The organism is Gilliamella sp. wkB292, from assembly GCF_001690235.1.
GTDB classification, from domain to species: domain Bacteria; phylum Pseudomonadota; class Gammaproteobacteria; order Enterobacterales; family Orbaceae; genus Gilliamella; species Gilliamella apicola_F.
This window is the reverse complement of sequence record NZ_LZGO01000055.1, coordinates 1-57,671: the sequence shown is the minus strand read 5'-3', so window position 1 is coordinate 57,671 and position 57,671 is coordinate 1. Positions and strand designations below refer to the sequence as shown.

The window sequence follows — 57,671 nt, the reverse complement described above, 5'->3', positions numbered from 1 at the left end:
GCCGCAAAGAAAAGTGCCACACTATTGGTTGCCATTTTAGCGAGCAATTTTTCACGACGATTACACAGTTCAGTTTTAATATCTGTATCTATCATTTTAATGATCCTAAAAAGAAATTATTATTCCAATTAATGAATAGTCGGTACAATATCTGATTCATTAAATTCATCGTAGCACAACATTGAAGTGATACGTACATACTCTTTAATTTCTTCAAAAGCAAAACCAAGTTCTTGTTGATCCTCATTTTCATCATAACCAAGCTTGACTATTTGACGTAAATCATAAATCGCTTCACCAACATCACCTTTTAACCGATTAATCGTTGGTTGAACTAAACCAATTCCCAGTAAAAAATGATTAACCCAACCAACTAATTCATCGATCTGCGAAAACAGATCATGCTCACTAAGTAATAACTCAAACTCAAAATTTTCATTAGAAAATTGCTGTTTGGTTAAATCATAAAGCTTTTTAATTTGTTGCTCTAATGTTTCAGCAATGGCCTCTCCGTTATTCAACATATCTTTGACTAATGGACGCCAACTTTCATCATGATTACCACCGGCTAAAATTCCTGATATGAAACCATGTAGTTCAGCAGCATTAATCCCAATCTTACATTCGATTAATTGACGATTTAATTCGTCATAGTTAATAGTATCAGTCATTACCCCACCCTGATCTTGTCATGTCAATAAAATGCACCCTGCACTTTCACTAATAATTAGTATATAATTCATACCTAACTATAAATAATAAACAGGTTACCAAGCTTTATAAAGGAATTATTTTGAACATTGCAAGTTTATTCATCAAATTTCCCCTGCTATTTTTCATGTTTGCTTTAACATTAACTGCCTGTAGTTCATGGTCATCAAACCAAGGTGTCATTATTCTTGATCTACGCGATAAAACCCATACCTATGTAAAAAGCCAAGATTTGCCAAACTATTATAAATTAGGAACAAGTGAACAAGAACTGCAACGATTTGAAACCTTTTGTGAACAAGAAATTAAAATTTCAAAGCATGATGGTAGCGAAGAGGTCGTTTTTGAAAACATTAAACATGGTATTCATGGGCAAGTTGAATTCAAAAAGTGTAGTGATAGGATCACTCGAATTTACCAATATTGATAAAATATGACTTATCTTGAGATATTACTAAGAATAATATTAACTGTTTCAAAGTTCTATTAAATCTTACTAGCGTTTCTGACAGTTTTTATTTATATTGTTCGCGTAAATGATAATATTTTTGGGAGTAAAAATAACTATGTACAAGCAAGATGTCACAATTACTGCATCGAATGGTCTTCATACCCGTCCTGCTGCACAATTTGTCAAAGAAGCCAAAAACTTTAATTCTGAAATTACAGTTACATCCAATGGCAAGAGCGCAAGTGCTAAAAGTTTATTTAAATTACAAACTTTAGGTTTAACACAAGGAACAACAATTACAATTTCTGCTGAAGGCGAAGATGAAAAAGAAGCGGTACATCATCTAGTAAAATTAATTCCAGAATTAGAATAATAACTCCCAATTAGCTATGAACAGTTTTAAAATTGAATAAGGATCAAATGTTATGGTATCAGGTATACTTGTTTCTCCCGGTATCGCTTTTGCAAAAGCGTTATTATTAAAAGAAGAGCCTATTGTTATTAATAATAAACAAATTCTTGATAACAAAATCGATGCAGAAATTGAACGTTTTAAAGAAGCTCGTCAAAAGTCGAGCGAGCAACTTAACGCTATCATGGAGCGAGCTAAATCAACATTAGGTGAAGATAAAGCGGCTATCTTTGAAGGACATATTATGCTTCTTGAAGATGAAGATCTTGAGCAAGAAGTTATTTCACGAATCCAAAGTAAACACTCAAGTGCTGATGCCGCAGTACAATCTGTATTTGAAGCACAAGCAAAAGAGCTTGAAAATTTAGACGATGAATATCTCAAAGAACGTGCGGCAGACATTCGTGATATCGGTAAACGATTACTGAAAAATATTTTAGGCATCGAAATTGTCGATTTGAGTGCAATTAGTCAACCTTGTATTTTAGTTGCAACGGATCTTACACCGTCAGAAACCGCTCAATTAAATTTAGAAATGGTGTTAGGCTTCATCACTGATGCAGGTGGACGCACTTCACACACATCAATCATGGCTCGTTCATTAGAAATACCAGCAATCGTAGGGACATCTAATGCAACACAAGAAATTAAACAAGGTGATTTTGTTATTCTAGATGCCATCAATAACGCAATTTACATCAATCCGGATCATTCAACTCAAGAAAAACTAAAACAAGTTCAAGCAAAATATCTTGCCGACAAAGAAGAACTCGCTAAATTGAAAGATTTACCAGCTGTTACCCTTGATGGGCATCAAGTGGAAATTTGTGGCAATATTGGTACCGTACGCGATATCGCTGGTGCAGAACGTAATGGTTATGAGGGTGTTGGTCTTTATCGTACTGAATTTTTATTCATGGATCGTGAAAGTTATCCTGATGAAGAAGAACAATTTAAAGCGTATAAAGAAGTAGCACAAGCGACTAATGGTTTATCTGTCATTGTCCGTACTATGGATATTGGTGGTGATAAAGATGTTCCTTATATGCATCTTCCGAAAGAAGAGAATCCATTCCTAGGCTGGCGAGCGATTCGTATTTGCTTAGATAGAAAAGAAATACTCCATGCTCAGTTGCGCGCTATTTTACGTGCATCAGCATTTGGTAAACTTCGTATTATGTTCCCAATGATTATTTCTGTTGAAGAAATTCGTCTATTAAAATCAGAAATCAATATTCTAAAAGAACAATTAAATGCGGAAGGTAAAGCATTTGATAAAAATATCGAAATTGGTGTCATGATTGAAACGCCAGCTGCTGCGGTAATTGCACATCATTTAGCGAAAGAAGTTGATTTCTTTAGTATTGGTACTAATGATCTAACGCAATATACATTAGCTGTTGATCGTGGTAATGAGCTTATTTCACACCTTTATAATCCACTTTCACCATCGGTATTAACTTTAATTAAGAAAGTTATCGATGCGTCTCACCAAGAAGGTAAATGGACAGGTATGTGTGGTGAGCTTGCTGGTGATGAAAGAGCCACTATATTATTACTTGGTATGGGGCTTGATGAATTCAGTATGAGTGCGGTATCTATTCCGAAAATTAAAAAATTAATTCGTAATACTAATTACCAAGAAGCGAAAAAATTTGCAGATACAGCATTAGAAAAAGCAACAGCTAAAGAAATTCTTGATTTAATACAAACTTATACCGCTGAAAAGCAAATTTGTTAGGAGACAACGATGGGACTGTTCGATAAAATAAAGCAATTTGTGTCCGATGATAGTAAAAATAGCATCGAAATTATTGCGCCACTAAGTGGTGAAATTGTCAAAATCGAAGATGTACCTGATGTGGTTTTTGCTGAAAAAATTGTCGGTGATGGTGTTGCAATCAAACCTTCTGGGAATAAAATTGTTGCGCCATTAAGTGGTAAAATTGGCAAAATCTTTGAGACCAATCATGCTTTCGCCATCGAATCAGACGAAGGTATTGAGCTTTTTGTGCATTTTGGTATTGATACAGTAGAACTTAAAGGTGAAGGTTTTACACGTATAGCAGAAGAAGGTCAGCAAGTTAAAGTAGGTGATACAATTATAGAGATTGATTTACCATTACTGGAAAGTAAAGCAAAATCAGTCTTAACACCGGTTGTCATTTCCAACATGGAAACCATTGCCGAACTAACTAAATTATCGGGTACTGTCGAAGCAGGAAAAACACCAATAATGCGAGTTAAGAAGTAATTACTTATCTTGATTTAGCTATAAAAAAAACCTTCAGTCCAAAAACTGAAGGTTTTTTATTTATTCCACTATATTGAATCACTGAAATCAGATTAACGCCACTTTTTATACTGATTAATTAAGTTATTGGTTGATTGGTCGTGAGAACTTACCGGCTTATCATCAGCCAATTCAGGTAAAATTCGACCCGCTAACTGCTTGCCAAGTTCAACACCCCATTGGTCAAAACTGAATATATTAAGAATAACACCTTGTGTGAAGATTTTATGTTCATACATCGCAACTAATGCACCGAGAGTATAAGGAGTAATTTTTTTCACTAAAATTGAATTAGTTGGTTTGTTACCTTCAAATACTTTAAATGGCACAACGGATTTAACTTCATCTAAACTTTTACCCGCTGCGATAAACTCTTGTTCAACTTGCTGCGCTGTTTTACCAAAAGCCAATGCTTCTGTTTGAGCAAAAAAGTTAGATAACAATTTTGGATGATGGTCCCCAACCGGATTATGGCTGATAGCTGGTGCGATAAAATCACAAGGGATGAGCTTGGTACCTTGATGAATGAGTTGATAAAACGCATGTTGCCCATTGGTTCCTGGTTCGCCCCAAATGATTGGACCAGTTGTATAAGTTGTTTTATTACCATTACGATCAACACTTTTACCATTTGACTCCATATTTCCTTGTTGAAAATAAGCAGCAAAGCGATGCATATATTGATCATAAGGTAAAATAGCTTCGGTTTCAGCACCACAAAAGTTATTGTACCAAAGCCCTATTAACGCGAGTAATGCAGGAATATTTTTATCAATTGGCGCGCTTTGGAAATGTTTATCCATCGCATGACCGCCAGCTAAAAATTGTTTGAAATTATCAAATCCAATGGATAACACAATCGATAATCCGATTGCTGACCACGATGAGTATCGCCCACCGACCCAGTCCCAAAATTCAAACATATTAGCTGTATCAATGCCGAATTTTTCAACTTCTTTGGCATTAGTCGACAACGCGACAAAATGTAATGCAACCGCTTTATCATCTTTTGCTGCATCAAGTAACCATTTACGTGCAGTTTGCGCATTAGTCATGGTCTCTTGCGTGGTAAACGTTTTAGATGCAACTAAAAATAAGGTAGTTTCAGGATTTAATCCTTTAAGAGCTTCAACAATATGCGTACCGTCAACATTAGAGACAAAATGCATTGTTAAATGATTTTTATAAGGACGCAATGCTTCAGTAATCATGACCGGACCAAGATCCGAACCTCCAATTCCGATATTCACCACATCGGTTATCGCTTTACCGGTATAACCTTTCCACTCACCACTAATCACTTTTTTACTGAATGACTCCATTTTAGCCAGTACAGCATTAACGTCATCTATGACATTTTTTCCGTCAACATAAATCGGAGTATTTTCTACATTACGCAATGCTACATGTAAAACAGCACGGTTTTCAGTACGGTTAATTTTTTCACCACTATACATCGCTTTAATTGCGCTATTTAAATCACATTCTTGTGCCAATTTGTAAAGAATGTCCAATGTCTCTTGTGTTACACGATTTTTTGATAAATCGACCAAAAATTCATCTTCAAATGGAATACTGAGTTTTTCAACACGATTAGGTTCATCTTTTAAGATCTGTGCAATGGTTTTATTGTGGTGTTTTTGGTAGCTTGTTTGCAGTGACTTCCAAGCGGAAGTAGTAGTTGGATCAATTGACTTTAACATAATAAATTCCTTAAATAATATAGCATTACTAACCATAATATAACTATGACTAACATGATGCAAGATAAGGATCTTTTATCTTTTATTTTTAAATTAATCACGCTAAAAATTTGTCGAAAGAACCATCTAATATTGCTTTCAAACAATTTTTTAATTTTCCTTCTGCAACATTATCATTGGCTTACCAAATATTAAGTTTTTGGGTTGTGAAGTTCGGCAAATTCTTGTACTAAGTTTGATGGCGTTATTACTGGGGGATTAAATACCAAACAATCGGCAACACCACCGGCTATCTGTCATCCCTTCGCTCCACAAGCCGACTTTTTGCAGTATTTTAATAAATTTACTTGCCTTCACTATAGATATAGACAAGATAACAAATTGACTAACACCTATAGCTAAAGCCCCGTCGATGAAACTTTAGTGAGTTGTATAGGAATTGAGCGTTTCGCCAATCGGTTTATCATTGATAATTTCTGCATAAACCTGAAGTAAAAAATGGAAATACACAATTAATTAAGGTGTTATCTCATAAAACTATGTACCTCGTATACAGCCTAATGACAGAAAAAATTTACTTTATAAAACAGACATCAAACTACATTTAGATAGATAGTGAATGATTAACACCAGAACAGTTAATTTATTACTATTTCTTTAATTGAAGATAAGATTTATTTTCAATTAATCATCAATAGTTAAATTACGTGTAGTTAAATCATATGGTGTTAATTGATAAACGTAATAGTTCAGCCAATTACTAAATAATAAATAAGCATGACTACGCCATGTCGCTTTGGGTGCTAAATCAGGATTATTGTCAGGAAAATAGTTATAAGGTATTTGTGGATTAATACCGGCTTTTAAATCACGAAAATATTCATTAGCTAACGTGAAAGAATCATATTCCGGATGGCCTGTTACAAACGCCATACGTTTATCTGCTGTTGCCATTAAATAAGGTCCGGTTATCTCAGATTCTGCCAAAATGGTTAAATCAGTATAATTTTTTATTTTATCAACAGGAAAATCAGCATAACGCGAATGCGGTGCTAAAAAAGTATCGTCAAAACCGCGTGTTAAAATGGCATTAGGCTGAGTGATTTGGTGCTGATAAACCCCAGATAGTTTTTGCGTGCGTGTAAATTTTGGCAAATCATATAAAGCATTTAACGCTGCTTGTACCCCCCAACAAACAAATAGGGTGGAAGTAACATGATCTTTTGCCCATTTGATAATTTCAGTCAATTTAGGCCAATAAACAACATCTGAAAACGCAACTTTGCCTAATGGCGCACCGGTAATAATAAGCCCATCAAAATTCTGATCTTTTATATTATCAAAATCACAATAAAAACTATTTAAATGCTCAGCCGGCGTATTTTTTGATTCGCGTTGATCAATACGTAATAACTGGATATTGACTTGTAAAGATGAGTTGGAAAGTAATCGTAAAAATTGATTTTCAGTCTCGATTTTTTTAGGCATTAAATTAAGAAAAAGAAGCTTGAGTGGACGAATTTCTTGAGTATTGGCTCGAGATGAAGTCATAACAAATACATTTTCATTACGTAATACATCAACCGCAGGTAATGAGTCAGGAATACAAATTGGCATAACAAAAGCTCCTAAAAACAATAAGTTATTTTTAAACACCTAAAATAGACGTCTAGAAATCCATATAGCTAAATATAGAGTGTTTTATATCATTTGTCGAGAGTTTTATTTAATCAATGAGATAACATAATTCACAAAAAATCATGGGAATAGTTAACAGGTATTATAGGATAGATGAAAGCTTAGCAAGCTAAAAATAATATAATAAAAATCAATACGCGTTAAAAAGCTCGGGTATCGGTGCGCCAGCTATCTGCGGTTAACGCTTCACCAAAATAACTATTAATTAATTTTTGGGTAATATCGCTTAACGGCGATGCTAACACTTCTGCTGTGTTACCATACTCAACAACATCTCCATTATGCATGACTAAAATTTCATCACTAATATGCTTCATCATACCAATATCTTGTGTGACATAAACATAAGAAATATTATGCTCGGCTTGTAGTGATAACATTAAGTTAACAATTTGAGAACGCATTGAAATATCTAACGCCGCTAAAGCTTCATCAAGAATAATGACTTTGGGTTTTAATATTAATGCTCTAGCTAATGCGACTCGCTGCTTTTGCCCCGCTGCCATAACCGAAGGATAATAAGCCGCATGCTCAGGTAATAGCCCAACTTGTTTTAATACATCACTAATTAATTTTTCACGTTCATGAGCATTATATTTAGTATTATGTTTTAAAGGTATTTCTAACAATTGACCAATGCGTAATCTTGGATCAAACGAACTTTCAACATGTTGAAATATCATGCGAATAAGTTGACAGCGATAATGATAATCACCATATTCAACCTTATTACCATCAAGCCAAATATCGCCACTATCTGGTTTTATCATACCAACCAACATTTTAGCCAATGTTGATTTTCCCGATCCATTTTGCCCAATAATGGCTAACGTTTTTCCTTCATTTAATGAAAAAGATACTGGATTAACAGCATTAATTAGCAGCGTACCCAACAATCCCTTAGGTATTTTAAAACGCTTAGATAAATTACGCACTTTCAGTATTGGATTCATGATCTGTTCCTATTTTATATAACTACTCATCCATATTTAACGGAAAATGACAAGCAACAGAATGATCTTTTATCGAAATAAGGTCAGGTGCTTGAATACATTTTTTTTGAGCATAAGGACATCGTGGACCTAAACGACAACCGATAGGTAAGTGTTCGAGTGATGGAATTACCCCCGGAAGTGTATTTAATGGGCTTTTATGTGGCATAGCTTTACCAAAATCAGGAATAGCATAAATTAAAGCTTGAGTATAAGGATGATAAGGCGATTTAATTAAATCTTCGCTGTCAGCAATTTCGACCGTTTGCCCACAATAAAGTACATTAATCCGGTCGGTCCATCTGGTGACCATCTGTAAATCATGACTAATAAGTAAAATCGTCGTACCAATATTTTGATTCATACTAGCAAGTAATCTAAATATTTGCGCTTCTGTTGTTGCTTCCATCGCATTAGTTGGTTCATCTGCAATTAATAGTTTAGGTTGATTGGCTAACGCAATGGCAATCATGACTTTTTGACACTCACCTTCGGTTAATTCAAACGGGTAAGATTTTAATATCTCTTTGTGGTGTTTAATACCTACTCGGTGCAATAATTCAACCGCGCGATTTTTGCGCCAAAATAACCGTTGCCACCAATGTCCTTTAAAGGTTCTTCTTGGAATTGCATCAATTAATTGCTGGCCAATTTTCATAGACGGATCTAAACAAGATTGTGGTTCTTGAAATATCATCGAAATATGTGCGCTAATGACCTTCCGACGTTGCTTTGTCGTTAGTTTAAGTAAATCAATATCATTAAAATAAAAACGATCGGCTGAAATCTTCCAATTATGATTGGTCACACCCAAAATGGCTTTAGCAATCAGACTTTTACCTGAACCTGATTCACCCACTAATCCACGAATTTCACCTTCTGATAATTTCAAATTAACACGATCTATTGCGCGTAATCGCCCATCAGGGGTGATGAATTCAATGGTTAAATTGCGAATATCTAACAAAGCCATAATTAATGTCCTGCTCGACGGCCATATAAACCAAAATTGAATAGATAAACAAAAGTAATTGTTGCAGACACCGCTAAACCAGGAGCTAGAAATGCTAAATAATTACTATCAATAATATCTTTCATCTTAAACATCATCATACCTAAATCCGGTCGTGAAAGATCGTTGGCAAAGCCTAAAAAAGTGATAGTCGTTATAGCTAAAATAATTGAACCAAATAACGAAACAATTTCAGTCAAATATACAGGTAAAATATTAGGTAAAATATAATGATTTAAAATTGTAAATGGCGATAAGCCATCAAGACGATATGCCGTAATATAAGTTTTATTCCATTCATTAATTGCCCGTTGATGAATATTATAAATAAAACGTGGCGTATAAGATAAACCAACGACAAATAACATATTGGTTATATCATCTTTCCATAATAAGCTAATGACAATCACACCTAATAGTGGTGGAACAACCATACAAAATCGAAAAATAAATATGATAAATGGGCGTATAAACGAAACAAAAAACATGAGGTAATTAATTAAACCACCAATCACTACCACATAAAATACCGCTTTTAGTGTCATTGATATTGTGGAACGATATCCAATAAGCAGATAATCAAAAATATCTTGCCCATTAGCATTGGTACCTAAAATATGATTCAAATCTCCATTTGCCCACCAAGCTGGCGGTAATAATGTTGGATAAATAGGGTTTAAATTGGCATGAAAAAACCACTTCGTTGATAACGCCACAAAAGCTATAGCTAATATGCCATAAAATCCGACAATTGAATAAAGATTACTATGCAGTCGATTAAAGCATAACTTTATGTTTTTAAATAATTGTGCAAGCTTAGACATAGTGTTCCTTATGGCGCAAAGGATAGATAGCCATTGCCGTAATATCGCCTAATAAGGTGAGTAGACTTATTACAGTACCACAAGCAAGAATCGCAATAGAAATAATAAAATAATTATGGTGATGGTAAGCAATCATCACCCATTGCCCTAATCCAACTCGGTTGAATAGAATTTCAATCACCATTGTTGAAAATAATAGTGTTGTTGTATTGTAAGTCAATTGTGGAATTGTCGCAGGAATCGAATTAGGTAACAAATGGCGACGTAAAATTTTAAAAGGTGATCGCTCTCGAATAATAGCCATTTTGATATAATTTTGTCGTGAAGTACTTTTAACATTTTGGCTGACTAACTGAATTGTCATAATGCTCGGTTGAATGGCTAAAATAATGATAGGCAATAACAAATAATGCAACTGATCAAGCAGAGCGGGTAATTTGGCTTTTTTAGATGAAATTAATATATCCAACAAAGAGGTACCAGTAGTAGATGGTGATACATTAAAATTCATTGATACCGACCAAGTAGGCGATAACAAATACATAATAATGATAACCAGCATAACGATTGGGCAAGAATATAGCAATAAGCTACCTAAACGAATGGTGGTATTTAACCAGTTAATATTGCTTAAACCCAGAAAGATACCTAAAGGTAATCCAACAAACAAAGCGACCAATAAAGCCAAAATACAAAGTTCAAATGTGGCCAACAGTGTATGAAAAAACGGCACTGTTTCACCTGTCATCAATTTAAACTGCCCTTGAAGTAATTGCTTAAAAAAAGCACTGTAGGCATCAGCAAAACTTAGACTATTGAAATTAAACATTGAATTAGGCGCAAAATAGACTAAACAGAAGCTAATCTGAGCCAATACGCAGATAATAAATAAAAACGTCACTATTTTTTTGAAAATATAGATAATCATTGTTTATCTTTATCGCTAGTATAAATAAAACACGGTAGTAGCTATTACCGTGTTTTATTTGGTTGATTGATTAATCTGGTATAACCGGTTTACTTGCTGCGGCATAAGCATGATCTTGTGCACTTAAACCGCCAGCATTACCTTTTCCTTGATAATGATAATCAGCATCTTGACGTGATTTTATACCCATTTCCGATATCACATAATCAGGTGCAGGAGCTTTTGTCATCACTGACGAAGAGTAGCCGGTTGAATGCGTGATTGTATGATCCAATTTACTTTCATTGGTATTTTGTTCGACATCATTAAAATCAAACTGCAAATTACCTTCAGTTTGATTTGATACTGACACCGTATCATTAACCACTGCAACATGACTTGCTACTTGATCTTCTTTAATAATAATTGGTAATAATAATGAAGGTATCACCGGCACAGCAGTATTAGGTTCATCCTGAGTCAATTGACTATAATCAATCGATACGCGTCCTAAAGCTAATTCTAATGATGCCGCAGCAAACGGTAATGGCATTGGTGACTGCTTAAGTTCAGTATTTTTAACTCGTCGCTTATTACGTTGACCATTCATACGTAAATGCCTTGATGTACGTCGTTGGCGTTTAGGTTGTACATCAGCAATAACATTATTATCCGTTGGTTCAGCGGCGATAACTGGCAACAATAAAGTTGGAATAATTACTCTTTCATTGGTTATTCCACTTTCAATTTGATGTTGAGTAATTGTCTCAGTATTTTTCACGCGAACGCTTTTGGTTAATGTGCGCTGTTGTCGTCTTGGTTTAACCTCTTTTGGTTTACTTGGTGCTGTTTCGTTCGCAACTTTATCTGCTTTCGTTGCATTAACAGCCGTTGCCGAATTTGCATTACTATTTTGTTTACTTCGACGATTATTATTTTTATTATTCGCTTCTTTTACTACAGCATCAGAAGAAGATGGCGTTGCCACTAACTCATTATTGGTGTTATTGACAGTATTATTTTGACGATTATTACGTTGACGTCTGTTATTTGAACGCTGATTATCGCGTCGTTTGGTCGGTTGAGGTTTAACTTCTGGCTGTGGCTTTTCTTTTTCACCTACAAATAATTGGCGTATTTTACCGAATAACCCACCGAAAAAGCTTCCTGAATTTTCAGCTTTTTTAGTTTCAACCTTAACTTTTGTAATAGTACTAGCTTCGACTTTAGGACCTGATAATACCGCTTGTTCAACAACCACTTCCGTTGCTTGATCCTCTTCCTCTTCTTCAAGTTCACGAATCAATTTTGGCAGATTATAACTTAGTACATCAGTCTCTTCACCACTTCGTTTACGAATCACTTTATAAAGTGGTGTTTCCATCTCTTCATCACCGGCTATGACAATTTTTACATCGGGATGCATTCTTTCAATATTAGTGATGGCGCGACGTTTTTCATTAAGTAAGTAACTGGCAATAGGAACGGGAACAATTACATCAATCTGAACAGTATTATCCTTCATTGCCTCTTCTTGGATTAATCGCAAGATAGAAAGTGATAATGAATTATTATCACGAACCGTACCCGTCCCTTGACAACGAGGACAGATATGATGCGTGGCTTCTCGTAATGAAGGACTTAAACGTTGACGTGACATTTCAAGTAAACCAAAGCGCGAAATACGAGTGGTTTGAATCCTTGCACGGTCAGTTTTCATCGCTTCTTTTAAACGATTTTCAACTTCGCGTTGGTTACGAATCGGAGTCATATCAATAAAATCGATAACAATTAACCCACCTAAATCGCGCAAACGTAACTGACGGGCGATTTCCTCTGCGGCTTCAAGGTTAGTATTAAACGCGGTTTCTTCAATATCACTACCACGAATTGATTTGGCTGAGTTAATATCTATCGCAGTTAAAGCTTCAGTTGCATCAATAACAATCGAACCACCAGAAGGTAAGCGCACTTCTCGCTGGAATGCTGATTCAATTTGTCCTTCGATTTGGAAATGATTAAATAATGGCACATCACCATCATAAAGTTTTAACCGGCTAACATATTCTACTCGCCCTAAATCAACAAGCCGTTTTTTAGCAATCTCAAGCACTTTAGGGTTATCAATTAAGATATCACCCACATCATCACGCAAATAATCACGAAATGCTCGAGTAATAATGTCACTTTCTTTATGAATTAGGCTCGGCGCCGGATGATTTTTCGATTCGTTTTGAATCGCTGTCCAATAGTTAACTAATGCATCTAAATCTTGCTGTAACTCTTCTTGGCTTTTACCTACACCAGCAGTTCTAGCAATAACGCCCATACCTTTAGGTTTTTCAATCGCATCAATAATGCGTTTTAAATCAGCACGCTCTTCACCTTCTATTCGTCGTGAAACTCCACCTGCACGAGGATCGTTTGGCATTAAAACTAAATAACTTCCCGCTAAACTAATGTAAGTGGTGAGCGCTGCACCTTTTTTGCCGCGAATTTCTTTTTCGATTTGAATTAAAACTTCTTGGCCTTCTTGTAAATTTTTAATACTTCGACGACCAGTCACGTTAGAGGGGAAATAGCTATCAGCAATCTCTTTTAGGGGTAAAAATCCATCACGTTCACCACCATAAGAAACAAAAGCAGCTTCCAAACTTGGATTAATTTTAGTAATTTTGCCTTTATAAATATTGGCCTTTTTTTGCTCATGCCCAAGACTTTCGATATCTAAATCATATAAGCGTTGGCCATCAACAAGAGCAACACGCAGCTCTTCTTGCTGCGTTGCGTTGATTAGCATTCTTTTCATTATTCTACACTCTTAATTAATCTTAATTAATTGTAGGTAGAACCTTACTATTAATAAGTGCTTATTTTCACAATGATCATTAATGGTACTTAACTAAATATTTTGATACGGTATTCATTATTTTAGTTGTGTTATTTTTGTTATTATTTTATGTGAATCCAATATCATTTACACAATATCTATACAAAATTTTAGGCATCATTAGAATTCAAAAATCTTGTATACTTTTTGAACCACTCCTAAACATATAATTCATCGATATTATTACTTTGGTTAATTTGCAAACCGCAGTGAGGTTATCAACCTTGGCTAACAAACTAAATCTTTATGTGATTGTTTAAAATAAACATATTATTTAATTATAATGATTCTACTTACGCTATTTTATTTTTGATAAATTGTAATGTCTAACGCCATTGCTGCATTACAAGGATAAAAAAATCCTGTCTTATTATTAACGTTTCAGCAAAGGATAGCAAGTAAATTAAACTTCAAATTTTATAAACAGTTAGCAATTTATTTTAAATGCTTTATAAATACTGTTGAGTCTATAGTCAAAAACTAAGCTTATCCCCAATATACTTTATACTAAAACATCATATTAACCTGAAATATTTTTACAGTTTTTTTATTCTGTGATTAATAGCTCAAAATTAAAAATCAAAGTTCACTCGCTTAGTGCATATCTAAATCGATTGAGTATAATGACTGCCAAACAATGGTTAAAGAGAACACCTTAATTTATGGATAATTGTGAAAAAAATGCATTGGTCGACTTTACTTCACGTTGGATACAGCAATTTGATGACGCACCGCATAATGACGAACTCCACGCTCTGCCCTCTCCTTGTATTATAAAAACCCAAAATTTATCGGTTTATTGGCAACCTTTTTTATTACAGCCGCCTAAAAATCTAATGATTATTGAACAAGTCGTTGGTCTTAAATTACACGCAAGTGCTCATCTTTTTTATGGTAGCCAATATGCTGGCAATATGAGCGCAATATTTGACAATATTGAATTGCTCTTAATACAAGCTTGGAATGATGATGATTTTTCGATTCTGGAACAAAATTTAATTGCGCATTTAACCCAACAAAAAAAATTAAAAAGGATCCCCACTATTTTTATTGCGTCAACCAATGACAGTACCGAAATTATTGCAATAAATAATTTAACAGGTGAGGTCGTCAAAGAAGATTTGATTAGTGGTGAATTAACAACGTTAAGTCAGGATTTAACCGCTTTTTTAAATAAATTAATTGTTACTTGTTAAACAATAATTGTATACCAATGACGCATTAATTATATAGATAATATACAAAATTAACTATTATCGAAATTGTATCTTACAAAATAATGTGTATATAATGCATTGAAAGTCATTAGATCAGATAGGTGAATTATGTTTGAAAATTTAACAGCAGCTCCCGCCGATCCCATTTTAGGATTAGCAGATCTTTATAATAAAGATGAACGCACTAACAAAATTAATCTTAGCGTTGGTGTTTACAAAGATGAAACCACTAAAACACCTATTTTAGAAAGTGTAAAAAAAGCAGAACACTTTTTATTAACTGATGAAACGACCAAAAGTTATTTACCTATTGATGGTGTCAATGCTTTTAACGTAGCAACCCAAAAACTTCTGTTTGGTCGTGAAAATGAACGTGCAAGAACCGCACAAGCGCCTGGTGGCACCGGTGCATTACGAATTATGGCCGACTTTTTAGCACGTCGAACTAAAGTAAAACGAGTTTGGGTCAGTAATCCATCTTGGCCAAATCATCGCAGTGTTTTCCAAACAGCAGGTCTTGAAGTGCGTGAATATCATTACTATGACCCGCAAAACCATGGACTTAATTTTGATGCAATGATGAGTGATTTAAGCCTTGTTGCAGCTGGTGAAGCTGTGCTATTTCATGGTTGTTGTCATAATCCGACAGGCATTGATCCGACCACAGAACAATGGCAAGCCATTGCCGATTTAGCCTTAAAAAATGGTTGGTTACCACTTTTTGATCTAGCCTATCAAGGTTTTGGTCAAGGCATTGAAGAAGATGTTTACGGATTAAAGTTATTTGTCGAAAGTCAACCAGAACTACTAATTGCTAGTTCTTATTCAAAAAACTTTGGCCTGTATAACGAACGCGTTGGCGCATTTACCTTAATTGCCGCCGATAGTGAAATTGCCGATCGCGCTTTTAGCCAAGTCAAAACCATTATTCGAGCAAATTACTCAAACCCACCTGCGCATGGTGCAAAAATTGTTTCTTATATTTTAAACAATGATGAATTAAAAGAAGAATGGATAGATGAATTAACTAATATGCGACAACGTATTCACCGTATGCGTCAATTATTTGTCAAAACCTTACAAGAAAAAGGTGCTAACCAAGATTTTAGTTTCATCGCTAAACAAAATGGTATGTTCTCATTTAGTGGTTTAAGTGAAGAGCAAGTACTGAAATTACGCAACGATTATGGTATTTATATTGTCAATTCTGGACGAATCAATGTTGCAGGCATGACGTTAGATAACATGTCCAGACTGTGTGAATCAATAGTTGAAGTGTTATAAAAATATTATTAGTAAAATTTTGGACGATTTAATTTCTAGTTAAACAAGTTTAATTAACGTTATTTCGTGTAAATTAAAAAAATAAAAAATTTGTTAGCTACCTGCATACTTTAAATTGTAGTTGTAAGGGCGGTATCATGATATATAGGCATTTTTTATTTAAAGCATCAAGGATTGTAAAATGATTAGTAAAGATTTGCGCTCGGTTTTAAATGCGGGTTCGCTAATTGTTGGTTTAATTAACGCAACATTTTTTTATTTTTTTATCTCTCTAATTATATTATTCGTTAATCTTTTTATTAGTTCAAATATACTAAGGGATATCGGTTATCTTTTCTTTGTGATTTTTGTCGTGACTTTCATACTTAGTATTTATATAAAACTAAAAAACTCAAATAAAATAAAATCGCTAGCAAGAAATTTAAATATGAGTTGGACGCGTGATCTTACTATAGGAAAAATAAATGCAACTTCTGTTATATATTATCCCAATAGTAAGACTTTTTATTTTGTGAATCCAGTAGCAAATATATATGCTAGCGTTCCTCATGATTTTTTCAGAAATGTTGAACTGGAAGTAACGACAAAAACGGTAGCTAAAACAGAGGGCAATAAAAATTCAGCAAAAACGCATTATAAAGAAAAAGAAAATTGTAGTTTAATACTTTTTACCAATGATTTTAATATGCCAAGAATTTCAATTCCGATAAAAAATGGTCATGATGCCAGAAACTGGAAAGCAAAATTAGAATTGCATATTGCACCATAATTCCTCGATAGGAGCTAAGTATGACAGCAATATCGTCAATTCTATTGCTGTCAAGAATCATCATCAAAAACAGTGAATCATACTATTTACCGATTCATCAAGCAGTAGCCAGAATATGATCCGCGCTAAATTATTTTAATGCAAAGATAAATAAGTATAACAAAATGAAGTTAAACATACTGAGCTAACACAAATAATTATCGATTATCCTTTAATTATATAAAGTCTAATTCTTATTTTTATTCACTTTTATAAATCCCCACTTAAGTAGTCGTCTGATAGCAAATATATAAATTGAACTGGAGTATCAACCCAAAATCCAATCAGTTCATCAATGATTGGCAATAATGGTTCCATTGAAACCAAAATGAGCTAAAACTCAATGTTTTTATTCCATTTTGTTATATCAATAGACAAACTGATTATTAGACGATGATTGAATTATTATGAATAATTATTAAACAGAGTAGAGAATAATTATTGAGGGTGATTTAGTGGCATCACACGTTATAGATTTTTTGATTTTAGGTAATAATTTTGGCACGAGTGAAATGCGTGCCATTTGGTCAGAACAACATCGTTTAGAAAAACAAGTACAAGTTGAGGTCGCCCTAGCGCAAGCACAAGGTGAACTGGGTGTGATTCCACGCGAGGTTGCCGATGCAATTATTGAAAAAGCCGATGCCTCTCAACTATCTATTGAGCAAATAGCCGATGAAGCAGCTAAAGCCAAACACTCCTTAATGTCAACCATTAATGCACTACAAAAACAAGTGGGTGAAGCGGGTCAATTTATTCATTATGGTGCAACGACCCAAGATATTGTTGATACGGCGACAGTCTTACAACTAAAACAATCATTTGCAATAATTGAACGTGACACCAAACTGATCGCGAACGAACTCAAACGGTTAGCAAAAAAATATCAATTTTTACCTATGGTTGGGCGTACTCATGGTATGCAAGCACTCCCAACAACGTTTGGCTTTAAGCTTGCAGTTTGGTTAGATGAGTTTGTTCGCCACTTACAACGGTTAAATGAGATCAAACAACGAGTATTAGTCGGTAATATCAGTGGCGCAATTTGTACCTATGCATCAATGGGTGAGCTAGGGCCGAAAATTGAACAGCACGCATTAACCTTACTCGGTCTTAATACCCCCAATATTGGCTGGCAAGCCGCTCGTGACCGTTTTTCAGAATACGCATCAGTCATCGCGTTAATCAGTGGCACACTCGGTAAAATTGGCAATGAATTTTATAATTTAATGCGTACTGAAATTAATGAGGTAGAAGAGCCTTTTTCAGACGGAAAAATTGGCTCAACCACCATGCCACATAAACGCAATCCAGCAGCATTAGAAGGTCTTGCCAGCTTAACGGCGCCATTATTAAAAAGTGTGGCGCTAATTCATGAATCGATGAAAGTTGAACATGAACGTGATGCCATGAGCTGGCGAGCTGAGTGGATCGCCCTACCTGAAATTAACCTTTATATTTCTGCACAATTACAAACAGCATTAGCTGTTTTGAAAGGTTTAAAAGTCAATGCCAAACAAATGCTCACCAATTTGTCATTACAAAATGGCTTATTACTGTCAGAGAAAGTTATGTTTGAAATCGGTAAACGGTTAGGCAAACAGACAGCACATCATTTAGTTTATCAAAATGCAATGAAGGCTTTTGAACAGCATCGCCCCTTTAAAGCGGTATTATTAGAAGATCCCAACTTGAATCAAGAATTTACCGATGTAGAACTTGAAAACTGGTTAAATCCAATTAATTACTTAGGATCAGCATCTGAAAAAGTCCAACAAGTGATTGATTATGCGGATAAAAGCGGAGTGTTAATATGAATTTTCGCTTGATGACTTATGATGATATTCCTGCTTATCAAACGTTATTGCACAATGCCTATCAGGCAGTCAGTCAATTAGGCATTCATTTTGCCGCTGCGACTGTTGACCAATTTACCATTGCCGATCACATTGAATCGAATGCGGTGTATGTTTCTGAAAAAGATAGTGAGTTAGTATCAACGTTGAGTATTCGCTTTCCTTGGGGTAATAATCCTGGACCTTATGGCTTACCCCATTTAGGCTGGTTTGCAACCAATCCCCAATATAAAGGTCAAGGCTATGGCAATGCATTATGGGACTGGGTAGAAAATCAAATTTTAATAAATCAATTAAAATTACCTGCGGTTACATTAGGTACTGCACAAAATCATCCTTGGTTAGCACAAATTTATATCAATAAAGGTTATCGCCCAATTGGTCAAGCTGACTTAACACCAGACCATACTACACTTTATTTGGAAAAAATACTTAATCATAAAAATTATACTCAATGGAAATCAAGGAGTAATTAACGATGAGAACAATAAAAACGATAGTATCGACAGTAATATTCGTGTGCTTGACGCTACTAGTTGGTTGTGATGATAAAGCGACCAATCAAGCAACAGAACAAAAAGTCATTAAAGTTGGCTCAACAGGGCAAAGCTATCCAAATGGATTCAAACAAGACGGCAAGTTAATTGGTTTTGATGTTGAAGTGACACAAGCGATTGCTAACGAGTTAGGCTATCAAATTGAATGGGTCATTGCTGAATTCGGTGGCTTAATGGGGCAGTTTGATTCAGGGCGATTAGATACCATTGCCAATGCTGTTGCAATAACGCCAGCCCGCCAAGCCAAATACGATTTTTCCAATGCTTACAGCTTTTATGGTAGCCAAATAGTTACACATAAAGATAATCAAACTATTAATACTCTATCTGATTTTAAGGGTAAAACTATTGCTGGCGTGCTAGGTTCAAATCACATTAACAATTTGAAAAAAGCATTTCCAAATAATGAAGTCACAATTAAAACTTACGAAACAAGAGATGGCGCAATGTATGACACTGAATACCAGCGTGTTGACGGTTATGTAAATTCTAAACCAATTTTACTTGCTGAAATCAAACGAAAAAATTTACCGTTTAAATTAGTCGGTGAACCAATAACTATCGAACAAGTAGCGTTTCCATTTAGTAAAGATGAAAAAGGTAAAGCACTACGTGAAAAATTTAATCAAGCTTTAGAAAAGTTACGTGCAAATGGTACATTGAAAAATCTATCAATTAAATATTTTGGCGAAGATATTACCTCATGAATTTTAACATAGACTATTTTTTAAGTGTGTTCCCGCAGATTTTACCTTATTTGCCGGTGACACTCTTTATTTCTATCGTGTCGATTATTTTCGCCATTGTTTTAGGACTAGCTATCGCACTGGTAAGAAACAATAACATTGTTATTGTCGATTCGATTTTTTCGCTGTTTATTTCTTTATTTCGAGGGATCCCTTCAGTTGTTTTACTATTTATTATCTATTACGGATTGCCACAAATTTTTCCAGTATTAAAACAGATGGGTGCAACTACAGCGGCCATTATCTGCTTTAGTCTAAAATATTCAGCCTATTTAGCCGAAATTTTTCGGGCAGGATTAGCATCGGTCGATATTGGTCAAAAAGAGGCTGGACTTACATCAGGTTTAAGTATTTTTCAAGTTTATCGAGGCATAATATTGCCACAAGCTATGATCAACGCACTGCCAAATACTGGTAATATGTTTATCTCATTACTTAAAGATTCATCCGTGGCTTTTTTTGTTGGTGTGCAAGAATTACTTGCCGCAGGGAAGATGTTAACGGCAAACTCTTTTCTTTATTTTGAAACCTACTTAGCGGTGGGTATTGTCTATTGGCTAACTGTTGTTGCTTATTCTTGGATACAAAAACAGTTAGAACGTAAACTCACCAAGCCTTATCATCGTTAAGGAGCAAAGGAATGATTTCTGTATCTCATTTATCTAAACGGTTTGCTGATAATGAAGTGCTAAAAGATATTAACTTGCAGGTAAAACAAGGCGAAGTTGTCGCTATTATTGGTCCTTCTGGTTCAGGAAAATCAACATTATTACGTTGTTTAAATTTACTGGAAAAACCTAATACAGGTACAATTCGTATCGGTGAGGTTGTTCTTAATTGTAATCAGTACAGTCATAAAGATGAGAACAATTTACGTAAACAATCTTCCATGGTATTTCAACACTATAATTTATTTAAAAATAAAACAGCGTTAGAAAATATTACCTACCCACTTAGAGTGGGTAAAAAAATGAATAAAAATCAGGCTAAAGAGCTTGGCATATCACTATTAACCCATGTAGGCATGCTCGAATATGCAAATCAGTACCCAAGTACTTTATCCGGAGGTCAACAACAGCGGGTTGCCATTGCTCGAGCATTAGCGGTGAGGCCCAAAGTGCTATTATTCGATGAACCTACATCAGCGCTCGATCCTGAGCGGGTACACGAAGTATTACAAGTCATGTTACAACTTGCTAAAGAAAACATTACAATGATCATTGTCACTCACGAAATGGAATTCGCCAAATATGTTGCTGATCGTATCATTTTTATGGCTAATGGTATTATTATAGAAGAGGGTGTGGCTAAATCTGTTATCGATAATCCACAACATGCACTCACGCAACGCTTCTTGCGTCAATTAAGCGACGATATTAATTTCGAAATTTAGTGAACACCTTGTTCATTCAATAAAAGTAAGAAATCATTCTATCGCTTAGAGGTTTAAAGCGTTAACCAATGTCGTTTAACAAATTGGTCAACGCTTAGTCCTGTAGCCAATTGATAGATATCTTTCACTAAATTATCGGCTTGTTGTTCATTTCCTACTGCTTTTTTTAATTTCAACTGCATCTCAAGCTTGGTATAAGGATTGTTTGGGGAACCTTTGGGGTTATCAATCCGCTGACAAATTGTATTTCCAGAATTAAAATGAATCTCTACCACAACATAGCGTCCAGTATAAGCTTCTGGTTGTGCGGTAACATCAATCTGACAGCTATCTTGAATTTGATAAGTACGTTGCATTTTTTGCATCAAATTATGAATATTCTCTGGTATGCGATTTGAGGAAAATTGTTCAAAATCAAGAGGGATCCCCAATAGCGTTAACGCTAAAATATATTCAGCAGAAAATCGCCCCTGTTCCGCTAGGGTTGGTAATGAATAAATTAGCGCGGCATCACTGTTGGGTGGTGCAAAGAAAATTGTGATATGAGTAATATCATGACAATTAAATTTTGGATGCTGAAACAGTAATTGTCCCGCATCGGCTATATATGCAGCCGCAGAGCAGTAAGAATAAGTCTTAAACCATAATCCAGGGTTAGCAATCTTCCAACTTTTGCCCCATTGATTTAAACTAAAATTACCATTACCTTGCCCATAAACCGCTAGAAACCCTAACTTTTCATCGAGAAAATCTTTATCAGCCGATATCCCAATACTTAACCATTCAATAGACTGGATCGCCTGTTGAGCCGCTAGCCCTGCATGTAAAAATTTAATCGGTGTGCCCATGAGTAAGCGCATTCCTGACGCTTGGGTTGCCGCTAATGCTAATGCTTGAGATAAAAAAGGCTTATCATACAAATAACAAATTGCTGCCGTTGCCGCCATTGCCCCGAGCGTAATAGTTGTATGCCAACCTTTTTCATAATGCTGTGGATTGACGCTTTTACCTAATAAAGCCATAACTTCAACGCCAATAATATACGCCGTTAAAAACCGTTGTCCATTCAGATCAATCGCATTTTGGTTGTCTAACCGAATACTGGCAAACAGTGCCGATAAAATAACAGCCGAAGGATGTCCTCGCACATCAGCATGCACATCATCATAATCTAAACAGTGCGCTTGATAGCCATTAAATAAGGCAGCTTGGCGTGCTGTTGCCAATTTTTTTTGCCCAACAAGCCAAGATCGGGCATGTCCACCTTCATCCGCTATCCACGCCAAAAGCTTTTGTGCATCACTATCATCATGCGCTTGTAAACTACACGCAAAATAATCAATCACACCATTAATCGCACACTCAATTGTGTGAGGATCAGTAATTAACGGTGTATTTTTTATTAAACAACTTAACTGTTTGCCTAAATTCATTCGCTGCTCATTGAAACGGTTTGATTCACCTACTGATTAAAATAACCGATAATCAGTAATAAATTAAAGATTATAAAATTATATTTTTATAACTAAAAATCATTAGATTATACAGTTGTATTAATATAGGCTTTCTTGACTAAAATTTTATATGTTAAACTAAATCACCTTTGAGTTATCCATATCAGAAACTAGCAAGTTTTATTATGTCAATTTGTTATATTGCCTTAGGAAGTAATTTACAAGATCCCCTTGCGCAAGCAAAACAGGCTATTGCAGCTTTAAAACAATTACCCGATACTGATGTCGTTGATGTTTCACCTTTTTACCGGAGTAAACCGCTAGGTCCTCAGGATCAAAATGATTATCTTAATGCCGTAATTAAGTTATCAACGTCCTTATCACCCATTGAATTGTTGGATCACTTACAATCGATTGAACAATCACAAGGGCGCGTTCGCAAAGAGAATCGTTGGGGAGCAAGAACGTTAGATCTTGATATTTTGTTGTATGATGAGTTAATCATGAACACTGAACGATTAACTATTCCACATTACCATATGAAAAAAAGAGAATTTGTTCTTTATCCCTTATTTGATATCGCTCCAGACTTAGTCTTACCTGATAACGATAACTTGTATGACTTAGTCAAGAAATGTCCCGAAAATGGATTAAAAAAGTGGGATAATTAATTATCTTGATTAATAACATAGAGTTGTCACATTTTATTTCGATTTAAGCAAAAAAATATTAAAAAAAATTTGCCAACGGCTAATTTATTGCTATAGTTTACCGCTTGCAAATAATCTGTACTTAAGGGGATTGCTGTGAAAAAGGAACAAAAAGTAAATACATCTTCTCTAAGCCTGCTTTCAATTGCGGGACTTGAGCCTTATAAAGAGGCTAAAGACGAGGAGTATATGAATCCTAAGCAATTGAAGCATTTCAAACTCATCTTAGAAGCGTGGCTTGCTCAATTACAAGGTGAAATGGGAAAAACTGTTTCACACATGCAAGATGAAGCTGCAAATTTTCCAGATCCAGCCGACCGAGCAACTCAAGAAGAAGAATTTAGCTTAGAATTACGCGCTCGGGATAGAGAACGAAAACTGATCAAGAAGATTGAGAAAACATTAAAGAAAATCGAAACTGATGATTTTGGTTATTGTGAATCTTGTGGCGTAGAAATTGGCATTCGTCGCTTAGAAGCAAGACCTACGGCTGATTTATGTATCGATTGTAAAACACTTGCTGAACTTCGCGAAAAACAGATGGGTATGTAATACCTATTTGTTCACACATTCACATATTTAACAAATATGTCTAAGCGCTATATTGGTCGCTTTGCACCGTCACCATCGGGACCTTTACATTTTGGTTCGTTGGTGACCGCCTTAGGAAGCTATTTACAAGCAAAATCAAAGCATGGTAAGTGGCTCGTTCGAATAGAAGATATCGATCCGCCAAGAGAAGTAAAAGGTGCATCATCCTTAATATTAAAAACGTTAGAGGCACTCAACTTATATTGGGATGACCACGTCCTTTATCAGTCCGCATGTAGTGAACGCTATCGAGCTACATTAAATCAGTTACTACAAAATCAACAAGCCTACTATTGTAATTGCACAAGACAACGAATACAGCTATTACCTAACGGATTTTATGATGGTTTTTGCCGCCAACAACATTTAACACTAAAAGATGATCAACCATATGCAATACGTTTAAAGCAAAATCACCCTATTTTTGAGTTCACGGATAAAATTCTAGGTTTACAAAAAATTGCAGCAATAAATGCGAATGAAGATTTTATTATTCACCGCAAAGATGGTTTATTTGCTTATAATTTAGTAGTGGTACTCGATGACCATCACCAAGGCATCACCGAAATTGTGCGCGGCGCAGATTTATTGCCCGTTACCGGTAAACAAATATCACTTTATCAACTTTTTGGTTTTAACGTTCCCAGCTACTGCCACCTGCCTTTAGTGCTGGATAATAATGGCAATAAATTATCTAAACAAAATCACGCTAAAGCCATTGAACTTAGCAATATTCAATCAATCACTGCGCAAGCATTACAATTTTTAGGTCAACCCCTACCGCTTGATTGGCAAGATGCAACTCAGCAACAGCTACTTGATTGGGCAATCAGCCATTGGAATCTCGCATTAATACCGAAACAAAATAAGCCATTATCCACCGATATAAGATAAATTTGGCGTAATACCAACTTTATGTTGGTGTAATAGATGTTTTTCAGGTTTTATCATTAGCGAGGCTAAAATTCGTGCTTTTAATTGTGCTTTTTGTTCAGAACTAACCAGTAAATCACGCAAATCTACCGCAGCATCACCAAATAAACAATAATGCAGTTTACCTATTGAAGAGACCCTTAAGCGATTACAACTTTTACAAAAATCTTTTGAATAAGGCATAATCAAACCAATTTTACCTAAGTATTGAGGATGATAATAAACTTTAGCTGGGCCAGATAAAGCTTGTTTAGGTTGTAACTGCCAACCTTGTTCAATGAGCTGTAATTCCATGGAGTGACCCGCTAAATGATAACGATTAAAAAGGTCTTGGCTTTCACCGGTTTCCATAAGTTCAATAAAGCGTAACTCTATCGGACGGTACTTTATCCAAGCTAAATAATCGTTCAATTTATCATTCATATTTTTCATTAATACAGTATTAATTTTAACTTTTTTAATACCTACTTCTAATGATTTTTCCACCCCTTGCAATAGTTCTTTAAGTTTATCTTGGCCTGTAATTAATTTAAATAAATGGGGAGAAAAACTATCAATACTAATATTAATCGAACTCAGTCCAGCTTGATGCCAATGATGCACATTTTTCAATAAACGTGAACCATTAGTTGTCACCGCCACATCGCGAACACTAGGATAAGAGGAGATCATTGATAAAATATCGATAAAATCTCGACGTAAGGTCGGCTCTCCACCGGTTAATCGAATTTTATGCACACCAAGTTCAGTAAAGGTCGATACAATATTATCGATCTCATTAAGCGTTAAGAAGTGATGATCTTTATTAGGGCGATAACCATTGGGTAAACAGTATTGACACTGAAAATTACACAGCTCGGTAATCGACAAGCGTAGATACTGAAATCGACGCTGATAATTATCCATTAATTGCATATATAACAAACACCTTATCCAAATCGGGAAGCATAGCCATTTCTGCGCTATACCGCGGCTAAGTTACCATATGAAACTAAAAATTCACTTAGGTAAAATAGCTTCAGAGTTTGTTTTAGTCTAGCATAGACTCGATTTTTTGACCATGAACAATTAATCAATATCAACATAATAAATAACAATTTAGGACTTAAATTATTGATTCAAGTTTGTCATTGCCATTTTAAGTATTGATAACTGTAATGTAATTTGGAATAGATGGAGCATGGCGATAAAGATAAACCCACCGCATATCATCTTTATGAAGTTTTAGATAATGCTTAACTAATTTATCAATTTCTCAATTTACTTACAGTGCCTTTAAGTAAACAAAAATCATTTTTCATAATTGTCACATTTCCTTATGGCTTAATCTATGTAATTGATAATTTAATCATCATAGTATAAAAATCTAATTTATATCAATATTACTTATACCTTTTAGGATATATCAATTTATTAGAATATTATATTATTCTTAACTTTACTTATTAAAAGTTCTGGTTGAATATATAATGATTTTTTGTCGATAAAACCGTCAAATGGAGGTGGTAATGATTACCCATATTAGCCCATTAGGATCAATGGATTTGCTTGCACAAGCTGAAGTTGATATGTTAAAAAAATCTGCTAATAGTGAGCTTTATCAATTATTTAGAAATTGTTCTTTAGCGACCCTTAATGCGGGTAGTAAAACCGATAGTACCAAAGAGTTATTAGATAGATTTAAATCGTTCGAAATTAATGTAATTAGTAAAGAACGCGGGGTGAAATTAGAGTTGATTGATGCGCCCGAAAGTGCTTTTGTCGATAAGCGAATGATTCGTTCTATTCAAGCCAATCTTTTTGCTGTACTGCGCGATATTCTCTTTTTGAATAGCCAAATCAGTGCCGTTAAACAATTAGTTTCTAATGTTAAATTGGATAGAGATCACTCATTTTATATAACCAATCTGGTTTTCTCTATTTTACGTAATGCTAACGCATTGCATGTCGGCGAAGAGCCCAATCTGGTTGTTTGTTGGGGTGGCCATTCAATTAACGAAAGTGAATATTACTATGCCAGACAAGTAGGAATGCAACTTGGTTTGCGTGAGCTTAATATTTGCACTGGCTGTGGACCAGGCATTATGGAAGCGCCAATGAAAGGGGCTGCTGTTGGTCATGCTCAACAACGTTATAAAGACAGCCGTTTTATCGGTCTAACCGAACCATCAATTATCGCGGCAGAACCACCAAATGCGTTAGTTAACGAACTCATTATTATGCCGGATATCGAAAAACGACTCGAAGCCTTTGTACGTATTGCTCACGGTATTATTATTTTTCCAGGTGGGCCTGGCACCGCTGAAGAATTGCTTTATATTTTAGGTATTATGCTAAATCCTGAAAATAAACATCAAGCACTTCCTCTTATTTTAACCGGTCCCAAAGAGTGTGAAGACTACTTTGCTGCGATTGATAGTTTTATTCGCAATACCTTAGGTGATGAAGCGACTAAACTTTATCAAATTGTCATTGATTCGCCAGAACAAGTGGCTCGTATAATGAAGGAAGGGGTAAAACAAGTGAAAGCTTCGCGTTTAGCCACTGGCGATGCTTACGGTTTTAACTGGCTATTAAAAATAGATGAATCGTTACAACACCCATTTGAACCAATACACGAAAACATGGCTTCACTTAATTTACATAAAGATCAGCCAGTTGAATTATTAGCTGCTGATTTGCGCCGAGCGTTTTCTGGTATTGTTGCAGGTAATGTTAAAGAGTTTGGTATGAAACAGATTGCCGAGCATGGTCCCTATAAATTGCAAGGCGATAAAGAGATCATGACGCAACTTGATAATTTACTGCGTAGTTTTGTTAAACAAGACCGTATGAAGTTACCTGGTGGTACTGCTTATAAACCTTGTTACGAAATCTGTTATTAACTGAGCCAATAAAAGTAAAAAAACATAATTTGTAGGTCACTTTAACGTTCAAAAAGAGTAATCATTACAACTGGGGAATTAGTTGTTGACGTTAAAGTGACTGATTAATTAGTTCGATAATTGCTTAGTAGTAATCAATAAGCCTACCAACAACTCTGGATTGTTATCTAATTAAGATGTCGGTAGCCCATTATTTTAATTAACCTAACGGTCAAAAATCATTTAAAATATCTAACGCTTCTGAGACTTTTTTTACGCCAAAAACTTGCATATTTTCAGGCCTCTTTTTAGGCATATTGGCAAAAGGTACAATCGCTTTTTTAAAACCATGTTTTGCAGCCTCAGCAATTCGTTCTTGTCCACTCGGTACTGGGCGTATTTCGCCGCCTAAACCAATCTCACCAAAAATCACCACATCTTGCGGTAATGGGCGATTACGAAAACTCGATACTAATGCAGCAATTAATGCTAAATCGGCACTAGTTTCGGTCACTTTTACCCCGCCAACAACGTTAACAAAAATATCCTGATCGGCCATTTGTAACCCACCATGACGATGTAAAACAGCAAGTAATAGTGCTAATCGGTTTTGCTCTAAACCGACAGTAACGCGTCTTGGATTACCATACATTGAGTGATCAACAAGAGCTTGAATTTCAACTAATAATGGTCTTGTTCCTTCCCATAGCACCATAACAGAGCTACCAGGTAACATTTCATCACCACGACTTAAAAAGATTGCTGATGGATTACTCACCTCTTTTAGGCCTTGTTCTGTCATGGCAAATACACCTAACTCGTTCACTGCACCAAAACGATTTTTATGACTACGTAGTGTTCTAAAGCGGGAATCGGCATCACCATCTAATAAAACTGAGCAGTCGATACAGTGTTCAAGCACTTTTGGTCCAGCCAATGATCCATCTTTAGTCACATGACCAACCATAATAATGGCAATACCTTTAGTTTTGGCAAAACGAGTTAAGTAAGCAGCGGTTTCACGCACTTGGGCGACGCTACCGGGTGAAGATTGAATATCAGCAAGATGCATAACTTGAATAGAGTCAATAACCATTAATTTAGGTTGTGACTGTTCTGCCAGTAAACAAATTTGTTCAATGCTGGTTTCAGACAGCATATTGATATTATCGGTGGGTAATCCTAATCGATGTGCACGCATCGCAACTTGTTGCAATGATTCTTCACCAGTTACATACAGCGTGTTCATTAGCGTAGAAAGCTTGCTCATGGTTTGCAGTAATAACGTACTTTTGCCTGCTCCGGGATTACCGCCAATCAAAATAGCACTGCCAGGGACAACCCCACCACCAAGTACGCGGTCAAATTCAGAAAAGCCAGTCGAAAACCTTGGTAGCGCTTCTAAACTAATTTCAGATAATTTTTGGATTTTAGTTTGTCCTGCACCACCGGCATAACCGGATAATCGATCATTACGTGATGAAGTACTGGCTAATCTAACTTCCGTAATAGTATTCCATGCATGACAAGCGCTACATTGACCTTGCCAACGAGGATACTCAGCACCACAATCATTACAGACATAAGCACGCTTTACTGTTTTTGCCAAACTTTTCTCCTAACCTTCACTTAATAAACTGGTTGATAAAATACACCACAATCCGGTTAAATCCGCATAATTAATGCTAATCCGTGCTTTTTCCACCACTTTGGGTTTACCATGATAAGCTACGCCAAGACCCGCTATACGAAGCATCATTAAATCATTAGCACCATCACCGATAGCAACAGTTTGCTCTATTGGAATATCTAGTGATGTCGCTAAATGCTGTAAGGTTCTGGCTTTGTATTTTGCATCAACTATCGGCCCGATAACCTTACCGGTTAATTTACCGTTTTTAATTTCTAACTCATTGGCATAAGCATCAACTAACTTTAACTTTTGTTTTAGATGATCAGCAAAATAGGTAAAGCCGCCTGAAGCGATTGCAACATGCCAATTTTTTTTATGTAATTCTCTCACTAAATAAGATAAGCCTGGCGTAAGAGGTAACGTATCTTTCACTTGTTGTAAAATATTTTGCTGCGCACCTTTAAGTGTTGCCACTCTTTTACGTAAACTTGTAGCAAAATCAAGTTCGCCGCGCATGGCTTGTTCCGTCACAGCGGCCACTTGTTCACCAACACCCTGTAATTTAGCCAGCTCATCAATACATTCAATGCCAATTGCAGTCGAATCCATATCCATAACAAGTAGTCCCGGTGAATGTAATGATGGCAAATTATCAATGGGCGCAACATCAATACTTAAAGCCAATGAAATGGATTTAGCTTTTTTAGGCATGACGCCAGCAATTCTAACAATCTGATATGTTTTAATTTTCCACGACGACACAATTACCATTGGCATAGCTAGTTGGTTTTGGAATTTTGATAAAACAGTTTTATTTAATTTTTTGCCATAAATAATCCAACCTGTTTTACCCGCATTATAGTCAAGGGGTACCACTTCGCATCCATTTAAAGATAGCGGTAAACCTTGCCAAGATTGAATATTTTCAGGTAAATCATTGTAGGTAAGTGTGTAAGCCATATCAGAAAATCTTTATAACGTGAAACGAAGCCAAAATTTATCATATCTACAAAAGATTGTCCAAATGGGTAAGGTGTTTTATATTCAGTATCTAAACATAAATTGAATTCGTCAAAGTGTCTTTGCCGTTTTAATTTTGATAATTGTATTTGGTTAAAATTCAATTTATCAAACCCATTTTAATACTTACCCATATCATTATAGATATGTCATAGCGTTAATGCCCACAAGCAAAGTTGTTCTAATGCAGGACGTATCCGTTCACCCTGTGGGGTCAATCTATATAACACTTTTAATGGCGGTTTATCCCCAAAAACCGTGCGCGTAATTAAGCCATCCTCTTCAAGCTTTTTAAGTTGAATACTTAATGTCATATCGGTAATTTCTGGGATGATGGTTTTTAATTCACTAAAGCGTTTTTCGCCAGAAAGTAAATAATGAAGTATCACCCCTTTCCATTTTCCACCAACTAAATCCATCGCTAAGCTGATAGGGCAATAATATGTTTTATTGTTATAAGTTTTTACAGTGCTTTGCTTGTCTAGTTCCATTTAACTACCTAACGCTTTAAGTTTATAACTATCTAATTTGATAGATATTGCCATAAACCTATTAAGGCATAAACTAATAATAGTCGCTCACATTTTTATAGTATAAATCCAAAAGGAATCATCATGGCATTAATTATTTTAGGTCATCCCAATATTGAACAATCTATTGCAAACAAAACCATTATAGAATCATTGCAAAAACAGATTACGGATTTAGAAATTCGTAATATTCACCAACTTTATCCAGATTACAAAATCAATGTACAAGAGGAACAAGCCGCTTTACTGAGGCATGATCTTATCGTTCTACAATACCCTATGTATTGGTTTAACATGCCAGCAATACTTAAAATATGGTTTGATCAGGTATTAACCTACCAATTTGCTTATGGCTCACAAGGCGATAAATTAAAAGGTAAAAAGTTATTACCAAGTTTAACAATTGGGCAAGCTGAGAAAAATGTTCAAGAATATAGCGCCGATTTAATCAAAAATTTACTTGAGTCGGTTAAGATTTCAGCACGCTACACACAAATGGAATATCTTCCACCTGCATTACTCTATGGTGTTTCTCCAATTATGAAAGGTGAAAGTGAAATAAAAGCAAATGCCTTAGAACATTCAAAACAGTTAGCTCAAAGAATAAAAAAATACAGCTAATCGGTAAAAGATGATATATATTATTAATATATATCATCATGTTTGATTTAATTAATACTACAGAAAATTATCAATCCCAGCTTGATTAATAAAAATAGTTTAACCTTGCCTTGTTATTTAGCTCAAAATTCTTTTACTCAGGTATTTTTACTAAAAAAATCCCAATAGAAATAACGATCACAATTTGCTATATCTAAAAGCAAAAAATCCTTTTTAAAAATAGAAAAAACAATCATCTACCATCACCTTGCTAAACGGTTCACATCTGTTAAAATTAACGTTTAGCACAATTAATGCTTTGATCTCGTCGTTATTATTAAATGGTGAGTTCAGTTTAATTGTTTTAAATGATGCAAAATTTACATACGAATAATATCAATATGATAACTTCAAACCAACCTAAAAAACGCTTACCATCGATTCTCGTATTCATAGTGATCTATCTTATCTGTCAAGCAGTGGTTTTTTTGTCAAAACCAATACTTCGTTCGCTCGAAAAGCTTGCTTACGCGATTGATGATTTTCTTAATTATACGGGTATTGCTTTAGCCGACGGTGAATTTGATCCTGCTGGGTTGTGGGTAATTTTTGGTGTGCCATTTTTGTGTGCGATTGTGCTCTTTTATCTCCTCAAAAAATTAACCGATAAGATAAAGCCTTCCTCGTCAATAAAATAGGAAATAAATCACTATGCTCAGTTGAGCATAATAAGTTATAAAAAGGCTTTATTTATTATAATAAACTTTAAAGGCCTATCTAGGAGCAATAAACAGCGCTCACCTTTAGGCGTTAAATTTTCTGCAATACCGCGTAGAAGAAGCCGTCACCGCCATGTTCACTCGGTAGTAGTTGTTTAATTTCACCTTGTAATTGGGCGTCACGATATTCATTGAGAAAACGCGTGATCTGTGCATTGTTTTCATCAGGTAAGATTGAACAGGTAGCATAGACTAAAGTTCCCCCTATTTTCAAATAGGGCCAAATTTGAGTTAAAATAGCGTACTGTAACTCAACTAATTGAGCAATATCGGCATCACGACGTAACCACTTGATATCAGGATGTCGCCGAATCACCCCTGTTGCCGAACAAGGTGCATCAAGCAAAATGCGATCAAAAATTCGACCTTTGCACCATTTTTCAGGCGTTAAACCATCACCTACTTTGACTTCGGCGTGCTGTTTTAAACGCGTCAAATTTTGTTCAATACGTTTTGCTCGATTAGCATCAACATCAACAGCCAATACTTGTGCTTGTGGTGCTATTTCTAAAATATGCGTAGTTTTACCGCCTGGTGCAGCACACATATCTAATATCTGTTCACCATTTTGAGGTGCCAATAAGTAAGCGGCATATTGGGCAGATAAGTCCTGTACCGTTACCGCACCATCTTCAAAATAAGGTAATTTGTTCACATTAACCGGTGTAATTACCTGTAATGCACTCGGCATTGATGGATAAACTTGTGATTCAATTTTTACGTCAGCTAATTGTTGCTGGTAATCAGCTACACAATAGTGGTTTTGATTAACACGCAACCACATGGGCGGTTTTTGATTATTGGCAGCAATAATTGCTTGCCATTTATCAGGATAAGCTTGCTTTAGACGGTTAACTAACCAACTTGGGTGTAATGTTCGGCTTGTTTGCTCTTTGCTGCTTTGACTAAAAGTGTGTTGTAACGATGTTTGTTGGCGTAAAAATTCACGTAATACACCATTAATCAAACCTTTTAGTGACGATTTTTTTAAAACATTAACCGCATTGACCGTTTCACCAACCGCGGCATGTTCAGGAATACGGGTATAAAGAATCTGGTAAATCCCGACTAATAATAGATAATGCAAAACTCTATTTTTACCAGTCATGACTTTAGCCATGAGATGATGAATATAAAAATTGAGCTCCGGTAATACTCGCATTACCCCAAAACAAATCTCTTGAACTAAGCTACGATCTTTATCGGCTATTTTGTCATGTTCAGCAGTTAACGCTGTATTGAGTGATTGCCCACCTTCCAATACATTAAAAATGACCTGTGCACAAACTGCACGAATGTTAGGGTGTAATTTTTTATTCATACAAGATAATAACCTAGCTCAATTAGAGAGCGACTTATTATAAAATTAATGAACCCACCCAACCCGCAATAAATAAGGGGATATTAAAATGGGTGAAAGTTGGAATAACACTATCACGAATATGGTCGTGCTGCCCGTCACTATTAAGCCCAGCTGAGGTTGCTAAGATAGTATCAGATGGCGGTGAACCAGCATCGCCAATAGCGCCTGATGCACCAATTAAACAGACTGTTGCAATCGGTGAAAAACCAAGTTGAACACAAAGTGGAACATAAATCGCGGCAATAATTGGCACAGTTGAGAATGAAGAGCCAATACCTAATGTAATCACTAATCCTACTAACATCATCATAAATGAGGCTATCACTTTATTGCCAGCAAATAAAGCTGCACTATTAATCACTAAAGGCTCAATTTCGTGAGTTTGTTTTAAAACTTCGGCAAAACCTTGTGCAGAGATCATCACAAAACCAATCATTGCCATCATTTTTATACCATCAGTAAAAACACCGTCGGCTTCACCCCATTTAATTGTGCCTGATACAATAAAACAAATAAAACCAATTAAGGCGCCTAAAATCATTGAGCCAGTGTAAAGTTGGATACTAAACGATAGCACTATCGCTAAAAGTGAAACAAAAAGTGAACGCTTATTCACATTATTTAACGCTGATAAGTTGGTCTCTTGGCGAATAATTTTATATTCACGAGGTTTTCGGTAACTGATAAAAATTGCCCATAATAAACCAATAAACATACCTAAAGCAGGTATAGCCATAGCATGCATCACGTTGACATGGCTGACATCCATACCTGATGAGATAATATTTTTTAATAAAATCTGATTTAAAAAGATGTTGCCAAAACCTATGGGTAAAAACATATAAGGAGTGATAAGACCAAATGTCATAATACAAGCAATCATTCGTCTATCTAATTGCAAACGTGACATAACATATAAAAGCGGTGGAATTAAAAGTGGTATAAAGGCAATATGAATAGGAATAACATTTTGTGAGGAAATACTTACTAATGCAATAATGATGATTAATAACCATTTAATTCGGGTTTTCGCACTGCTTGATGTCAGCTGCTCAATAGCTTTATCGGCCAATAACTCTGGTAAGCCTGATTTTGATATTGCAACCGCAAAGGCACCGAGCATGGCATAAGATAGTGCAATATTAGCACCATTACTGATACCAGTATTAAAGGCATCAATGGTTTCTTTCAATGATAAATGACTAAATAGCCCACCAATAAATGCCCCAATAATTAAACTAATCACGACATGAACACGGCAGAGCGATAAAATTAACATGCAAACTACCGCGACAACAACAGCATTTATGGACGAGAACAAATCAAGCACTATATTCATAAAAAGATTTTCGGTTAATCAGTAAAGCTTAGCATTTTAGGTGATCGATACTGAAAGTGCAATTGATAGTGTACACTCACTAATTAGCAGATTTAACAGTAGCATTTTAGATTTATGCTTAGTTTTAACGATTTGTTATAGGCTTAACTTAAAAAGACCAGCTTAATTGATCAACGATTTTTTTTCAATTTGGTTAATTTAACTCTTTGATTTTAGCCATCGGCTATCAAACTTATACGATTATTGATAATATTCTACACGTTACAGAATCAACTAGATAAAGGATTGTTGAGTTTCGACAATAATGCCTAAACGTTAAAATAACCGGTATAGGCTCGGCGCAATAATTTCATAAAATTGATAATTTATATAAATTAACTTTTCAATATAAAGTACAATACATTAAATTGGTTATTAGCACACAATAAGATACCGATTATTCAATGTGTTATAAAATAACTTTCTTATCATTGTCGCTCAATCCAGTTATAATGATGTTTTATGCAGTTTTAGTCATGCAAGATAAAAATCTAGGTAATAGAATTGATTGCTTACCTTATTTAAAAATTAAGTTTTGCGATCTATAAAAGTTTGTTATGGAGTGTTATTAATGAGAAGTAATATAGACGGTCATTTTTTACTGATTGGTTTAATGGCATATCCTATTCGTCACAGCTTATCCCCTCAGATGCAAAATACCATTTATTCTAAATTGAATATTCCTTATGTCTATTTAGCTTTTGAAGTCGATCAAGAAAAGCTACCCGATGCCATAAAAGGGCTTCGTGCATTAGGTTTACGTGGTAGCGCAGTTTCGATGCCAAATAAACAATTGGTTTGTAACTATTTGGATAAGTTGACCCCTGCTGTTGAAATGAGTGGTGCTTGTAATACTATATCTAATGATAATGGTGTGTTGACCGGTTATAACACAGATGGTATTGGTTATATGCGCATGCTCAAAGAAGCTGGCGTTGATGTTATTGGCAAAAAAATGACGATACTAGGGGCTGGTGGTGCAGCAACAGCAATTGTGGTTCAAGCAGCACTCGACGGAGTAAATGAGATTGCTATCTTCAATCAAAAAGATGACTGCTACGCTAAAATTGAAACTGTTGCTAAAAAATTGAATGAAAACACAAATTGTAAAGTTCAGGTTTTTGATCTTGCTAATGAAACGCAATTACGTAAAGCAATAGCTGATAGTACCGTACTATGTAATGCGACCGGAGTTGGCATGAAACCCTTAGAAGGACAAAGTTTAATAACCGATCCCACCCTACTAAGGCCTGAGCTTGTCGTCACTGATTGTATCTATAGCCCTCGCAAAACCAAATTATTAGAAATTGCCGAAAAGCAAGGTTGTAAAACCTTAAATGGTATCGGCATGATGTTATGGCAAGGTGCTGCTCAAATAAAAATTTGGACAGGTGAAGATGCACCCATTGAGTATGTAAAAGAGAAAATGGGATTTAACGATTAATAGATAGCAAGATTTTTTTGAATTGGAATGACTATCTAATTATAACGATTTAAATGACTAAAAAAAGATAGTATCAATTTATTGCTAACAGGATATAACATGAAAACAATTACTATAAAAAATATAGAGATAGGTAAAGGCGCCCCTAAAATCATTGTGCCACTAGTTGGTAAAACTGAAGAAGAACTGCTTGAAGAAATTACCTATCTACAAGATATCGATTTTGATGTTTTAGAATGGCGCGCCGATCATTATTGTCAAGTTGATAATCTCGACTCGGTAAAAGCCATGGCAAAAAAAATGGCTGATTTATTACCAAATAAACCGATTTTATTTACCTTTCGAACAGCAAATGAAGGTGGTGTAAAACCTTGGCCGTTAAGCGCTTATATTGAGTTAAATAAAACGATGGCATCAAGCGGTTTAATTGATTTAATTGATGTTGAGGTCTTTATTGGTGATAGCTATGTTAAAGAAATTATTGATGTTGCCCATAAAAATAATGTCTTTGTTGTAGCTTCAAATCACGATTTTGAAAAAACACCGACTAAAAGCGGTATTATTTATCGATTACGTAAAATGCAAGATTTAGGCGCTGATATCCCTAAAATTGCGGTTATGCCCAAAAAGACAGAAGATGTATTAACGCTTCTTGCTGCTACCACCGAAATGAATGAAATGTATGCCACTAAACCAATTATCACCATGTCAATGGCTGGTCTTGGCACAATTAGTCGAATAGCTGGCACAATATTTGGTTCAGCAATGACATTTGGTGCGGCTAAAAATGCCTCAGCTCCCGGACAGCTCGATGTTAAACAATTACGTTACATTTTAGATGTGTTATATCGCTGTAAACAATAGAACCATTTTGCAATAATATGTAAGATTAAATCCTATAAATAGCAGATACTTAGAATAACCATCTTCATAAAGATATTGGCAAATTTTACATTGTTTTTGATAAGTAATAACAAAAAATCAATTTATTCGTAGTGTCATGATTAATAAATATTTATAATACTGGACCATATCGTTATAGCTTATCTTTTTAAGTTATTTAAATAATACGGTCTAAAGATTGTGCAAATTAACTAACGATAAAATGCTAACAAGTATATACTCAATACATTGCTCTTTTCTGGTGTTAAAGATGCATTATTTAGCTTTACCAACAAAATACTTATTTTAAGTTTGGTTGATAAGTTAAAAATTAAAGAGATTAAAGTATATCAATAACACAAAAGTATGAGGTTTATTTTTTTATGTTCTCTTGGTGGACAAAAGCTTATTTTTTTCTTATCCAGATCCTAGTGAAACTTTTTGTCAAAAGTAAACCGATTCCAACTGATCCAATTACAGAACTAGGTTTAGATACGCACCGACCTGTTTTATATGTACTACCGTATAATTCACAAATCGACTTAATGGTAGTTCGGTCACTATGCTTACAATATAAGCTACCAGACCCTTTAGATAGTATAGAGGTTAATGGTAAAACTGTACCAGCCTATATTTATATCGATAAAGGTCCTGGTATTTTTGCATCCAATCGCCAACAAAATAAAACTATCGAAATTTTAAAAGATTATATTTCGGCTCATCAACAAAATCCTAATCTTGATATACAAATGTTGCCCGTTTCGGTTATGTTTGGGCGCCGACCAGACAAAGAAGGCAAAAAAATGCCCTCACTACAAGTATTAGGTGCAACCTATAAATTGTTTAAGATTATTATTTCTGGGCGTGATTGTTATACTCGTTTTTCTAAAACAGTTTCACTTAAGACTATCGAATTTGATGATAAACAGGATATTTCTGTTTTAGCACATAAGCTATCTCGGGTAGCACGTATTCATTTTGCAAAATTACGAATGGCATCAGTTGGTCCCAAATTACCCGTTCGGCAACAGATGCTAAATAAGTTACTAAATAGTCCAAGACTGGCCGAAGCGATACAAGAAGAAGCAAAAAGTAAAAATATTAGCTTAGATAAAGCTAAAAAAAATGCATTAGCCAATTTAAACGAAATTGCCGCTAATTTCTCTTATCGTATGCTAAGAGTGACAGACTTTGTTCTTACTTGGGCCTGGCATAAACTCTACCAAGGGCTGAAAGTCACCAATGCAGATCCTGTGCGTGAACTGGCACAAAATGGGCATGAGATTGTTTATGCACCTTGTCATCGTAGTCATATGGATTATTTATTACTTTCCTACGTACTTTACCGACAAGGATTAGTCCCGCCTCACATAGCTGCGGGTATAAACCTAAATTTCTGGCCGGCAGGTCCAATATTTAGACGACTTGGCGCTTTTTTTATTCGTCGTTCATTTAGGGGAAATAAGCTATATACAGCAGTATTTAGAGAATACTTAGCCGAGCTGTTTATCCGTGGTTATGCTGTTGAATATTTTATTGAAGGTGGACGCTCACGTACAGGTAGATTACTTGATCCTAAAACAGGCATGTTAATGATGACAGTACAAACATTGTTACGTGGTGATGCAAGACCAATTACGGTTGTACCGGTGTATATAGGTTATGAACATGTTTTAGAGGTCGCAACTTACGCCAATGAACTACGCGGCGCAAAAAAAGAAAAGGAAAGCTTATGGCATACACTTAAAGCTTTCCTAAAATTGAAAAAGCTAGGTTTTGGCTATGTCAACTTTGGTCACCCTATTTTGCTTAATCAATTTTTAAACCAACAGATACCTGAGTGGCGTGACGCAATAGAACCAACAGGCACAGTTCGCCCTAACTGGTTAACGCCTACAACCAATTTACTCGCCAAGCAAATCATGGAACGGATTAATGCGTCAGCAGCAATTAATGCGATGAATTTATGTTGTTCAATACTATTGGCCGCAGATCAACGAGCGTTAACTAAAGTCAGACTACTTGAACACATCGACTATCTTCTAAAATTATTGAAGAAAATCCCTTATTCCGATTTGATAACCATTCCCGATCAAACGCCAGAAGAGCTGTTTGAACACGCTAAAGAAATGGGAAAATTTGTTATTACAACAGATGAAGTGGGTGAAATGGTTGGCTTAACAACAGATCAAGCTGTGCTAATGACGTATTATCGTAATAACATCCAGCATTTGCTAATCATACCAGCGTTAGTTGCCAGAATTTTAATAAAGCATAATCGTATTTCTTCAGAAGAAGTGATTAATCAAATCAAATTGTTATTCCCGTTAATCAAATCAGAGCTATTTCTTTATCATGATGATGAACAACTTACTCAATATGTGAATAAAATCATTGAAACTTATGCTGAGTTAAATTTAATTAGTTATTCACCTGATAAATTAACCTTAAATTATTTAAAAATGTCAGGATTACAATTACTTGCTTCATCCTCAAAAGATACTTTGCAGCGTTATATGATTGCGTTTTCTTTGTTACAAAAAGATCCGTCTATTAGTCGTGCTACTTTAGAAAAAGAAGGGCGACTTATTGCCGAAAGATTATCGGTTTTACATGGTATTAATGCTCCAGAGTTTTTTGATAAAGGCGTATTTGCTACATTAGTCAGCTCACTACGTGAACAAGGTTATTTAGATGATGAAGGTGGTGCTAATTTAGCTAAAATTGCCACTATGCATGAAACGCTTAAACCTTTGATTACGGCAAGAGTGATGCAAACTATTGATGAGATAAATCCTTTAGTAACGCAATAAAATAGTTGATAAGTTTCAGAAAATCAATGATTACGATTAAGTAAAAATAAAGATTTATATCGCATAATTTTCTGAAACTTATTTCAAAAAAAATTTTTTTATATCTTTTTTACTAAGCTTAAAACCTTTATTTTTGTCTTTTTTGACCTATATCAAACTTTGTCAATTCATTTCCGTTTTTCCCTTTATTTCTATTAAATAAACGATTATTATTAGTATAAATAGGGATGTTTATAGCCTCAAACATAATAAATCAAATAATGTAATGTCAGCTTTTTTAAGGAGTTCATATGCTATTGAACCGTAGACAGTTCTTTAAGATCTGTGCTGGTGGTATGGCAGGAACAACGGTAGCTACACTAGGATTAGCGCCAAATGTAGCACTCGCACAAACTCGCCAATTTAAATTAATCAAATCAAAAGAAACGCGTAATAATTGTACCTACTGTTCGGTAGGATGTGGAATGTTACTCTACAGCCGTGGAGATGGCGCCAAAAATGCCGAATCGTCTATTTTTCATATCGAAGGCGATCCAGATCATCCTGTTAGTCGTGGTTCACTGTGCCCAAAAGGTGCCGGTGTCCTTGATTATATTAAGAGTGAGCAACGGGTTAAATATCCGGAATATCGCGCACCGGGCTCAGATAAATGGCAACGTATTAGTTGGGATGAAGCAATTGATCGCATTGCGCGTTTGATGAAAGCTGACCGAGATAAAAATTTTATTGAAAAAAATGAGAAAGGCACAACAGTTAATCGCTGGACAACTACCGGTTGGCTTGTCACTTCGGCAGCAAGTAATGAAACGGGTTGGTTAGCTTTTAAAGTGGCGCGTGCGTTAGGTATGTTAAGTCTTGAAACACAAGCAAGGGTTTGTCATGGTCCTTCAGTATCAAGTCTAGCAGCCACTTTTGGACGCGGCGCAATGACAAATAACTGGAATGATATCAAAAACGCGAATGTCGTTATTGTCATGGGGGGAAATGCAGCTGAAGCCCACCCTGTTGGATTTAAATGGGCTATTGAAGCTAAAATTACTAACGGAGCAGAACTGATCGCCATCGATCCACGTTTTCATCGAACTGCTTCTGTTGCTGACCATTATGTCCCAATTCGTTCAGGATCGGATATCACATTTTTACTGGGTGTTATTAATTATCTAATTACCCACAATGAAGTCAACTTTGAATATTTGGTAACCCACAGTAATGCAAGTTTACTTGTACGCGATGATTTCAATTTTGATACCAATACGGGGTTATTTAGTGGTTATGATTCATCTAGCCGCCAATACGATCAAACAACATGGGCTTATCAAAAAGATGAAAATGGTTATGCCCTCAGGGATAAAACACTGAGTCATCCTCGTTGTGTATGGAACCTATTAAAACAACATGTTAGTCGTTATACACCTGAAATGGTCAATAAAGTAACGGGTAGCCCTGTGGAAAGTTTTTTACATGTTTGCCGATCTTTAGCCAGTACTAAAACTAATGATAGAGCTGCGACGTTCTTATATGCTTTAGGGTGGACTCAGCATACTTATGGTTCACAAATTATCCGCACTGCGGCTATGATACAGCTAATTTTAGGTAATATTGGTGTAATGGGTGGCGGAATTAACGCCTTACGTGGTCACTCAAATATTCAAGGTTTAACTGATGTCGGTTTATTATCTAACCGTTTACCTGCTTATCTTGATTTACCAAAAGAATCACAAATTACGCTCGCACAATATTTAGAAGAAAAAACACCCAAACCGCTTGGTCCGAGCGAAGTTAACTTTTGGGGCAATTATCCAAAATTCTTTGTCAGTTTTATGAAGTCAATGTACGGCGATAAATCAACAAAAGAGAACGATTGGGGGTTTGATTGGTTACCTAAATGGGACAAAACGTATGATGTTTTAAGATTCAGCAAAATGATGCGTGATAAGCAAGCTAATGGCTTTATTTGTCAAGGTTTTAACCCACTTGCCGCGCTACCCGATAAAAATAGTATTCGCGAAGGTTTATCCAATCTAAAATTTTTGGTAAGCATTGATCCAATGCCAACAGAGACAGCCGAATTTTGGAAAAACCACGGTGAATCTAATGATGTCGATCCAAGTAAAATCCAAACAGAAGTCTTTAGATTACCCTCAAACTGCTTTGCAGAAGAAAATGGTACCATTGTTAACTCTTCTCGATGGTTACAATGGCACTGGGCAGCGGCAAGACCACCTTATGAAGCAATATATGATCCAGAAATTATTGCTCGTATCTTCTTAAGAATAAAAGAGCTATATGCCGAAGAAGGTGGTGCTTACCATGAAGCTATCGATAATTTAACTTGGGATTATCAAGACCCTGAAGGTCCGGCTGCCGAAGAGTTATCCAAAGAGTGTAATGGTCGAGCATTAGCAGATTTAACCGATGCTAATGGCAATGTCATACTTAAAAAAGGTCAGCTATTAAGCGGTTTTTCCCAATTAAAAGCCGACGGAACTACATCTTCAGGTATTTGGATCTTTTGTGGTTCTTGGACAGAACAAGGTAACCAAATGGCAAGACGTGATCCTAGCGATCCATCAGGTAAAGGCGTTCATGCTGGTTGGGCTTGGGCGTGGCCAATGAATCGACGAGTATTATATAACCGCGCATCAGCAGATGAAAATGGTAAGCCTTACGATCCTAAACGCGTTTTAGTCAAATGGAATGGTTCTAGTTGGGTAGGAAACGATGTACCTGACTTTACCGCAACCTTATCACCAAGCACTGGCGCGGGTGCCTTTATCATGAATAATGATGGTTTAGGTGGACTATTTTGCTTGAATCGACTCGTTGATGGACCATTCCCTGAACATTATGAACCATTTGAAACACCTATTACGACTAATCCTCTGCACCCAAGTCAAATTAGTAGTCCTGTGGCTCGAGCATTTAAAGAGGATTTAGCGCGATTAGGTAATGCTGAACAATTTCCTTATGTTGGTACAACTTATAGTATTACCGAACATTTTCATTTTTGGACTCAGCATGCAAGACTAGCATCAATTACTCAACCTGAACAATTTATTGAACTGAGTGAAAATCTAGCCAATAAAAAAGGGATTAAACTTGGCGATACCGTAAAAGTTACTTCATACCGCGGCTATATTAAGGCTAAAGCAGTTGTGACTAAGCGCCTTCCAACATTGACTGTTGATGGTAAAGAAATCGAAACCATTGGAATTCCGATCGTTTGGGGATTCACAGGTCAGACTAAGAAAGGATTTTTAGTGAATGAATTAACGCCACATTTAGGTGACGCTAATTCACAAACTCCAGAATATAAATCATTTTTAGTCAATATCGAGAAAGTTACCACTGCGGCATAAAAGGAGGGAAGAGAAATTATGTCATTACAAACTCAAGATATTATTCGCCGCTCTGCAACAAATGCATTAACGCCGGCTCCACGAGCTCGAGATTATCAACAAGAAGTGGCTAAATTAATTGATGTAACTACGTGTATTGGTTGCAAAGCATGTCAAGTTGCTTGTAGCGAATGGAATGATTTGCGAGCCGAAATTGGCCATACTGTCGGCGTATATGATAATCCAGCAGATTTAGAACCTAAAGCATGGACGGTAATGCGCTATTCAGAAGTTGAAGTCAATGGTAAATTTGAATGGCTTATTCGTAAAGATGGTTGTATGCACTGCGCCGATCCTGGTTGTTTAAAAGCTTGCCCATCTGAAGGTGCAATCATACAGTATGCGAATGGAATTGTTGATTTTCAATCAGAGCATTGCATTGGTTGTGGCTACTGTGTGGCGGGTTGTCCATTTAATATTCCTCGGGTCAGTAAAGAGGATAACCATTCTTACAAATGCACTTTATGTGTCGATCGCGTAGCGGTTGGTCAAGAACCAGCTTGTGTGAAAACCTGCCCAACTGGCGCTATCCATTTTGGTACAAAACAAGATATGATTCGCCATGCAGAACATCGAATTGAAGATTTGAAAAAACGCGGTTTTGAACATGCCGGGCTTTATGATCCTCAAGGTGTAGGGGGAACTCATGTCATGTACGTCTTACATCATGCTGATCAACCTGAGCTATACCATGGTTTACCAAAAGATCCACACATTAGCGAAGTTGTTAAATTCTGGAAAGGTGCGTGGAAGCCGCTTTCAGCTGCTGCGTTTGTTGCAACATTTGGTGGTTTATTGTTCCATTATATGGGTGTTGGTGCAATTGAAGTGGATGAAGAAGATATTGAACATGAAAAACAGGCTGATGCGCAAGCCCGAAAACGATTAGGTTTGCCAGTTTTTTCACGAAAAAATACGACAAACTCATCACAACAGGAGAACCATCATGAATAAGAAAGGCATGATACTTAGAACACCACTTATTGTTCGCTTCTGTCACTGGTGTATGGTTTGTCTGTTTATTTTAACTGCACTATCGGGGCTGTCATTATTTTTTCCTTCAATAAAATTATTTGGATTAGTGCTTGGTACCCCGCAATTAGTTAGGGCATTACACCCTATTATTGGCTGTATTGTGTTTGTCCTTTTAATGTTTATGTTTGTAAAACTGGCTCACCATAATATTCCTAATAAGAATGATCTTATCTGGATAAAAAACTTTAAAAAAGTGATTATGGGTAAAGAGGAAGGCATTCCAATTGGTAAGTATAATGTGGGTCAAAAGTTTCTGTTTTGGTGCATTATGAGTCTAATTTTTGTGTTATTTGTGACAGGAATGATCATGTGGCGCCGATACGTTTCTGATTACTTTCCAATACCAATTGTTCGTTTAGCTATCTTTTTTCATTCTTTTGCGGCAATTTGTTTAATCTTACTTGCTATTGGTCATGCTTATATGGCAATTTGGGTTAAAGGTTCGATTAAAGGAATGATAACAGGCTACGTTTCACGTGCTTGGGCACGAAAAAATCATTCATCTTGGTATGAAGAAGAAATGTCAAAAATATACCAAGAAGAACTTAAAACAAGTAACGAATCTAAAGAAACTCAATCAACTAAAATAGAACAAAAGCCCGCTTAATAAAACTTAGTAGATTAAACGCTTAATATCCGCTGATACTCATCAGCGGAATAAGCTAATTTGACATTACGTTTTAGATAAAATAATAATTATGGTAATTAATAATGAGTATTAAGATCATCCCTCAACAGCAACTTGAACAACAAACTATAAACTCTGTTATTAGGCAAATTCCATTATTATTTTATCCTTCACCTAAAACACTGTATATTCGCCGTGCAAAACGACTAAAAGAGTTAGCAACAAAAAGTACGTTTAGTGATTATCTTAACTTCTGTGCAACAATAGCTGAACAACAAGCTAATTTAGTTAAACACAATCCAATTAATATTGATATTGTAAACATCGAAAACAGTGAATACCCACCATTAAGTTTAGCCAATCTTCCTTTATCGACCTTTTGGCAAGATTATCTAAGCCAGTTATTAACGCTAATGACCAATACAACAGAACAAGTTATGTCAGTTATACATCAGCTGAAACAAAATAGTACGCAACAATTACAAGAAAAAGCACTTCATTTACTCAATGGTGAGTTTGAATGTGTAGCAGGTAATGAAGCAGTATTTATCTGGTCCGCTTTATCGGTTTATTACTGCCAACTTGCCAGCCAAGTTAAAGGTAAAGCGATAGCAGAAAGCACTGATAAAAATTGGTTATGTCCAGTCTGTAATAGTATGCCTGTTGCCAGTGTTATCCAATTGGGTAGTAATAATGGTTTACGGTATTTACATTGTAGTCTGTGTGAAAGTGAATGGTATGTACCTAGAATAAAATGTACTAGCTGTGACAATATGAAAGATATTCAATACTTTTCATTAGATAATCAATTAGCCGCAATAAAAACAGAGTGTTGTGATGCTTGTCACAGTTACTTAAAAATTTTAGATCAAGATAAAGATCCTCACATTGAAATCGTTGCCGACGATATAGCTTCCTTAATATTAGATATTAAAACTGAAGAAGAAGGATATGCAAAAAGTGGGATAAACCCATTTATATTTGCCCAATAAAAACCGAATTACTATATCAAAAAATCAATCTATAAAATCGTTATTGATTGAAGTTATCTAAGCTAGATTTCTAATATAACTTACATTTTTGAGGATTTTATAAATACAACTTAACTTTTTTTATTAATAACGCTAGAATGACACTATTGTACTAGTTGATGAGTGTATTTTATGAAGCGCTTTATTTTATTGATAATAATGGTGTTGCTTACGCCCTTTTTTAGTTTTGCCGATTCCATTAAAAATGTGGCTATTACCGCGATAGTTGAACATCCCTCATTAGATCAAATTCGTGATGGTGTAAAAGATGAATTGACTAATAGTGGCTTTAAATTAAATGAGAATTTAACTGTGCAATACAAAAGTGCACAGGGTAGTAGTGCAACAGCTGCTCAAATAGCACGGCAATTTGTCGCGGCAAAACCTGATGTGATTGTTGCTATTGCCACACCAAGTGCTCAAGCAACTGCGGCAGCGACTAAACAGATCCCAATCGTTTTTGCTGGTATTACCGATCCGATTGCTGCTAAATTAGTCAAAAATTGGCAGCCTACAGGTACCAATATTACTGGTGTTTCTGATTATCAAGAAATCGGACCACAAATTGATTTTATGAAGAAGATCGTTCCAAACATGAAGTCAGTTGGTTATATTTACAGCCCAAGTGAAATTAACTCAACTGTTGTATTAAAAAATCTACAAACACAGCTAGCTGCACAAAATATTATACTTTTCGCAGTTCCTGCACAACGAACAGCGGATATTTCAACAGCAGCAAATACGTTAAAAGGTAAGGTTGATTTAATCTATACAACTACTGATAACAATGTTGTTTCAGCCTATGAGTCGTTAGTTAAATTTGCGAATGAAAATAAAATTCCACTTTTAGCATCATTTCCTGATGCCATAGAGCGAGGAGCCGTCGCCGCTTATGGGATGAGTTATTACGATGTTGGTCGACAATCGGGTAAACTTGTGGTCAGAATATTAAAAGGCGAAAAACCAGGTAACATAGCGCCCGAAATAGGGCAAGCATTGCAGTTAGTGATTAACCTTGATGCGGCTAAAAAACAAGGCATTACGCTACCACCCGAAGTTATCCAATCTGCTTATAAAGTTATCGGGCAGTAGATCCATACAATAAATTTCTTCACAATATTGCTCACTATAGTGGGCAATAATCATACAAAAACTCATTGATATTCAATATAAAATGTAGCATATATAATTAATCATCATCTATAGAAAATAACTAAGATTAGAAAAAATAATTAAGTTAAAACTTGACTTGTAATGAAATATTTACACATGTAATTATTTTTCATTGTAGATATTTATTCAGTTTTGCTTTATAGTAAGTCAATATTAAGTTTGGTTGTAAAAAAAATATTACAGGAGTACTCGTATGCGTAATTCTATTATAAAAATTTGTATGCTACTCGGTTTATCAGCAGTCGCTTTTTTATCTTCGGCAGAGCCACAAAATGAACAAAAATACGTTGCTATCACCGCAATTGTTGAACACCCAGCATTAGACAATGTTCGCAAAGGGGTTGAAGATGAATTAAAAGATAGTGGTTATATTGCAGGTAAAAACTTGAAATTACAATTTGCCAGCGCACAAGGTAGTAGTGCTAATGCGGCCCAAATTGCTAAACAGTTTGCAGCAAGTAAACCCGATGCTATTGTCGCAATTGCCACACCAAGTTCGCAAGCATTAGTTGCAACGACTAAAACTATTCCGATTGTTTTCACAGCAGTTACTGATCCTGTCGCCGCGAAATTAACGCCAAGTTGGGAAGCGTCAAAAACAAATGTTACTGGTGTATCTGATGCGCTATCATTAGATTCTCAAATAGAAATGATGTTAAAGATTAAACCTGATGCAAAAAATATTGGCTACGTTTATAGCCCAAGTGAAGTCAACTCAACAATTATTCTTAAAGCATTGCAAGTGGCTTTAGATAAACGCGGAATGAAAATTATTGCAGCGCCAGCTCAGCGTACTTCTGATATCTCAACTGCGGCTAGAAGCTTAAAGGGTAAAGTTGATATGATTTATACAACAACCGATAATAATGTTGTTTCCGCTTATGAAGCTTTAGCCAAAGTTGCTAATGAAAATAAAATTCCTTTATTGGCCTCCGATCCCGATTCAGCTGAGCGAGGAGCGATTGCCGCTTTGGGTATGAGTTATTACGATCTTGGTCGACAAGCTGGTAAAATTGTCATTCGTATACTCAATGGAGAAAAACCAGGTGATATTCCACCTCAAATTGGTAATGTTACACAATTAACAATTAATAAAAAAGCTGCAGAACGCCAAGGCGTGACATTATCTGAAGATGTATTAAAATCTGCAGCAAAAGTTGTCGAAAAATAATTTTTTACTCTATCAACACCTAACCGCCGACTTTGGCGGTTACTTTTAATGGATCGTTTTCATGTCTTTTGAATTTTTATTAGGCTCAATTGGAATTGGACTTATTTATGCACTGGTCAGTTTAGGTGTATTTATCTCATTCCGTTTACTTGATTTTCCTGATCTTACTGCCGATGCCAGTTTTCCACTTGGTGGTGCTGTTTGTGGATTATGTATCTATATCGGTATCGATCCTTGGATAGCCACGTTATTAGGTATGTTTGCTGGTTGTATTGCCGGTGCAATGACAGGCATACTGTATGTGAAACTCAATATATTACAGTTACTTTCTAGTATTATTGTTATGATTGGTCTTTATTCAATCAATTTACGAATTTTAGGTATTGGGCCTTATATCATGGGTGAAACACCAAAAATGGCTGGTTCGCCTAACCTCTCTTTGTTGGATGCTAAAACAATATTTTCGCCTTTCATTACCGAAGATTACAGTAATCAATATATTGTCCAACCATTAATGGTATTAGGATTTGTCATTGTGTTTTGGATATTACTAAATTTATTTTTAAACACACAAATGGGGTTAGCATTACGAGCAACCGGAACAAATCAAAGAATGGCCAAATCTCAAGGTATTCCGACAGGCGGGATAACTATTTTAGGCATGGCTATATCAAATGGTCTAATTGCACTTGGTGGATCGTTGTTTGTGCAAACTCAAGGGGGGTCTGATATCACCATTGGCGTAGGAACAATTGTTATTGGACTTGCTTCTATTATCATTGGTGAAAGTATATTTCCAACTAAACGCATTTGGGCTGTCATGCTTGCGGTTATTTTTGGTTCTATTTTGTATCGATTATTTATTGCCTTTGCCCTAAGTAACGAATTTTTACAAAATATAGGTGTAGGTACAGAAGATTTAAATCTTATTACTGCAATATTAGTTGTGCTTGCTTTAGTTCTGCCAAAACAGCTAAAAAAGCATTCAAAGAAAAGAGGAAGTAAACATGATTAAAGTTGGAGAATTGCAATTAACTTTTAATCAGGGTACGCCGATTGAAAATCATGTATTACGCGGATTAAATCTTAATATTAGTGAGGGAGAATTTGTTACTATTATAGGAAGTAATGGTGCAGGTAAAAGCTCATTACTTAATGTTATTAGTGGCGATTTATTTGTCGACTCAGGCAGTATTATTATAAATGGACAAGATGTTACTCGCTGGCCAGCATGGAAAAGAGCGGGTATGGTTGCTAGAGTATTTCAAGATCCTATGGTAGGCACTTGTGAGAATTTAACTATCGAAGAAAATCTCGCTATTGCCTACAACCGTGGACATCGTTTTACACTATCACCAGCGCTAAACCGTAAACTACGTATCTTATTTAAAGACAAATTAGCTACTTTAAATTTAGGGCTTGAAAATCGATTATCCGATATGATGGGTTTGCTATCTGGTGGACAGAGGCAGGCAGTGAGTTTATTAATGTCAACATTACAACCTTCAAAAGTATTATTACTTGATGAACATACTGCTGCACTTGATCCTAAAACAGCACAATTTGTTTTAGAACTGACTAATGATATTGTTTCTAAAAACCATTTAACAACAATAATGGTAACACACTCAATGAAACAAGCTTTAGAATATGGTAATAGAACAGTTATGCTTCATCAAGGGCAGGTGGTACTTGATGTATCAGGAGAACAACGTGATAAACTCACCGTTACTGATTTATTAAACATGTTTGAAAAAACACGAGGCGAAAAAGTCACTGACGATGCCCTACTTTTAGGTTAATAATTTTGATAAGCAATATTTTTAATTAAAATATTGCTTTCTTTATTCAAAAAAATCCTTCATTACGCGTTTAGTACCTTATTTTTTTCTATCACATTTTCTTCAAACATCGTATAGTATGAATACAAACTACTTGTTTATTTTTATCAAAAATAAGTAAAAACAGTTATTTTATTAAGGAGAAAATATGAAAAAAACACTATTATCTTTAGCACTTATCACATTAACCTCAACTGCTTTTGCCAACGAACCAGTCAAATCAGTAGAAAATGCAGCAGCTGATGTAAATCAAAATACAAAAACATTCCACGGTAAAAACCACTTACCATTAAATCACCAAAAACCGTTGTTGGATATTACAATTACTAGCAATAATCCAGAAGAAACCATCAAAAAAATTACAACATTCTTTCCAGAAGAGAAAGGAAAACAATATAGTGTGCATGTTTCTATTAGTGAGTTGCCTGAATTGAATGATAATACTCAAAAAACACAAACAGAAAAAACACCTGAAACCAACACCCCAGAAAATAATGCACAAAATTAATGATTATTGAATTAAAAAGCCCAATATTAATTGGGCCTTTTTAGCTGTGTTTAAAACACGTTGATAATTTTTCACGGACGGCCATTAACGCAAATCCTAACAAATTTTTGCCACACCACGTTAATGGGTTATCAATATTTGGGGCATCTTGAGATAAACCGATTCCCCATATGTTATCAATTGGACTGGCCTCAACTAAAATACGTTGTTGAGTAGCTAGTAAAAAATTAGCTAATTGTTGATTTTGCGAAAATTTGGCTAAGTTACCTTTAATAACAATAGATAAACATTGCTCTTCCCATATTTTAGGTATAAATCCTGTTATTTGACGGCCAAGCGCCTTAGCCAAACCAGGGTTATTTGCATTTAGGATATCTTGTAACATCTTTTGATCGTTAAATAATCTTGCTTTTTCTGCCATCATATAATGCTCAGCAGTTACATAATCAATACCGTCAATGTTGAAATGACTTGGATACCATTGACTAAAACAGGACTTGGTAATAATGGATGCGGGTTCCTTCTGTTTATGGCTCCAAAAATATAGATATTTGAAACGCTCTCCATTGCTATAACGTTGACATAATTGGTGAATATCCATAGATCATCCTTTTATACTAGAAAGCATATTATAATAATTATGTTTTATAGTAACAATTAAACACATGAATTAGCTTGCTAATATTACCACTTATAAATATTAAGTGAATCACAACCACATAGAAAATAAAGCATAAATAAACATTTAATAAATCAAGAAGCATAACTCGATAATAAATACCTAGATTAATTGAAATATTACTATACAAGTTGAATAAGAAATGAAAATTAAAGTAACAATTTAATTTTTGATTAGCAAAAACAGAGGAAATTAAGAGTTTTTCTTATTTTATAATAAATAATCAATAACATAGCGCTTAGTAAATCAATATAGCTACATTTAAAACGGGGTAATAATTTCAATCCTCTGTGTCATTCAACATCTATATTTAAACCGTAAAAAGCAAAAAGCCCAGCATCTCTGCTGGGCTCTCGCGCTAATTTAAAAGTCTGGCGGCACCCTACTCTCACATGGGTAATACCCACACTACCATCGGCACTACGGCGTTTCACTTCTGAGTTCGGCATGGGGTCAGGTGGGACCACCGCGCTATTACCGCCAGACATATCCTGTCTTCTCTTTATCTCAATTGACAAACATTATCACATATCTTCATCAATCGCTCAATCCGGAACAAACTGTTTTATCAATCTTTAACCATCTTTCGATGACTTCTTACTCTCAACTTCGCGTATCCAAAACAACTCCGAGTTGTAAGGTTAAGACTCTCGGTTCATTAGTATCAGTTAGCTCAATGTATCACTACACTTACACACCTGACCTATCTACGTCTTAGTCTCAAACGGACCTTACTGATTCTCATCAGGGAAAACTCATCTCGAGGCTAGTTTCGTGCTTAGATGCTTTCAGCACTTATCTATTCCGCACGTAGCTACCGGGCAATGCAATTGGCATCACAACCCGAACACCAGCGGTGCGTTCACTTCGGTCCTCTCGTACTAGAAGCAAACCCTCTCAATTTTCCTACGCCCATGGCAGATAGGGACCGAACTGTCTCACGACGTTCTAAACCCAGCTCGCGTACCACTTTAAACGGCGAACAGCCGTACCCTTGGGACCTACTTCAGCCCCAGGATGTGATGAGCCGACATCGAGGTGCCAAACACCGCCGTCGATATGAACTCTTGGGCGGTATCAGCCTGTTATCCCCGGAGTACCTTTTATCCGTTGAGCGATGGCCCTTCCATTCAGAACCACCGGATCACTATGACCTACTTTCGTACCTGCTCGAGCCGTCACTCTCGCAGTCAAGCTAGCTTTTGCCATTGCACTAACCTCCTGATGTCCGACCAGGATTAGCTAACCTTCGTGCTCCTCCGTTACTCTTTGGGAGGAGACCGCCCCAGTCAAACTACCCACCAGACAGTGTCCCTTACCTCGATTCAGAAGTATAGGTTAGAACATCAAACATTAAAGGGTGGTATTTCAAGGTCGACTCCACACACACTGGCGTGCATGCTTCTTAGTCTCCCACCTATCCTACACATTAAGGCTCAATGTTCACTGTCAAGCTATAGTAAAGGTTCACGGGGTCTTTCCGTCTTGCCACGGGTACACCGCATCTTCACGGCAATTTCAATTTCACTGAGTCTCGGGTGGAGACAGCCTGGCCATCATTACGCCATTCGTGCAGGTCGGAACTTACCCGACAAGGAATTTCGCTACCTTAGGACCGTTATAGTTACGGCCGCCGTTTACTGGGGCTTCGATCAAGAGCTTCTGCTTACGCATAACCCCATCAATTAACCTTCCAGCACCGGGCAGGCGTCACACCGTATACGTCCACTTTCGTGTTTGCACAGTGCTGTGTTTTTATTAAACAGTTGCAGCCAGCTGGTATCTTCGACTGATTTCACCTACATCCGCACGGGATTTCAATTACCATCAGCGTGCCTTCTCCCGAAGTTACGGCACCATTTTGCCTAGTTCCTTCACCCGAGTTCTCTCAAGCGCCTGAGTATTCTCTACCTGACCACCTGTGTCGGTTTCGGGTACGATTAACTATAACCTGAAGCTTAGAGGATTTTCCTGGAAGCAGGGCATCAATTACTTCACTACCTTAGTAGCTCGTCATCACGCCTCAGAGTTTCAGTGACCGGATTTGCCTAATCACACCCCTACACGCTTAACCCACCATCCAATAGGTGGTAAACCTAGCCTTCTTCGTCCCCCCATCGCAGTTATAGCCAGTACGGGAATATTAACCCGTTTCCCATCAGATACGCCCTTCGGCCTCTCCTTAGGGGTCGACTCACCCTGCCCCGATTAACGTTGGACAGGAACCCTTGGTCTTCCGGCGAGCGGGCTTTTCACCCGCTTTATCGTTACTTATGTCAGCATTCGCACTTCTGATACCTCCAGCATGCCTCACAACACACCTTCTACGGCTTACAGAACGCTCCCCTACCCAATACACTTACGTGCACTGCCGCAGCTTCGGTGCATAGTTTTAGCCCCGTTACATCTTCCGCGCAGGCCGACTCGACTAGTGAGCTATTACGCTTTCTTTAAATGATGGCTGCTTCTAAGCCAACATCCTAGCTGTCTAAGCCTTCCCACTTCGTTTCCCACTTAACTATGACTTTGGGACCTTAGCTGGCGGTCTGGGTTGTTTCCCTCTTCACGACGAACGTTAGCACCCGCCGTGTGTCTCCCATGATTAAACTTGTCAGTATTCGGAGTTTGCATCGGGTTGGTAAGCCGGGATGGCCCCCTAGCCGAAACAGTGCTCTACCCCCAACAGTTACTCATGAGGCGCTACCTAAATAGCTTTCGGGGAGAACCAGCTATCTCCCGGTTTGATTGGCCTTTCACCCCCAGCCACAGGTCATCCGCTAATTTTTCAACATTAGTCGGTTCGGTCCTCCAGTTAGTGTTAACCAACCTTCAACCTGCCCATGGCTAGATCACCGGGTTTCGGGTCTATACCCTGCAACTTAACGCACAGTTAATACTCGGTTTCCCTTCGGCTCCCCTATTCGGTTAACCTTGCTACAGAATATAAGTCGCTGACCCATTATACAAAAGGTACGCAGTCACACATACCCAACGGTATATGCTCCCACTGATTGTACGTACACGGTTTCAGGGTCTATTTCACTCCCCTCCCGGGGTTCTTTTCGCCTTTCCCTCACGGTACTGGTTCACTATCGGTCAATCAGGAGTATTTAGCCTTGGAGGATGGTCCCCCCATCTTCAGACAGGATATCACGTGTCCCGCCCTACTCTATAAGCTTCCACATAATCTACTTTCATGTACGGGACTTTCACCCTCTATCGTGCGACTTTCCAGACGCTTCCACTAATACATTATGCTACCCGCTTGGGCTGCTCCCATTTCGCTCGCCGCTACTTTGGGAATCTCGGTTGATTTCTTTTCCTCGGGGTACTTAGATGTTTCAGTTCTCCCGGTTCGCCTCATCTGACTATGTATTCATCAGATGATAGTGCAGTCACCTGCACTGGGTTTCCCCATTCGGACATCAACGGTTATAGCGCCTTTTATCGGCTCACCGTCGCTTTTCGCAGATTAACACGTCCTTCATCGCCTCTGATTGCCTAGGCATCCACCGTGTACGCTTAATTTCTTAACCTTACAACTCACAGTTGTCTTGGTTTCAATTACGCTTTTTTCTCTTTTCTACTTCACCACATCTATACTTACATACAAATGCTTTCCGTAAAAACGAGAACTCGTTTCTTTCAGCTTGTTCCTAATTGTTAAAGAGCATTATCTTTCTATTTACTCTTTCAAGTAAATACAAACATAATTTTATTCAAAAGAGACATCTTAATGGTGGAGCTAAGCGGGATCGAACCGCTGGCCTCCTGCGTGCAAGGCAGGCGCTCTCCCAGCTGAGCTATAGCCCCATTATCTTCACTTCTTCAACATATCAAGCATCTTCGCTCATTACCGTTGAATTGGTGGGTCTGAGTGGACTTGAACCACCGACCTCACCCTTATCAGGGGTGCGCTCTAACCACCTGAGCTACAGACCCAATAAAGTGACTCTTTCTAAACAAACAATCTGTGTGAACACTTACGAGCGCTTCGTAAGGAGGTGATCCAACCGCAGGTTCCCCTACGGTTACCTTGTTACGACTTCACCCCAGTCATGGACCACACCGTGGTAAACGCCCTCCCGAAGGTTAAGCTATCTACTTCTGGTGCAACCCACTCCCATGGTGTGACGGGCGGTGTGTACAAGGCCCGGGAACGTATTCACCGTGACATTCTGATTCACGATTACTAGCGATTCCGACTTCATGGAGTCGAGTTGCAGACTCCAATCCGGACTTAGACGTACTTTATGAGGTCCGCTTGCTCTCGCGAGGTCGCCTCCCTTTGTATACGCCATTGTAGCACGTGTGTAGCCCTGGTCGTAAGGGCCATGATGACTTGACGTCGTCCCCACCTTCCTCCGCTTTATCAACGGCAGTCTCCTTTGAGTTCCCGGCCAAACCGCTGGCAACAAAGGATAAGGGTTGCGCTCGTTGCGGGACTTAACCCAACATTTCACAACACGAGCTGACGACAGCCATGCAGCACCTGTCTCACAGTTCCCGAAGGCACTCTCGCATCTCTGCAAGATTCTGTGGATGTCAAGACCAGGTAAGGTTCTTCGCGTTGCATCGAATTAAACCACATGCTCCACCGCTTGTGCGGGCCCCCGTCAATTCATTTGAGTTTTAACCTTGCGGCCGTACTCCCCAGGCGGTCGATTTATCGCGTTAGCTTCGGAGCCCATCACTCAGGGCAACAAACTCCAAATCGACATCGTTTACAGCGTGGACTACCAGGGTATCTAATCCTGTTTGCTCCCCACGCTTTCGCATCTCAGCGTCAGTATCTGTCCAGAAGGCCGCCTTCGCCACCGGTATTCCTCCACATCTCTACGCATTTCACCGCTACACGTGGAATTCTACCTTCCTCTACAATACTCCAGATAACCAGTTTTAAGTGCAATTCCTAGGTTGAGCCCAGGGCTTTCACACCTAACTTAATTATCCGCCTACATGCCCTTTACGCCCAGTCATTCCGATTAACGCTCGCACCCTCCGTATTACCGCGGCTGCTGGCACGGAGTTAGCCGGTGCTTCTTCTGTAATTAACGTCAATTGATGCACCTATTAGATACACCACCTTCCTCACTACCGAAAGTACTTTACAACCCGAAGGCCTTCTTCATACACGCGGCATGGCTGCATCAGGGTTCCCCCCATTGTGCAATATTCCCCACTGCTGCCTCCCGTAGGAGTCTGGACCGTGTCTCAGTTCCAGTGTGGCTGGTCATCCTCTCAGACCAGCTAGAGATCGTCGCCTTGGTGAGCCCTTACCCCACCAACTAGCTAATCCCATATGGGTTCATCAAATGGCGCATGGCCCGAAGGTCCCATGCTTTGGTCTCTCAACATTATGCGGTATTAGCAGTCGTTTCCAACTGTTGTCCCCCTCCATTCGGCAGATCCCCATACTTTACTCACCCGTCCGCCACTCGTCATCAAGTGCAAGCACT

47 protein-coding genes, 2 tRNA genes, 3 rRNA genes and 1 riboswitch (1 of these 53 running past the window's edge) are annotated in these 57,671 nt (G+C 36.7%); of the genes, 30 read left to right on the top strand and 22 right to left on the bottom strand.

Annotation, left to right across the window (positions count from 1 at the left end):
• Both pepP and A9G09_RS06690 read right to left on the bottom strand, forming a co-directional pair.
• Positions 1-95 carry the beginning of a Xaa-Pro aminopeptidase gene (pepP, locus tag A9G09_RS06695; RefSeq protein ID WP_065634099.1) on the bottom strand. 1,231 nt of this gene lie to the left of the window's left edge, so the window shows 95 of its 1,326 coding nt (coding positions 1-95); the start codon lies at positions 93-95; the stop codon falls past the left edge of the window.
• Positions 96-128: 33 nt separating this feature from the next.
• The gene (locus A9G09_RS06690; protein ID WP_065634098.1) at positions 129-671 is read right to left on the bottom strand and encodes a UPF0149 family protein; all 543 of its coding nucleotides are present in this window, start codon (positions 669-671) and stop codon (positions 129-131) included.
• Between the two features lie 122 nt (positions 672-793).
• Here A9G09_RS06690 and A9G09_RS06685 point away from each other — a divergent pair, with 122 nt between their 5' ends.
• The 4 genes from A9G09_RS06685 (at position 794) to crr (ending at position 3,828) form a co-directional block, all read left to right on the top strand.
• The gene (locus A9G09_RS06685; RefSeq protein WP_065634097.1) at positions 794-1,138 is read left to right on the top strand and encodes a hypothetical protein; all 345 of its coding nucleotides are present in this window, start codon (positions 794-796) and stop codon (positions 1,136-1,138) included.
• 139 nt (positions 1,139-1,277) lie between these two features.
• The gene (gene ptsH / locus A9G09_RS06680; RefSeq protein ID WP_065634096.1) at positions 1,278-1,535 is read left to right on the top strand and encodes a phosphocarrier protein Hpr; all 258 of its coding nucleotides are present in this window, start codon (positions 1,278-1,280) and stop codon (positions 1,533-1,535) included.
• Positions 1,536-1,587: 52 nt separating this feature from the next.
• A complete protein-coding gene (gene ptsI, locus A9G09_RS06675; RefSeq protein WP_065634095.1) occupies positions 1,588-3,315 on the top strand; it encodes a phosphoenolpyruvate-protein phosphotransferase PtsI in 1,728 nt (575 codons plus the stop codon).
• 9 nt (positions 3,316-3,324) lie between these two features.
• Entirely contained in the window at positions 3,325-3,828 is a 504-nt protein-coding gene (gene crr, locus A9G09_RS06670; protein WP_065634094.1) for a PTS glucose transporter subunit IIA, read from the top strand.
• Between the two features lie 92 nt (positions 3,829-3,920).
• On the opposite strand, the gene pgi is transcribed toward crr, so the two are convergent.
• The 7 genes from pgi to rne form a co-directional block, all read right to left on the bottom strand.
• A complete protein-coding gene (gene pgi / locus A9G09_RS06665) occupies positions 3,921-5,570 on the bottom strand; it encodes a glucose-6-phosphate isomerase (RefSeq protein ID WP_065634093.1) in 1,650 nt (549 codons plus the stop codon).
• Positions 5,571-6,254: 684 nt separating this feature from the next.
• Positions 6,255-7,187, bottom strand: a complete 933-nt coding sequence (metA, locus tag A9G09_RS06660) for a homoserine O-succinyltransferase (RefSeq protein WP_065634092.1) — start codon at positions 7,185-7,187, stop codon at positions 6,255-6,257.
• Between the two features lie 221 nt (positions 7,188-7,408).
• Positions 7,409-8,224, bottom strand: a complete 816-nt coding sequence (locus tag A9G09_RS06655; protein WP_141671540.1) for an ATP-binding cassette domain-containing protein — start codon at positions 8,222-8,224, stop codon at positions 7,409-7,411.
• A gap of 19 nt (positions 8,225-8,243) precedes the next feature.
• Entirely contained in the window at positions 8,244-9,233 is a 990-nt protein-coding gene (locus tag A9G09_RS06650) for an oligopeptide/dipeptide ABC transporter ATP-binding protein (protein ID WP_065634090.1), read from the bottom strand.
• Between the two features lie 2 nt (positions 9,234-9,235).
• Positions 9,236-10,096: an ABC transporter permease subunit gene (locus A9G09_RS06645; RefSeq protein ID WP_065634089.1), complete on the bottom strand. Its 861-nt coding sequence runs from the start codon at positions 10,094-10,096 to the stop codon at positions 9,236-9,238.
• On the bottom strand, positions 10,089-11,024 hold the full coding sequence (locus A9G09_RS06640) for an ABC transporter permease subunit (protein WP_065634088.1): 936 nt from the start codon (positions 11,022-11,024) through the stop codon (positions 10,089-10,091). The genes A9G09_RS06645 and A9G09_RS06640 overlap by 8 nt, the downstream gene beginning before the upstream one ends.
• 70 nt (positions 11,025-11,094) lie before the next feature.
• Positions 11,095-13,812 carry a ribonuclease E gene (gene rne, locus A9G09_RS06635; RefSeq protein WP_065634087.1) on the bottom strand — a complete coding sequence of 906 codons (2,718 nt, stop codon included), beginning with the start codon at positions 13,810-13,812 and terminating at the stop codon, positions 11,095-11,097.
• A gap of 743 nt (positions 13,813-14,555) precedes the next feature.
• On the opposite strand from rne, the gene syd reads away from it, so the two are divergent.
• From syd to A9G09_RS06595, 8 genes are all read left to right on the top strand, one after another.
• Positions 14,556-15,089, top strand: coding sequence for a SecY-interacting protein (gene syd / locus A9G09_RS06630; RefSeq protein WP_065634086.1), 534 nt, complete (start codon positions 14,556-14,558; stop codon positions 15,087-15,089).
• Positions 15,090-15,218: 129 nt separating this feature from the next.
• Positions 15,219-16,394, top strand: coding sequence for an amino acid aminotransferase (locus tag A9G09_RS06625; RefSeq protein ID WP_065634085.1), 1,176 nt, complete (start codon positions 15,219-15,221; stop codon positions 16,392-16,394).
• A gap of 181 nt (positions 16,395-16,575) precedes the next feature.
• On the top strand, positions 16,576-17,163 hold the full coding sequence (locus A9G09_RS06620; RefSeq protein WP_065634084.1) for a hypothetical protein: 588 nt from the start codon (positions 16,576-16,578) through the stop codon (positions 17,161-17,163).
• Between the two features lie 494 nt (positions 17,164-17,657).
• Positions 17,658-19,019 (top strand): adenylosuccinate lyase, encoded by a 1,362-nt coding sequence (gene purB / locus A9G09_RS06615; RefSeq protein ID WP_065634083.1) that lies wholly within the window; start codon positions 17,658-17,660, stop codon positions 19,017-19,019.
• Positions 19,016-19,534: a GNAT family N-acetyltransferase gene (locus A9G09_RS06610; RefSeq protein ID WP_065634082.1), complete on the top strand. Its 519-nt coding sequence runs from the start codon at positions 19,016-19,018 to the stop codon at positions 19,532-19,534. The genes purB and A9G09_RS06610 overlap by 4 nt, the downstream gene beginning before the upstream one ends.
• Positions 19,535-19,536: 2 nt before the next feature.
• Positions 19,537-20,322, top strand: coding sequence for an amino acid ABC transporter substrate-binding protein (locus A9G09_RS06605; RefSeq protein WP_065634081.1), 786 nt, complete (start codon positions 19,537-19,539; stop codon positions 20,320-20,322).
• Positions 20,319-20,990 (top strand): amino acid ABC transporter permease, encoded by a 672-nt coding sequence (locus A9G09_RS06600; protein ID WP_065634080.1) that lies wholly within the window; start codon positions 20,319-20,321, stop codon positions 20,988-20,990. The genes A9G09_RS06605 and A9G09_RS06600 overlap by 4 nt, the downstream gene beginning before the upstream one ends.
• Before the next feature lie 11 nt (positions 20,991-21,001).
• Complete coding sequence (locus A9G09_RS06595) at positions 21,002-21,754, top strand: amino acid ABC transporter ATP-binding protein (RefSeq protein WP_065634079.1); 753 nt, start codon at positions 21,002-21,004, stop codon at positions 21,752-21,754.
• A 53-nt stretch (positions 21,755-21,807) separates the two neighbouring features.
• Here A9G09_RS06595 and A9G09_RS06590 read toward each other — a convergent pair whose 3' ends face one another.
• Positions 21,808-23,187 carry an MmgE/PrpD family protein gene (locus A9G09_RS06590; protein WP_065634078.1) on the bottom strand — a complete coding sequence of 460 codons (1,380 nt, stop codon included), beginning with the start codon at positions 23,185-23,187 and terminating at the stop codon, positions 21,808-21,810.
• A 206-nt stretch (positions 23,188-23,393) separates the two neighbouring features.
• Here A9G09_RS06590 and folK point away from each other — a divergent pair, with 206 nt between their 5' ends.
• From folK to gluQRS, 3 genes are all read left to right on the top strand, one after another.
• On the top strand, positions 23,394-23,879 hold the full coding sequence (gene folK, locus A9G09_RS06585; RefSeq protein WP_065634077.1) for a 2-amino-4-hydroxy-6-hydroxymethyldihydropteridine diphosphokinase: 486 nt from the start codon (positions 23,394-23,396) through the stop codon (positions 23,877-23,879).
• A 135-nt stretch (positions 23,880-24,014) separates the two neighbouring features.
• Positions 24,015-24,470 (top strand): RNA polymerase-binding protein DksA, encoded by a 456-nt coding sequence (gene dksA, locus A9G09_RS06580; protein ID WP_065634076.1) that lies wholly within the window; start codon positions 24,015-24,017, stop codon positions 24,468-24,470.
• A 36-nt stretch (positions 24,471-24,506) separates the two neighbouring features.
• The gene (gene gluQRS, locus A9G09_RS06575; RefSeq protein ID WP_065634075.1) at positions 24,507-25,403 is read left to right on the top strand and encodes a tRNA glutamyl-Q(34) synthetase GluQRS; all 897 of its coding nucleotides are present in this window, start codon (positions 24,507-24,509) and stop codon (positions 25,401-25,403) included.
• On the opposite strand, the gene moaA is transcribed toward gluQRS, so the two are convergent.
• Positions 25,383-26,357, bottom strand: a complete 975-nt coding sequence (gene moaA / locus A9G09_RS06570) for a GTP 3',8-cyclase MoaA (protein WP_065634074.1) — start codon at positions 26,355-26,357, stop codon at positions 25,383-25,385. The two genes, gluQRS and moaA, sit on opposite strands and share 21 nt — an antisense overlap.
• Positions 26,353-26,477: riboswitch (molybdenum cofactor riboswitch) on the bottom strand. It overlaps the preceding gene by 5 nt.
• A 473-nt stretch (positions 26,478-26,950) precedes the next feature.
• Between moaA and ppnN the strand changes: the two genes are divergently transcribed.
• Positions 26,951-28,327 (top strand): nucleotide 5'-monophosphate nucleosidase PpnN, encoded by a 1,377-nt coding sequence (ppnN, locus tag A9G09_RS06565; RefSeq protein WP_065634073.1) that lies wholly within the window; start codon positions 26,951-26,953, stop codon positions 28,325-28,327.
• A gap of 211 nt (positions 28,328-28,538) precedes the next feature.
• Here ppnN and radA read toward each other — a convergent pair whose 3' ends face one another.
• From radA to A9G09_RS06550, 3 genes are all read right to left on the bottom strand, one after another.
• A complete protein-coding gene (radA, locus tag A9G09_RS06560; protein WP_065634072.1) occupies positions 28,539-29,915 on the bottom strand; it encodes a DNA repair protein RadA in 1,377 nt (458 codons plus the stop codon).
• Between the two features lie 9 nt (positions 29,916-29,924).
• Positions 29,925-30,899: a phosphoserine phosphatase gene (serB, locus tag A9G09_RS06555; protein ID WP_065634071.1), complete on the bottom strand. Its 975-nt coding sequence runs from the start codon at positions 30,897-30,899 to the stop codon at positions 29,925-29,927.
• A 209-nt stretch (positions 30,900-31,108) separates the two neighbouring features.
• Positions 31,109-31,450, bottom strand: coding sequence for a helix-turn-helix domain-containing protein (locus A9G09_RS06550; RefSeq protein ID WP_065634070.1), 342 nt, complete (start codon positions 31,448-31,450; stop codon positions 31,109-31,111).
• A gap of 123 nt (positions 31,451-31,573) precedes the next feature.
• Between A9G09_RS06550 and A9G09_RS06545 the strand changes: the two genes are divergently transcribed.
• Both A9G09_RS06545 and A9G09_RS12720 read left to right on the top strand, forming a co-directional pair.
• Positions 31,574-32,110: an NAD(P)H-dependent oxidoreductase gene (locus tag A9G09_RS06545; RefSeq protein ID WP_065634069.1), complete on the top strand. Its 537-nt coding sequence runs from the start codon at positions 31,574-31,576 to the stop codon at positions 32,108-32,110.
• 467 nt (positions 32,111-32,577) lie between these two features.
• Entirely contained in the window at positions 32,578-32,787 is a 210-nt protein-coding gene (locus tag A9G09_RS12720) for a hypothetical protein (RefSeq protein WP_141671539.1), read from the top strand.
• A 112-nt stretch (positions 32,788-32,899) separates the two neighbouring features.
• Here A9G09_RS12720 and rsmB read toward each other — a convergent pair whose 3' ends face one another.
• Together rsmB and A9G09_RS06530 are read right to left on the bottom strand one after the other, a co-directional pair.
• Entirely contained in the window at positions 32,900-34,189 is a 1,290-nt protein-coding gene (rsmB, locus tag A9G09_RS06535; RefSeq protein ID WP_065634067.1) for a 16S rRNA (cytosine(967)-C(5))-methyltransferase RsmB, read from the bottom strand.
• Between the two features lie 37 nt (positions 34,190-34,226).
• A complete protein-coding gene (locus A9G09_RS06530) occupies positions 34,227-35,570 on the bottom strand; it encodes a Na+/H+ antiporter family protein (protein WP_065634066.1) in 1,344 nt (447 codons plus the stop codon).
• Between the two features lie 610 nt (positions 35,571-36,180).
• Here A9G09_RS06530 and A9G09_RS06525 point away from each other — a divergent pair.
• The 12 genes from A9G09_RS06525 to A9G09_RS06470 all read left to right on the top strand — a co-directional run bounded on the left by A9G09_RS06525 (position 36,181) and on the right by A9G09_RS06470 (position 51,533).
• The gene (locus A9G09_RS06525; protein WP_065634065.1) at positions 36,181-37,053 is read left to right on the top strand and encodes a shikimate dehydrogenase; all 873 of its coding nucleotides are present in this window, start codon (positions 36,181-36,183) and stop codon (positions 37,051-37,053) included.
• Positions 37,054-37,152: 99 nt separating this feature from the next.
• Positions 37,153-37,917 carry a type I 3-dehydroquinate dehydratase gene (gene aroD, locus A9G09_RS06520; protein ID WP_065634064.1) on the top strand — a complete coding sequence of 255 codons (765 nt, stop codon included), beginning with the start codon at positions 37,153-37,155 and terminating at the stop codon, positions 37,915-37,917.
• 401 nt (positions 37,918-38,318) lie between these two features.
• Complete coding sequence (plsB, locus tag A9G09_RS06515) at positions 38,319-40,748, top strand: glycerol-3-phosphate 1-O-acyltransferase PlsB (protein WP_065634063.1); 2,430 nt, start codon at positions 38,319-38,321, stop codon at positions 40,746-40,748.
• Between the two features lie 290 nt (positions 40,749-41,038).
• The gene (gene fdnG / locus A9G09_RS06510; RefSeq protein WP_081297503.1) at positions 41,039-44,107 is read left to right on the top strand and encodes a formate dehydrogenase-N subunit alpha; all 3,069 of its coding nucleotides are present in this window, start codon (positions 41,039-41,041) and stop codon (positions 44,105-44,107) included.
• An 18-nt stretch (positions 44,108-44,125) separates the two neighbouring features.
• Positions 44,126-45,100: a formate dehydrogenase subunit beta gene (gene fdxH / locus A9G09_RS06505; protein WP_081297502.1), complete on the top strand. Its 975-nt coding sequence runs from the start codon at positions 44,126-44,128 to the stop codon at positions 45,098-45,100.
• On the top strand, positions 45,093-45,788 hold the full coding sequence (locus tag A9G09_RS06500) for a formate dehydrogenase subunit gamma (RefSeq protein WP_065634062.1): 696 nt from the start codon (positions 45,093-45,095) through the stop codon (positions 45,786-45,788). Before fdxH ends, A9G09_RS06500 begins: the two co-directional genes overlap by 8 nt.
• Before the next feature lie 104 nt (positions 45,789-45,892).
• Positions 45,893-46,801 carry a formate dehydrogenase accessory protein FdhE gene (gene fdhE / locus A9G09_RS06495; protein ID WP_065634061.1) on the top strand — a complete coding sequence of 303 codons (909 nt, stop codon included), beginning with the start codon at positions 45,893-45,895 and terminating at the stop codon, positions 46,799-46,801.
• Between the two features lie 171 nt (positions 46,802-46,972).
• Complete coding sequence (locus tag A9G09_RS06490) at positions 46,973-47,932, top strand: ABC transporter substrate-binding protein (protein WP_065634060.1); 960 nt, start codon at positions 46,973-46,975, stop codon at positions 47,930-47,932.
• A 301-nt stretch (positions 47,933-48,233) separates the two neighbouring features.
• On the top strand, positions 48,234-49,184 hold the full coding sequence (locus A9G09_RS06485) for an ABC transporter substrate-binding protein (RefSeq protein ID WP_065634151.1): 951 nt from the start codon (positions 48,234-48,236) through the stop codon (positions 49,182-49,184).
• A gap of 61 nt (positions 49,185-49,245) precedes the next feature.
• On the top strand, positions 49,246-50,199 hold the full coding sequence (locus A9G09_RS06480; RefSeq protein WP_065634059.1) for an ABC transporter permease: 954 nt from the start codon (positions 49,246-49,248) through the stop codon (positions 50,197-50,199).
• Positions 50,192-50,986, top strand: coding sequence for an ABC transporter ATP-binding protein (locus tag A9G09_RS06475; protein WP_065634058.1), 795 nt, complete (start codon positions 50,192-50,194; stop codon positions 50,984-50,986). Before A9G09_RS06480 ends, A9G09_RS06475 begins: the two co-directional genes overlap by 8 nt.
• A 187-nt stretch (positions 50,987-51,173) precedes the next feature.
• On the top strand, positions 51,174-51,533 hold the full coding sequence (locus A9G09_RS06470; protein WP_065634057.1) for a hypothetical protein: 360 nt from the start codon (positions 51,174-51,176) through the stop codon (positions 51,531-51,533).
• Positions 51,534-51,573: 40 nt separating this feature from the next.
• Here the strand turns inward: A9G09_RS06470 and A9G09_RS06465 are convergent, their stop codons facing one another.
• The 6 genes from A9G09_RS06465 to A9G09_RS06440 form a co-directional block, all read right to left on the bottom strand.
• Complete coding sequence (locus A9G09_RS06465) at positions 51,574-52,134, bottom strand: NADAR family protein (protein ID WP_065634056.1); 561 nt, start codon at positions 52,132-52,134, stop codon at positions 51,574-51,576.
• A gap of 447 nt (positions 52,135-52,581) precedes the next feature.
• Positions 52,582-52,697, bottom strand: a 5S ribosomal RNA gene (gene rrf / locus A9G09_RS06460).
• Between the two features lie 152 nt (positions 52,698-52,849).
• Positions 52,850-55,748, bottom strand: a 23S ribosomal RNA gene (locus A9G09_RS06455).
• Positions 55,749-55,949: 201 nt separating this feature from the next.
• Positions 55,950-56,025, bottom strand: a tRNA-Ala gene (locus A9G09_RS06450).
• Positions 56,026-56,077: 52 nt separating this feature from the next.
• A tRNA-Ile gene (locus tag A9G09_RS06445) sits at positions 56,078-56,154 on the bottom strand.
• A 55-nt stretch (positions 56,155-56,209) separates the two neighbouring features.
• A 16S ribosomal RNA gene (locus tag A9G09_RS06440) occupies positions 56,210-57,671 on the bottom strand; the annotation flags it as partial.

What these genes read in the sequence shown, in the direction of transcription:
- A9G09_RS06690 (WP_065634098.1), bottom strand. Translation starts at nt 671, where the DNA reads ATGACTGATACTATTAACTATGACGAATTAAATCGTCAATTAATCGAA.
- ptsH (WP_065634096.1), top strand. Translation starts at nt 1,278, where the DNA reads ATGTACAAGCAAGATGTCACAATTACTGCATCGAATGGTCTTCATACC.
- ptsI (WP_065634095.1), top strand. Translation starts at nt 1,588, where the DNA reads ATGGTATCAGGTATACTTGTTTCTCCCGGTATCGCTTTTGCAAAAGCG.
- crr (WP_065634094.1), top strand. Translation starts at nt 3,325, where the DNA reads ATGGGACTGTTCGATAAAATAAAGCAATTTGTGTCCGATGATAGTAAA.
- pgi (WP_065634093.1), bottom strand. Translation starts at nt 5,570, where the DNA reads ATGTTAAAGTCAATTGATCCAACTACTACTTCCGCTTGGAAGTCACTG.
- metA (WP_065634092.1), bottom strand. Translation starts at nt 7,187, where the DNA reads ATGCCAATTTGTATTCCTGACTCATTACCTGCGGTTGATGTATTACGT.
- A9G09_RS06650 (WP_065634090.1), bottom strand. Translation starts at nt 9,233, where the DNA reads ATGGCTTTGTTAGATATTCGCAATTTAACCATTGAATTCATCACCCCT.
- A9G09_RS06645 (WP_065634089.1), bottom strand. Translation starts at nt 10,096, where the DNA reads ATGTCTAAGCTTGCACAATTATTTAAAAACATAAAGTTATGCTTTAAT.
- A9G09_RS06640 (WP_065634088.1), bottom strand. Translation starts at nt 11,024, where the DNA reads ATGATTATCTATATTTTCAAAAAAATAGTGACGTTTTTATTTATTATC.
- rne (WP_065634087.1), bottom strand. Translation starts at nt 13,812, where the DNA reads ATGAAAAGAATGCTAATCAACGCAACGCAGCAAGAAGAGCTGCGTGTT.
- syd (WP_065634086.1), top strand. Translation starts at nt 14,556, where the DNA reads ATGGATAATTGTGAAAAAAATGCATTGGTCGACTTTACTTCACGTTGG.
- A9G09_RS06625 (WP_065634085.1), top strand. Translation starts at nt 15,219, where the DNA reads ATGTTTGAAAATTTAACAGCAGCTCCCGCCGATCCCATTTTAGGATTA.
- A9G09_RS06620 (WP_065634084.1), top strand. Translation starts at nt 16,576, where the DNA reads ATGATTAGTAAAGATTTGCGCTCGGTTTTAAATGCGGGTTCGCTAATT.
- A9G09_RS06610 (WP_065634082.1), top strand. Translation starts at nt 19,016, where the DNA reads ATGAATTTTCGCTTGATGACTTATGATGATATTCCTGCTTATCAAACG.
- A9G09_RS06605 (WP_065634081.1), top strand. Translation starts at nt 19,537, where the DNA reads ATGAGAACAATAAAAACGATAGTATCGACAGTAATATTCGTGTGCTTG.
- A9G09_RS06600 (WP_065634080.1), top strand. Translation starts at nt 20,319, where the DNA reads ATGAATTTTAACATAGACTATTTTTTAAGTGTGTTCCCGCAGATTTTA.
- A9G09_RS06595 (WP_065634079.1), top strand. Translation starts at nt 21,002, where the DNA reads ATGATTTCTGTATCTCATTTATCTAAACGGTTTGCTGATAATGAAGTG.
- A9G09_RS06590 (WP_065634078.1), bottom strand. Translation starts at nt 23,187, where the DNA reads ATGAATTTAGGCAAACAGTTAAGTTGTTTAATAAAAAATACACCGTTA.
- folK (WP_065634077.1), top strand. Translation starts at nt 23,394, where the DNA reads ATGTCAATTTGTTATATTGCCTTAGGAAGTAATTTACAAGATCCCCTT.
- gluQRS (WP_065634075.1), top strand. Translation starts at nt 24,507, where the DNA reads ATGTCTAAGCGCTATATTGGTCGCTTTGCACCGTCACCATCGGGACCT.
- moaA (WP_065634074.1), bottom strand. Translation starts at nt 26,357, where the DNA reads ATGCAATTAATGGATAATTATCAGCGTCGATTTCAGTATCTACGCTTG.
- ppnN (WP_065634073.1), top strand. Translation starts at nt 26,951, where the DNA reads ATGATTACCCATATTAGCCCATTAGGATCAATGGATTTGCTTGCACAA.
- serB (WP_065634071.1), bottom strand. Translation starts at nt 30,899, where the DNA reads ATGGCTTACACACTTACCTACAATGATTTACCTGAAAATATTCAATCT.
- A9G09_RS06550 (WP_065634070.1), bottom strand. Translation starts at nt 31,450, where the DNA reads ATGGAACTAGACAAGCAAAGCACTGTAAAAACTTATAACAATAAAACA.
- A9G09_RS06545 (WP_065634069.1), top strand. Translation starts at nt 31,574, where the DNA reads ATGGCATTAATTATTTTAGGTCATCCCAATATTGAACAATCTATTGCA.
- rsmB (WP_065634067.1), bottom strand. Translation starts at nt 34,189, where the DNA reads ATGAATAAAAAATTACACCCTAACATTCGTGCAGTTTGTGCACAGGTC.
- A9G09_RS06530 (WP_065634066.1), bottom strand. Translation starts at nt 35,570, where the DNA reads ATGAATATAGTGCTTGATTTGTTCTCGTCCATAAATGCTGTTGTTGTC.
- A9G09_RS06525 (WP_065634065.1), top strand. Translation starts at nt 36,181, where the DNA reads ATGAGAAGTAATATAGACGGTCATTTTTTACTGATTGGTTTAATGGCA.
- aroD (WP_065634064.1), top strand. Translation starts at nt 37,153, where the DNA reads ATGAAAACAATTACTATAAAAAATATAGAGATAGGTAAAGGCGCCCCT.
- plsB (WP_065634063.1), top strand. Translation starts at nt 38,319, where the DNA reads ATGTTCTCTTGGTGGACAAAAGCTTATTTTTTTCTTATCCAGATCCTA.
- fdnG (WP_081297503.1), top strand. Translation starts at nt 41,039, where the DNA reads ATGCTATTGAACCGTAGACAGTTCTTTAAGATCTGTGCTGGTGGTATG.
- fdxH (WP_081297502.1), top strand. Translation starts at nt 44,126, where the DNA reads ATGTCATTACAAACTCAAGATATTATTCGCCGCTCTGCAACAAATGCA.
- A9G09_RS06500 (WP_065634062.1), top strand. Translation starts at nt 45,093, where the DNA reads ATGAATAAGAAAGGCATGATACTTAGAACACCACTTATTGTTCGCTTC.
- fdhE (WP_065634061.1), top strand. Translation starts at nt 45,893, where the DNA reads ATGAGTATTAAGATCATCCCTCAACAGCAACTTGAACAACAAACTATA.
- A9G09_RS06490 (WP_065634060.1), top strand. Translation starts at nt 46,973, where the DNA reads ATGAAGCGCTTTATTTTATTGATAATAATGGTGTTGCTTACGCCCTTT.
- A9G09_RS06485 (WP_065634151.1), top strand. Translation starts at nt 48,234, where the DNA reads ATGCTACTCGGTTTATCAGCAGTCGCTTTTTTATCTTCGGCAGAGCCA.
- A9G09_RS06480 (WP_065634059.1), top strand. Translation starts at nt 49,246, where the DNA reads ATGTCTTTTGAATTTTTATTAGGCTCAATTGGAATTGGACTTATTTAT.
- A9G09_RS06475 (WP_065634058.1), top strand. Translation starts at nt 50,192, where the DNA reads ATGATTAAAGTTGGAGAATTGCAATTAACTTTTAATCAGGGTACGCCG.
- A9G09_RS06470 (WP_065634057.1), top strand. Translation starts at nt 51,174, where the DNA reads ATGAAAAAAACACTATTATCTTTAGCACTTATCACATTAACCTCAACT.
- A9G09_RS06465 (WP_065634056.1), bottom strand. Translation starts at nt 52,134, where the DNA reads ATGGATATTCACCAATTATGTCAACGTTATAGCAATGGAGAGCGTTTC.